Source organism: Lysinibacillus sp. FJAT-14745 (genome assembly GCF_001275675.1).
GTDB lineage: Bacteria > Bacillota > Bacilli > Bacillales_A > Planococcaceae > Lysinibacillus.
This window is the reverse complement of record NZ_LITM01000005.1, coordinates 365,765-423,435: the sequence shown is the minus strand read 5'-3', so window position 1 is coordinate 423,435 and position 57,671 is coordinate 365,765. Positions and strand designations below refer to the sequence as shown.

At 37.3% G+C, this 57,671-nt stretch carries 55 protein-coding genes and 1 pseudogene (2 of these 56 running past the window's edge); 39 read left to right on the top strand and 17 right to left on the bottom strand.

The window, feature by feature from the left end; genetic code table 11:
- The 3 genes in view from AMS59_RS09345 to AMS59_RS09335 are tightly spaced (at most 18 nt apart) and all read left to right on the top strand, a layout consistent with a single transcriptional unit that may run on beyond the window.
- Positions 1 to 945 carry the 3' portion of a S66 peptidase family protein gene (locus AMS59_RS09345; protein WP_053483462.1) on the top strand. 21 nt of this gene lie to the left of the window's left edge, so 945 of the gene's 966 nt are visible here — the last part of the coding sequence; its start codon lies beyond the left edge, outside the window; it ends in the stop codon at positions 943 to 945.
- Positions 946 to 963: 18 nt separating this feature from the next.
- Entirely contained in the window at positions 964 to 1,461 is a 498-nt protein-coding gene (locus AMS59_RS09340; protein WP_053483461.1) for a GNAT family N-acetyltransferase, read from the top strand.
- A gap of 18 nt (positions 1,462 to 1,479) precedes the next feature.
- Positions 1,480 to 2,475, top strand: a complete 996-nt coding sequence (locus tag AMS59_RS09335; RefSeq protein ID WP_053483460.1) for a S66 peptidase family protein — start codon at positions 1,480 to 1,482, stop codon at positions 2,473 to 2,475.
- A 41-nt stretch (positions 2,476 to 2,516) separates the two neighbouring features.
- Here the strand turns inward: AMS59_RS09335 and AMS59_RS09330 are convergent, their stop codons facing one another.
- Together AMS59_RS09330 and AMS59_RS09325 are read right to left on the bottom strand one after the other, a co-directional pair.
- Positions 2,517 to 2,987 (bottom strand): GNAT family N-acetyltransferase, encoded by a 471-nt coding sequence (locus AMS59_RS09330; protein ID WP_369814316.1) that lies wholly within the window; start codon positions 2,985 to 2,987, stop codon positions 2,517 to 2,519.
- A gap of 736 nt (positions 2,988 to 3,723) precedes the next feature.
- On the bottom strand, positions 3,724 to 6,813 hold the full coding sequence (locus AMS59_RS09325; RefSeq protein ID WP_053483459.1) for an efflux RND transporter permease subunit: 3,090 nt from the start codon (positions 6,811 to 6,813) through the stop codon (positions 3,724 to 3,726).
- A gap of 99 nt (positions 6,814 to 6,912) precedes the next feature.
- Here AMS59_RS09325 and AMS59_RS09320 point away from each other — a divergent pair, with 99 nt between their 5' ends.
- Positions 6,913 to 7,746: a TetR/AcrR family transcriptional regulator gene (locus AMS59_RS09320; protein WP_053483458.1), complete on the top strand. Its 834-nt coding sequence runs from the start codon at positions 6,913 to 6,915 to the stop codon at positions 7,744 to 7,746.
- 393 nt (positions 7,747 to 8,139) lie between these two features.
- On the opposite strand, the gene rnjA is transcribed toward AMS59_RS09320, so the two are convergent.
- Positions 8,140 to 9,807 (bottom strand): ribonuclease J1, encoded by a 1,668-nt coding sequence (rnjA, locus tag AMS59_RS09315; protein ID WP_053483457.1) that lies wholly within the window; start codon positions 9,805 to 9,807, stop codon positions 8,140 to 8,142.
- Positions 9,808 to 9,812: 5 nt separating this feature from the next.
- Complete coding sequence (locus tag AMS59_RS09310) at positions 9,813 to 10,022, bottom strand: DNA-dependent RNA polymerase subunit epsilon (RefSeq protein WP_053483456.1); 210 nt, start codon at positions 10,020 to 10,022, stop codon at positions 9,813 to 9,815.
- Between the two features lie 448 nt (positions 10,023 to 10,470).
- Here AMS59_RS09310 and AMS59_RS09305 point away from each other — a divergent pair, with 448 nt between their 5' ends.
- Positions 10,471 to 11,241, top strand: a complete 771-nt coding sequence (locus AMS59_RS09305; RefSeq protein WP_053483455.1) for a Cof-type HAD-IIB family hydrolase — start codon at positions 10,471 to 10,473, stop codon at positions 11,239 to 11,241.
- A 150-nt stretch (positions 11,242 to 11,391) separates the two neighbouring features.
- Here AMS59_RS09305 and def read toward each other — a convergent pair whose 3' ends face one another.
- Positions 11,392 to 11,949, bottom strand: coding sequence for a peptide deformylase (gene def, locus AMS59_RS09300; RefSeq protein WP_053483454.1), 558 nt, complete (start codon positions 11,947 to 11,949; stop codon positions 11,392 to 11,394).
- 392 nt (positions 11,950 to 12,341) lie between these two features.
- Here def and pdhA point away from each other — a divergent pair, with 392 nt between their 5' ends.
- The 7 genes from pdhA to AMS59_RS09265 all read left to right on the top strand — a co-directional run bounded on the left by pdhA (position 12,342) and on the right by AMS59_RS09265 (position 19,566).
- A complete protein-coding gene (gene pdhA, locus AMS59_RS09295) occupies positions 12,342 to 13,457 on the top strand; it encodes a pyruvate dehydrogenase (acetyl-transferring) E1 component subunit alpha (RefSeq protein ID WP_053483453.1) in 1,116 nt (371 codons plus the stop codon).
- A gap of 3 nt (positions 13,458 to 13,460) precedes the next feature.
- A complete protein-coding gene (locus AMS59_RS09290; protein ID WP_049668280.1) occupies positions 13,461 to 14,438 on the top strand; it encodes an alpha-ketoacid dehydrogenase subunit beta in 978 nt (325 codons plus the stop codon).
- 41 nt (positions 14,439 to 14,479) lie between these two features.
- Positions 14,480 to 15,811, top strand: a complete 1,332-nt coding sequence (locus AMS59_RS09285) for a dihydrolipoamide acetyltransferase family protein (protein ID WP_053483452.1) — start codon at positions 14,480 to 14,482, stop codon at positions 15,809 to 15,811.
- A gap of 5 nt (positions 15,812 to 15,816) precedes the next feature.
- Positions 15,817 to 17,232 carry a dihydrolipoyl dehydrogenase gene (gene lpdA, locus AMS59_RS09280; RefSeq protein WP_053483451.1) on the top strand — a complete coding sequence of 472 codons (1,416 nt, stop codon included), beginning with the start codon at positions 15,817 to 15,819 and terminating at the stop codon, positions 17,230 to 17,232.
- 226 nt (positions 17,233 to 17,458) lie between these two features.
- Complete coding sequence (locus tag AMS59_RS09275) at positions 17,459 to 18,241, top strand: SDR family NAD(P)-dependent oxidoreductase (RefSeq protein WP_053483450.1); 783 nt, start codon at positions 17,459 to 17,461, stop codon at positions 18,239 to 18,241.
- Positions 18,242 to 18,452: 211 nt separating this feature from the next.
- Entirely contained in the window at positions 18,453 to 18,896 is a 444-nt protein-coding gene (locus AMS59_RS09270; RefSeq protein WP_053483449.1) for a CidA/LrgA family protein, read from the top strand.
- Positions 18,889 to 19,566 carry an LrgB family protein gene (locus tag AMS59_RS09265; RefSeq protein ID WP_053483448.1) on the top strand — a complete coding sequence of 226 codons (678 nt, stop codon included), beginning with the start codon at positions 18,889 to 18,891 and terminating at the stop codon, positions 19,564 to 19,566. The genes AMS59_RS09270 and AMS59_RS09265 overlap by 8 nt, the downstream gene beginning before the upstream one ends.
- Positions 19,567 to 20,152: 586 nt before the next feature.
- Here AMS59_RS09265 and AMS59_RS09260 read toward each other — a convergent pair.
- Positions 20,153 to 20,410 carry a methyltransferase domain-containing protein gene (locus AMS59_RS09260; RefSeq protein ID WP_199777702.1) on the bottom strand — a complete coding sequence of 86 codons (258 nt, stop codon included), beginning with the start codon at positions 20,408 to 20,410 and terminating at the stop codon, positions 20,153 to 20,155.
- Positions 20,411 to 20,778: 368 nt separating this feature from the next.
- Positions 20,779 to 22,248: an aminotransferase class I/II-fold pyridoxal phosphate-dependent enzyme gene (locus tag AMS59_RS09255; RefSeq protein ID WP_053483446.1), complete on the bottom strand. Its 1,470-nt coding sequence runs from the start codon at positions 22,246 to 22,248 to the stop codon at positions 20,779 to 20,781.
- Between the two features lie 150 nt (positions 22,249 to 22,398).
- Between AMS59_RS09255 and AMS59_RS09250 the strand changes: the two genes are divergently transcribed.
- Together AMS59_RS09250 and AMS59_RS09245 are read left to right on the top strand one after the other, a co-directional pair.
- Positions 22,399 to 23,358, top strand: a complete 960-nt coding sequence (locus AMS59_RS09250) for a nitronate monooxygenase family protein (RefSeq protein WP_053483445.1) — start codon at positions 22,399 to 22,401, stop codon at positions 23,356 to 23,358.
- 20 nt (positions 23,359 to 23,378) lie between these two features.
- Positions 23,379 to 23,666, top strand: a complete 288-nt coding sequence (locus AMS59_RS09245; RefSeq protein WP_053483444.1) for a UPF0223 family protein — start codon at positions 23,379 to 23,381, stop codon at positions 23,664 to 23,666.
- 312 nt (positions 23,667 to 23,978) lie between these two features.
- Here the strand turns inward: AMS59_RS09245 and AMS59_RS09240 are convergent, their stop codons facing one another.
- Positions 23,979 to 24,605 (bottom strand): YktB family protein, encoded by a 627-nt coding sequence (locus tag AMS59_RS09240; protein ID WP_053483443.1) that lies wholly within the window; start codon positions 24,603 to 24,605, stop codon positions 23,979 to 23,981.
- Positions 24,606 to 24,726: 121 nt separating this feature from the next.
- Between AMS59_RS09240 and AMS59_RS09235 the strand changes: the two genes are divergently transcribed.
- Together AMS59_RS09235 and AMS59_RS09230 are read left to right on the top strand one after the other, a co-directional pair.
- On the top strand, positions 24,727 to 24,924 hold the full coding sequence (locus tag AMS59_RS09235) for a hypothetical protein (RefSeq protein WP_053483442.1): 198 nt from the start codon (positions 24,727 to 24,729) through the stop codon (positions 24,922 to 24,924).
- A gap of 206 nt (positions 24,925 to 25,130) precedes the next feature.
- Positions 25,131 to 25,925, top strand: coding sequence for an inositol monophosphatase family protein (locus AMS59_RS09230; RefSeq protein ID WP_053483441.1), 795 nt, complete (start codon positions 25,131 to 25,133; stop codon positions 25,923 to 25,925).
- A gap of 173 nt (positions 25,926 to 26,098) precedes the next feature.
- On the opposite strand, the gene AMS59_RS09225 is transcribed toward AMS59_RS09230, so the two are convergent.
- Positions 26,099 to 26,284, bottom strand: a complete 186-nt coding sequence (locus tag AMS59_RS09225) for a DUF5325 family protein (RefSeq protein ID WP_053483440.1) — start codon at positions 26,282 to 26,284, stop codon at positions 26,099 to 26,101.
- A gap of 139 nt (positions 26,285 to 26,423) precedes the next feature.
- Between AMS59_RS09225 and typA the strand changes: the two genes are divergently transcribed.
- From typA to AMS59_RS09200, 5 genes are all read left to right on the top strand, one after another.
- Positions 26,424 to 28,268 carry a translational GTPase TypA gene (gene typA, locus AMS59_RS09220; protein ID WP_053483439.1) on the top strand — a complete coding sequence of 615 codons (1,845 nt, stop codon included), beginning with the start codon at positions 26,424 to 26,426 and terminating at the stop codon, positions 28,266 to 28,268.
- A 30-nt stretch (positions 28,269 to 28,298) separates the two neighbouring features.
- Positions 28,299 to 28,697 carry a YlaH-like family protein gene (locus AMS59_RS09215; protein WP_082337438.1) on the top strand — a complete coding sequence of 133 codons (399 nt, stop codon included), beginning with the start codon at positions 28,299 to 28,301 and terminating at the stop codon, positions 28,695 to 28,697.
- A 264-nt stretch (positions 28,698 to 28,961) separates the two neighbouring features.
- A complete protein-coding gene (locus tag AMS59_RS09210; RefSeq protein ID WP_053483437.1) occupies positions 28,962 to 29,954 on the top strand; it encodes an ABC transporter substrate-binding protein in 993 nt (330 codons plus the stop codon).
- A gap of 1 nt (position 29,955) precedes the next feature.
- On the top strand, positions 29,956 to 30,723 hold the full coding sequence (locus AMS59_RS09205) for an ABC transporter ATP-binding protein (protein ID WP_053483436.1): 768 nt from the start codon (positions 29,956 to 29,958) through the stop codon (positions 30,721 to 30,723).
- Positions 30,716 to 31,510 carry an ABC transporter permease gene (locus tag AMS59_RS09200; RefSeq protein ID WP_053483435.1) on the top strand — a complete coding sequence of 265 codons (795 nt, stop codon included), beginning with the start codon at positions 30,716 to 30,718 and terminating at the stop codon, positions 31,508 to 31,510. Before AMS59_RS09205 ends, AMS59_RS09200 begins: the two co-directional genes overlap by 8 nt.
- Positions 31,511 to 31,723: 213 nt before the next feature.
- Here AMS59_RS09200 and AMS59_RS09195 read toward each other — a convergent pair whose 3' ends face one another.
- Both AMS59_RS09195 and AMS59_RS09190 read right to left on the bottom strand, forming a co-directional pair.
- Entirely contained in the window at positions 31,724 to 31,927 is a 204-nt protein-coding gene (locus AMS59_RS09195) for a YlaI family protein (protein ID WP_053483434.1), read from the bottom strand.
- A gap of 11 nt (positions 31,928 to 31,938) precedes the next feature.
- Complete coding sequence (locus AMS59_RS09190; protein ID WP_053483433.1) at positions 31,939 to 32,439, bottom strand: hypothetical protein; 501 nt, start codon at positions 32,437 to 32,439, stop codon at positions 31,939 to 31,941.
- 182 nt (positions 32,440 to 32,621) lie between these two features.
- Between AMS59_RS09190 and AMS59_RS09185 the strand changes: the two genes are divergently transcribed.
- Genes AMS59_RS09185 through pyc form a run of 3 tightly spaced genes read left to right on the top strand, consistent with a single transcriptional unit; the run spans position 32,622 to position 37,592 of the window.
- Complete coding sequence (locus tag AMS59_RS09185; protein ID WP_053483432.1) at positions 32,622 to 32,903, top strand: YlaN family protein; 282 nt, start codon at positions 32,622 to 32,624, stop codon at positions 32,901 to 32,903.
- A gap of 60 nt (positions 32,904 to 32,963) precedes the next feature.
- The gene (locus AMS59_RS09180; protein ID WP_053483431.1) at positions 32,964 to 34,145 is read left to right on the top strand and encodes an FtsW/RodA/SpoVE family cell cycle protein; all 1,182 of its coding nucleotides are present in this window, start codon (positions 32,964 to 32,966) and stop codon (positions 34,143 to 34,145) included.
- 12 nt (positions 34,146 to 34,157) lie between these two features.
- Entirely contained in the window at positions 34,158 to 37,592 is a 3,435-nt protein-coding gene (gene pyc / locus AMS59_RS09175) for a pyruvate carboxylase (RefSeq protein WP_053483430.1), read from the top strand.
- A 358-nt stretch (positions 37,593 to 37,950) separates the two neighbouring features.
- Here the strand turns inward: pyc and AMS59_RS09170 are convergent, their stop codons facing one another.
- Positions 37,951 to 38,874 (bottom strand): heme A synthase, encoded by a 924-nt coding sequence (locus AMS59_RS09170; RefSeq protein WP_053483429.1) that lies wholly within the window; start codon positions 38,872 to 38,874, stop codon positions 37,951 to 37,953.
- A 336-nt stretch (positions 38,875 to 39,210) separates the two neighbouring features.
- On the opposite strand from AMS59_RS09170, the gene cyoE reads away from it, so the two are divergent.
- From cyoE to AMS59_RS09130, 7 genes are all read left to right on the top strand, one after another.
- Positions 39,211 to 40,128, top strand: a complete 918-nt coding sequence (gene cyoE / locus AMS59_RS09165) for a heme o synthase (RefSeq protein ID WP_053483428.1) — start codon at positions 39,211 to 39,213, stop codon at positions 40,126 to 40,128.
- A gap of 98 nt (positions 40,129 to 40,226) precedes the next feature.
- Positions 40,227 to 41,315 (top strand): cytochrome c oxidase subunit II, encoded by a 1,089-nt coding sequence (coxB, locus tag AMS59_RS09160; protein WP_053483427.1) that lies wholly within the window; start codon positions 40,227 to 40,229, stop codon positions 41,313 to 41,315.
- A gap of 41 nt (positions 41,316 to 41,356) precedes the next feature.
- The gene (gene ctaD / locus AMS59_RS09155) at positions 41,357 to 43,240 is read left to right on the top strand and encodes a cytochrome c oxidase subunit I (RefSeq protein WP_053483426.1); all 1,884 of its coding nucleotides are present in this window, start codon (positions 41,357 to 41,359) and stop codon (positions 43,238 to 43,240) included.
- Complete coding sequence (locus AMS59_RS09150; RefSeq protein WP_053483425.1) at positions 43,240 to 43,866, top strand: cytochrome c oxidase subunit 3; 627 nt, start codon at positions 43,240 to 43,242, stop codon at positions 43,864 to 43,866. Before ctaD ends, AMS59_RS09150 begins: the two co-directional genes overlap by 1 nt.
- A gap of 1 nt (position 43,867) precedes the next feature.
- On the top strand, positions 43,868 to 44,212 hold the full coding sequence (locus tag AMS59_RS09145) for a cytochrome C oxidase subunit IV family protein (protein ID WP_053483424.1): 345 nt from the start codon (positions 43,868 to 43,870) through the stop codon (positions 44,210 to 44,212).
- Between the two features lie 1,119 nt (positions 44,213 to 45,331).
- Entirely contained in the window at positions 45,332 to 46,261 is a 930-nt protein-coding gene (gene ctaG, locus AMS59_RS09135; protein WP_053483422.1) for a cytochrome c oxidase assembly factor CtaG, read from the top strand.
- Positions 46,262 to 46,296: 35 nt separating this feature from the next.
- Entirely contained in the window at positions 46,297 to 46,758 is a 462-nt protein-coding gene (locus tag AMS59_RS09130) for a DUF420 domain-containing protein (protein ID WP_053483421.1), read from the top strand.
- Between the two features lie 99 nt (positions 46,759 to 46,857).
- Here the strand turns inward: AMS59_RS09130 and ytvI are convergent, their stop codons facing one another.
- Together ytvI and AMS59_RS09120 are read right to left on the bottom strand one after the other, a co-directional pair.
- Entirely contained in the window at positions 46,858 to 47,922 is a 1,065-nt protein-coding gene (gene ytvI, locus AMS59_RS09125; protein ID WP_082337437.1) for a sporulation integral membrane protein YtvI, read from the bottom strand.
- Between the two features lie 205 nt (positions 47,923 to 48,127).
- On the bottom strand, positions 48,128 to 48,493 hold the full coding sequence (locus tag AMS59_RS09120; RefSeq protein ID WP_053483420.1) for a YugN family protein: 366 nt from the start codon (positions 48,491 to 48,493) through the stop codon (positions 48,128 to 48,130).
- 147 nt (positions 48,494 to 48,640) lie between these two features.
- On the opposite strand from AMS59_RS09120, the gene AMS59_RS09115 reads away from it, so the two are divergent.
- Together AMS59_RS09115 and AMS59_RS09110 are read left to right on the top strand one after the other, a co-directional pair.
- Entirely contained in the window at positions 48,641 to 49,762 is a 1,122-nt protein-coding gene (locus AMS59_RS09115) for a CAP domain-containing protein (RefSeq protein WP_053483419.1), read from the top strand.
- Between the two features lie 150 nt (positions 49,763 to 49,912).
- Positions 49,913 to 51,388 (top strand): UDP-N-acetylmuramoyl-L-alanyl-D-glutamate--2,6-diaminopimelate ligase, encoded by a 1,476-nt coding sequence (locus AMS59_RS09110; RefSeq protein ID WP_053483418.1) that lies wholly within the window; start codon positions 49,913 to 49,915, stop codon positions 51,386 to 51,388.
- On the opposite strand, the gene AMS59_RS09105 is transcribed toward AMS59_RS09110, so the two are convergent.
- Positions 51,363 to 51,869 carry a PaaI family thioesterase gene (locus tag AMS59_RS09105; protein ID WP_053483417.1) on the bottom strand — a complete coding sequence of 169 codons (507 nt, stop codon included), beginning with the start codon at positions 51,867 to 51,869 and terminating at the stop codon, positions 51,363 to 51,365. The two genes, AMS59_RS09110 and AMS59_RS09105, sit on opposite strands and share 26 nt — an antisense overlap.
- A gap of 87 nt (positions 51,870 to 51,956) precedes the next feature.
- Between AMS59_RS09105 and AMS59_RS09100 the strand changes: the two genes are divergently transcribed.
- Positions 51,957 to 52,403, top strand: a complete 447-nt coding sequence (locus tag AMS59_RS09100; RefSeq protein WP_053483416.1) for a YlbF family regulator — start codon at positions 51,957 to 51,959, stop codon at positions 52,401 to 52,403.
- A 183-nt stretch (positions 52,404 to 52,586) separates the two neighbouring features.
- Positions 52,587 to 52,723 (top strand): annotated as a pseudogene (locus tag AMS59_RS24985) (RNA-guided endonuclease TnpB family protein); the annotation flags it as partial.
- 734 nt (positions 52,724 to 53,457) lie between these two features.
- Here AMS59_RS24985 and AMS59_RS09095 read toward each other — a convergent pair.
- Positions 53,458 to 54,357 (bottom strand): glycerophosphodiester phosphodiesterase, encoded by a 900-nt coding sequence (locus tag AMS59_RS09095; RefSeq protein WP_053483415.1) that lies wholly within the window; start codon positions 54,355 to 54,357, stop codon positions 53,458 to 53,460.
- Between the two features lie 240 nt (positions 54,358 to 54,597).
- Here AMS59_RS09095 and AMS59_RS09090 point away from each other — a divergent pair, with 240 nt between their 5' ends.
- Positions 54,598 to 54,870: a YlbG family protein gene (locus tag AMS59_RS09090; RefSeq protein WP_053483414.1), complete on the top strand. Its 273-nt coding sequence runs from the start codon at positions 54,598 to 54,600 to the stop codon at positions 54,868 to 54,870.
- A 2-nt stretch (positions 54,871 to 54,872) separates the two neighbouring features.
- Here AMS59_RS09090 and AMS59_RS09085 read toward each other — a convergent pair whose 3' ends face one another.
- Positions 54,873 to 55,262, bottom strand: coding sequence for a hypothetical protein (locus tag AMS59_RS09085; protein WP_053483413.1), 390 nt, complete (start codon positions 55,260 to 55,262; stop codon positions 54,873 to 54,875).
- A gap of 56 nt (positions 55,263 to 55,318) precedes the next feature.
- On the opposite strand from AMS59_RS09085, the gene AMS59_RS09080 reads away from it, so the two are divergent.
- The 3 genes from AMS59_RS09080 to coaD all read left to right on the top strand — a co-directional run.
- The gene (locus tag AMS59_RS09080) at positions 55,319 to 56,752 is read left to right on the top strand and encodes a hypothetical protein (protein WP_053483412.1); all 1,434 of its coding nucleotides are present in this window, start codon (positions 55,319 to 55,321) and stop codon (positions 56,750 to 56,752) included.
- A gap of 191 nt (positions 56,753 to 56,943) precedes the next feature.
- Entirely contained in the window at positions 56,944 to 57,504 is a 561-nt protein-coding gene (gene rsmD / locus AMS59_RS09075) for a 16S rRNA (guanine(966)-N(2))-methyltransferase RsmD (RefSeq protein ID WP_053483411.1), read from the top strand.
- A 103-nt stretch (positions 57,505 to 57,607) separates the two neighbouring features.
- Positions 57,608 to 57,671 carry the 5' portion of a pantetheine-phosphate adenylyltransferase gene (gene coaD, locus AMS59_RS09070; protein WP_053483410.1) on the top strand. 428 nt of this gene lie beyond the right edge of the window, so only the first 64 of its 492 coding nucleotides appear in the window; it begins with the start codon at positions 57,608 to 57,610; its stop codon lies off the right edge, out of view.

The following is a 57,671-nucleotide window of genomic DNA, read 5'->3' as shown; positions in this document are numbered from 1 at the left end:
ACAGTGGGTGATGAGATACGGGTAATCGCACCTAGTCGTAGCGCTGCAATCATCACAGTAGAAGGCGTTGAACAAACAAAGAAAAAGCTTGAAGAGTTAGGCTTTACAGTATCCTTTGGTCGACATATTTTTGAATGCGATCTTCAGAATTCATCATCAATTGAACATCGAGTTGCTGACATTCATGATGCCTTTCGTGATGAGAGTGTAAAGGCTGTATTAACAGTCGTTGGTGGTTATAACTGTAATGAGGTATTACCCTATTTGGATTACGACATGATAGCAAATAATCCAAAAATACTTTGTGGTTTCAGTGATATCACAGCTTTAGCAACCGCCATTACAAAAAAATGCGGATTTGTTACGTATTCAGGCCCTCATTTTTCAAGCTTTCTTATGGAAAAGGCACAAGACTATCAACTATCCTATTTTCAAAAATGCTTAATGGAAAATAATCCGTATACGATTAAAGCTTCAAGTATTTGGAGTGATGATGCATGGTATTTAGATCAACATAATCGTCATTTTGAAGCGGGTAGCTGGAAGGTTTATTCTGACGGAGAAGCAAGTGGACAATTATTTGGTGGAAATTTATGTACGTTAAATCTACTTCAAGGGACACCTTATATGCCAGATTTATCGAATAGTATTTTATTTGTAGAAGATGATGAAATAGTTAATCCAGAAATATTTGCTTGGGACTTCACCTCACTATTACAAGCTACTAGCAATATAAAAGGTATTGCGATAGGGCGTTTTCAAAGAGCTTCTAATATGACAGAGGAGCAGCTACATTTTATTTTAGATAAGCATCCAAGTTTGAGAAGAATTCCAGTACTATATGATGTAGATTTCGGACATACACAGCCAATCTTTACTTTTCCTATCGGTGGGGAAATTCAAATGAGCACGAAAGATTTAGTGATACATGTCGCTAAGTTTTAGAAAGAAGGAGGAATCAAGATGTTAATAAGAGAGGCAATATGTGAAGATGCTGAACAGATCATAGCTGTCATAAAAAATGCGGAAGAGTCTAATTTTATGTTATTCGGGCCAGGTGAACGAAAGCTAGAGACTGAACAATTTACTAAATTTATCGAGAATATTAACAAAAACAGTCATTCAGCTTTATTTATAGCTGAAATAGAAAAGAGTGTAGTTGGTTATTTAATTGTTCTAGGTAATAATATGCCATCTAGAGTTTCACATCGAGCTTATATTGTCGTAGGCATCCATAGTGATTTTAGAGGAAAAAAGATTGGTACCGCATTATTTAGTCACCTTGACGATTGGGCAAAAGGAAAGGGGATGCATCGCTTGGAACTGACAGTAATGGCGAATAACACTGCAGGCGTAGCATTATATGAAAAAATGGGATTTGAAATTGAAGGGACTAAAAGACATTCCTTATATGTAGATGGTGAGTACATTGATGAATATTATATGTCAAAATTATTGTAAAACAAAAGGAGTGTCTGTATGAATTCGATAAGAAACAGTAGTAGTATAAATATCGGTATTTTTTCACCATCTTCACCAGCATCCGTCAGTGCCCTTTCTCGATATAAGCGTGCAAAAGCTTTTCTTGAACAAAGAAATATAAACTTAATTGAAGGAAGTCTAACTGGTAAATCTGATGTCTATCGCTCTGGCACTCCAAAAGAGCGTGCTGAAGAATTAAATGAATTACTACGAAATCCTAACGTCCACATCATCATGTCGACAATAGGTGGTACAAATTCAAATAGTATGCTGCCATATATTGATTATGAGGCGTTTCAAAGCAATCCAAAAATCGTTGTTGGTTATTCTGATGCAACGGCAATTTTACTGGCACTTTACGCAAAAACAGGAATTACAACATATTACGGTCCAGCCTTAGTTCCTTCCTTTGGTGAATTTGAGCCATTAGTCAATGATACATATCAATTCTTCGAGAACTACTTCGTTAAATCACAGTCATTACCTTACGAAATTCCGATGTCCACATATTGGTCAGATGAACCTGTCAATTGGCTAGAAAAAACGGTGGAAAAAAAGTTATATAAGAATGAATGGCTGACGGTTCAAGAAGGAGTTGCTGAAGGTAGATTAATTGCTGGGAATGTAAATGCTATGTATGGATTTATTGGTACTTCTTATTTCCCGAAAATTAATGATGGAGATATCTTATTAATAGAAGATTGCGCTAAAAATACAGCCATCGTTGAGAAAAATTTTGCGATGCTGAAATTACACGGAGTATTTGAAAAAATAAGTGGCATTATTTTAGGCAAACATGAACGTTATGATGATTTAGGGACTGAGCGTAAGCCATATGAAATACTGCTTGAACAGTTAGACGGCATTGATATCCCGATTTTAGCAGAATTTGATATTTGCCATACTCACCCGATGCACCCAATTGCTATAGGTAAACTAGTAAGATTAGATGCTACGGCTAAAAAAGTCTATTGTATTGAGAAATGGTTGTAAATTAAATAAGCCCTACAGATTTTTTGCAGGGCTTAGTCCAATTATGAATTAACATAGTCATCATCTGTAATAGCATACATTTTAACATTTTGATGAATGCCCTTAACAAACATACTTTTTCGTAATATCCCCTCAAAAAGCATCCCTGATTTCTCCATTACTTTTTGTGATCCAATATTCTCTTCAAAGCATCGCGCTTGAATTCGCACTAATCCTAATTCGTTAAAGCCAAAGTCGATTAGTTTTTTTGCCGTTTCAGTCGTTATCCCTTGATTCCAATAATCTTCAGAAAGAACGTAACCAATCTCCGCAAATTTATGTGTCGTATTAATCGACACGAAGTCAATGGTGCCAATCAATTTTTGCTCATATTCAATACCCCAAAAAAAGTGTTGACCTTGTTGGTAACCAGATAAAATCAATGCAATAAAATCCTTTGTTTCATCTAAACTTTTATGTGCGTCCCATGTCACATAACGAGCTACATGTTCACTAGAAGCATAAAGAAACATGCTTCTACGTCATTCAGTGTAATTGGTCTTAATGTTAATCTTTCTGTCTTTAAAACAGGTACTGCTTGTTTGAAAATGTTGTCGCTCATAAAATTCCTCCTTAAAAGCGTTTGAGTGTATTTAATTATAACAAGATTTGTAAATTTTAGTTATGTTGTTTATTTGAGATTGAGAGGGGATGAACTTTTTTAGTAGCAACAGTGTTTACTTATATATTTAATGATTTTTCGCTGTTGAGTAAAGTATGAGGATGCTTGAAAAAATGCGAAAATTTAATGTGATGCACTATTAGGAGATTTACATTGTAAATAGGTTTACTCAAGTGACAGGTAATATATTCAGATGTTTGGGATGACATTTTGTTACAAACGTTTATCATGTGGATAAGTTGATTGAAGTGGCCTTGGGAATCAGCGTCACAGATGAGACTCTGCAGCGTAGCAAAGCGGGTAGTGGAATGAAAGCTAAAAGCATCACGTCCTGTGATAACGCCTTGACCAACATCCTGTAGCTGACGCTTCGCTTTCTCACAAAAAACGGGCAAATATCTGCGCGGAGGTAGAGAATACCCGCGGAAGGAAAGCAAATACAAACGTAACGGAAATCAACCCCACGTTATGCTAATGAGTCATGAAAATTATAAATAATGTAGTTTGTATAAATGACGATAAGGCTCCATCAAAACATAGAAAAAAGGGCTCCCTTCAAAGGAGAGCCCTTATTTTACATCTAATTATTAATTTTCTTCAATATCTTTTCGGTTTTTCTTTAACATTTTAGATAGCATTTCATAAACGATAGGTACAACTACTAATGTTAATAGAGTTGAAGATAGTAAACCACCGATTACGGTAATTGCTAAGTCTTTTGAAATTAGACCACTACCGCCATTACCAAGTGCCATTGGAATCATCGCACCGATTGTTGCAATGGCAGTCATTAGGATTGGACGTAAACGAGTTGCACCTGCCTCTAAAATGGCCTCGCGCATAGCAAGTCCGTCACGTTCCATATGGATAATGCGGTCTACTAATACGATGGCATTTGTCACAACGATACCGATCAGCATTAATAGTCCCATCATAACAGAAACAGAAATTGTTTGATTTGTGACGTACAAGCCGACAAATGCGCCAATTACTGCGAATGGTAGTGAGAACAGGATAGCGAATGGTGCTAAACCTTCACCGAATGTTACTACTAGGATGAAGTAAACGATAGCAATTGCAGCTAACATGGCAATTCCAAGCTTTGTGAATGTTTCTTGCATATCTGCAGCAACACCCCCAACGCCAGTCGTTACACCTTTAGGTAAATCTAATTTACTGATTTTTTTATCAGCCGCTGAAGTTGCTTTTGAAATATCGTCACCGATAATCTTACCAGAAACTTTTGCGAAGTATTCACCTTTTGAGCGAGATAATTTGTTTAAGGTAGTGCCTTCTTCTACTTTTACTAACTCACCGATTGTCATTGTTGTGCCTAAAGCTGTTTGGATTTTAGTAGCTAATACATCATCAAGAGATTTTGCTGCAGCTTTTTCTTCACGTTGTACAATAACATCAATATCTTCACCATCATACTTAACTGTTGTTAAAACTTCTGGTGATGTACTTTCATTTAAAGCCATTACAATTTGAGCAGTAGTTAATCCGTATTGTAGAACATTCTTTTGCTCTACTTTTAGGACATGCTCAACAAATGGATCTTCATTATCAGACTTAATTTCTTCTAAACCATCAACTTCTTTTAATGCGCCTTCCACTTGTTTCACTGCTTTGCGAAGCTTATCTAGATCTTCACTATATAATGAGTAGCTTACTTCATTTGAAGACGACGACATTGATGAGAAGTTTTGAGATTTCCATGTTCCTGATTGACCGATGTTAGTTATATAGTCTTCAACTTCTTTGCGTGCTTCAGGGAAGTTTTCCATATCTGGATCGAAGATAAGGTACATTAAGGCACCACCAGCTCCGCCACCCATCATCATTGCCGAAGGATCAACATGTTTAGGGTCATTGATCGAAAGTTGTAAAATATTAACATCTTTGCGTTTCATTAATTCTTTTTCTACTTTTGCAACATTTGCTTCGGTATCTTTCATTAGCTCGCCTGTAGCAGGAGTATACGATAAGTACATAACCTTATCTTCTTGTGAGCCCATGAAACTGAAGCCGATAAGTGGTGTTAAAGCAAGAGAACCAACAAGCAATACAATCGCTATAATGGATGTAATGATTTTATGATTTAATGCTTTCGCTAATACACCTTTATACCAAAGAGCTAGTTTACCAACTTCTTTATGTTGACTTTCTTTTTTCTCACCGTATATTTTTTTACGGAATAGGAAGTGAGATAAAGCTGGAACAATTGTAATCGCTACTATTAATGAAGCACCTAGCGCAAATGACATTGTTAACGCAAATGGCATGAACAATTCACCAACCATACCGCCTACAAATATTAGTGGGGCGAATACTGCTACAGTTACTAATGTAGAAGAAAGGATTGGCTTGAACATTTCAATTGTCGCTTCACGAATAAGAGCACGACCTGTAAGTTTTTCTTCTTTTAAATGGATACGTCGATAAATATTTTCAACAACTACAATTGAGTCATCAATGACACGACCAATCGCCACGGTTATCGCACCGAGAGTCATAATGTTTAATGTGATATCCATCCAGTTTAATAGTAGTAATGCCATAAATACTGAAACTGGGATAGAAATAATCGAAATAATTGTTGATTTGAAATCACGTAAGAATAGTAAAATAATTAATACGGCAATGGCACCACCGAATACTGCTTTTTCAATCATTGTGTAGATTGAATCTTCAATCGGTTTACCTTGGTCAAGTGAGATATCAACTTTTAAGCCGTCTAATGATTTTTCTTCATCTTTCATTAAATCTTTCACTGCATTTACGACTTTTACCGTATTTGCATCTTGACTTTTAACGATTTGAATCGCAATCGCATCTTTGCCATTTGTACGTGATACAGATTGTACTTTACCTTTTACTTCAATCGTTGCAATATCGCCTAAGCGAACGAATGGTGAAGGGTTTGTAGCTGAAGGTGTGACTGGGATTAATAAGTCTTTTAATTCATCGATAGATTTAACTTTACCATCTACTGAAACTGCCTGTTCACCAACAGTAAATTGGTATAAACCAAGTGATAGTGACATATCACTTGCTTGAATCATTTGCTTGACAGAATCCTCTGTTAAGCCGAGAGCAGCCATTTTCGCTTTATCATATTTAAATGATACTTCATTAATGTGCTGTCCATTGATGGTTGCTGAAGCGACGCCATCAATTTTTTCGATTTTAGGAAGTAGAATGTTTTCTACTGTTGATGTTAATCCAACAATATCTTCCTTAGAGCTGCTAACTGATAAAGCGACAACAGGCATCATATTCATGCTAATCGCCATAATTTGTGGCTTTTGAGCACCTTCAGGTAATTTTATAGTATCTAAAGCTGACTCTAATTGGCGCTTTTTCTCATCCATATCAATTCCGTAATCATATTCAACTTGAACTTGTGCTACGTTTGAAGAGGATGATGAGTAAACGGCCTTTACATCTTCTAAGCTTTCTATTGACTTTTCAAATGGAATGGAAAGCTCATTCATGATCTGTTCAGGTGTTGCGCCAGGATAAACACCCATTACAATTAAATATGGTATAGAAATGTCAGGTATGGATTCCATTTTCATTTTTGTACCTGAATAAATACCAGAGACAGTGATGATAATTGTTAATAACCACACTGCCAATTTGTTTTTCAATACGAAATTAACTAAACCTTTCACCTTCACACCTACCCTTTATTGACTAACTAGATTTCGTTATTTATACTAATGACTAATCGGTCATTTGTCAATGAAATACATTAGGAGAGAATTAAAAGTATGTTAAAAAAGCAACTTATTATGGAGAAAGCGTTGGAGCTATTCTCAGAGCAAGGCTTTGAATCTACATCTGTACAGCAGATTACAGAACGATGTGGAATTTCAAAAGGTGCATTTTATTTATCTTTCAAAACAAAAGACGAGCTTCTAATTTCTATGGTAGAGTATTATCTACAACAGTTTGTCACTGACGTTGACCAAGTAGTCAGAAGTTCACTTAGTAAAGATATTATTTTAGTTGAATTTTACAAAAGTATTTTTCAAGCATTTAAAAATCATGCTGCATCTGCCCGAGTGTTTTTTAATGAGAAAGTACTTCTTACAAAAAAAGAATTGTTTCAGAAAATAATTGCCTATGATCTCGAAATGTCTAAGTCGATCGTCTATATGCTTGAGCAGCTATATCAGGATGAACTTCACGAGACAAAATACGATGTTATGTATTGCATTAAAGGATTTATGAAAAGTTATTCGGAACTTTTTATTTTTTCCGATATACCACTCGATTTAGATCAATTGGCTAAATCTCTAGCGGAAAAGACGGAAATTATTGCACGGCATACGACGATACCATTTATAACCGAGGAGCTCATTCAATTAACTACAAAACCTTGTAATGAAGAATTTTCACAGGAGTCTTTACTAGAATTAATCGAACAACATCTAGTTGGCTCAGAAGACTCTATAGAACGTGAGTCTCTTGAATTATTAAAATTTCAAGTTGAAAATCCAACCTATAGTAAACCAATTTTAAAAGGTTTAATTGAAAATATACGCTTACAGCCAGATTATAGTTGGGTTGCTTATGTAATAGCTAAATACTTTAATATTTAGGCATAAGGACGGGATTGCTCACTCTAACGGGTGAACGATCCTGTTTTTTCTTCATTCAGCAATGTTTTCTGTGCGAAAGCTAAAATTACACCAAATCGAAATTGATGGAGATTAAAAAATGGTTATATGAAAAATTGAAGTGTTAGCGGCAATTATGTATTAGTCTAGGTGATTAGAAGTGATTTGCGGTGCTTCTAATAGCATTACAATAGGAACATGATTCCATTATTCAAGCAGCCACTTTCTTCAAAAGGTCTTACTGAATGTTTAGAAACAAATTGTCGTTGAAGTGATTTTTAAAGTTGTCATTACTATATACGAAAGAAAAGTAACGAGGTTTCAAAAAATTGTAAAAAAAAACTACGCAATTTTGCGTAGTTTTTTGTAATGAGGTTAAACCTCCATAATAATCGGTAAAATCATAGGGCGACGTTTTGTTTTTTCAAATAAATATGGTCCTAATACGTCAGTGATTTCATTTTTCAGCTCAGTCCATTGAGGTGTTTTGCCTTGAATTGTCTCGTTCAGGTGACGATTTAACATTTTTTGTGCTTCATTAATCATCGTACCTGACTCACGCATGTAAACAAAGCCTCGTGAAATAATGTCTGGGCCGGAAACAATTTTTTGATTTTCCATATCCACACTTACAACAACGATTACTAAACCTTCTTCAGAAAGAATTCGTCGATCACGTAATACGATATTGCCGATATCTCCAATACCATTGCCGTCAATATAAACGTCTCCTGAAGGAATACGACCTGCTACATGTGCTTCATTGGCACTTAATGCTAGCACGTCACCATTCTCCATAACGAATGTATTTTTAAGTGGAACATCACAATCTTCTGCTAGATGAGTATGCATTTTCAACATACGGAATTCACCGTGAATCGGCATGAAGAATTTCGGCTTCATTAAGCGTAGCATCAATTTTTGTTCTTCCTGAGAACCGTGACCAGAAGTATGGATATTATTTAGTGCACCATGAATAACTTCTGCACCAGCACGGAAAAGTAAGTTGATGATCTTGTTTACACTTACCGTATTTCCTGGTACTGGTGAAGAAGAGAAGATAACTGTGTCACCAGGCTGGATTTGGATTTGACGATGTGTACCATTTGCAATACGAGAAAGGGCTGCCATCGGTTCACCTTGAGAGCCTGTACATAAAATCATTACTTCATTGGCAGGAAGACGATTAATGCTTTGGGCATCGATAAATGTATCCTTTGGCGCATTAATGTAGCCTAGTTCACGACCAAGTGTAATGGCATTATCCATTGAACGTCCGAAGACAGCAATTTTTCTTCCGTATTTTATTGCAGCATCTGTTGCTTGTTGCAAACGGTAAATGTTGGATGCGAAAGTTGCGAAAATAATACGGCTATCAACCTTACGGAAAATTTCATCGATACTTTTTCCAACTGTACGCTCTGACATTGTGAAGTTCGGTTTTTCTGCATTTGTACTATCTGAAAGTAAGCACAGCACTCCATCACGGCCGATTTCAGCCATTTTTGTTAAGTTGGCTGGCTCGCCTACAGGTGTAAAGTCAAATTTAAAGTCACCGGTATGCACGATGTTACCAGGTGGTGTTTTTACAACAACTCCGTAAGCGTCTGGAATACTATGTGTTGTTCTAAAGAAGCTAACAGATGTTTTTCTGAACTTAATAACATCTTCTTCTTTAATTTCGATAAGCTTTGTAGTACGTAGCAAGCCATGCTCGTCTAACTTATTGCGTAATAAGCCAAGTGCAAGCTTACCACCGTAGACAGGGACATTTATCTGACGTAATAAGTAGGGAATACCACCAATATGGTCTTCATGTCCATGTGTAACAAATAATCCTTTAATTTTGTCGACGTTGCGTACTAAATACGTATAATCCGGAATTACATAGTCTATGCCAAGTAAGTCGTCTTCTGGGAATTTAATACCTGCATCAATTAAAATGATTTCATCTTGAAATTGAACGCCGTAAGTGTTTTTGCCGATTTCGCCCAGTCCGCCGAGCGCGAAAACAGCTGCTTGGTCATTTTTAACAAACTTCATGTTTGTTAAATTTCCTCCAAGATGAAGTTCGGACTTGCTTGTTCGTAGACTAAATAGTTACCTTCAAGCAGTTGAACGAACTCGATATTGTAGTTTCGGTCTTTTAGCTTTTGACGTACTTCGCGTTCTGAAGCAGCTTCAAGGTATAGACTTTTAGTATTTTCGCGAACTGGAATTTCATTTGCTTTTTCTTGATAATAAACTTTGTAAATCATAGTTTGCTCTCCTTTTATTGCGTACAATTTTATTGCACCTTTGACTAATACCACGCACGTACTACAAGAAAAAACAGCAAATTTCTAGATATTAAGGACGAAATTAGGCGTTTGAAGTTCTTGTATCTCAATGCTACAATCCAGACGTAATTACAACAAGGTGTAATTGAATAAAGCAATGAGACAGTGGTTGCACATAGCCAAATAAATGCATTTCCTTTATATTATCACGCAGTTACTCTAAAATAAAGAAAAGCCCTTCAAATAATGAAGGGCAAATGTTAGGCAATTGATTTTTTTCCGAGTATGCCGCGAAGTTGCTTCAACAATTTCCGTTTGAGTTTCTTCAGCATGGCACATCACTCCTTAGGATCATTATAATAAAAAATATTGCCTCTGTAAAGTCATTAACCTTTGCAACATATTACATAATGAAGGGGACTATAAGATGAAGAAAATATTATTTTTTGATGTAGATGGTACACTTTATAATAGTGAGAAAATATTACCTGATTCTGCGAAAGAAGCGCTTTTTGAAGCTCGTCGTAATGGTTATGAGCTAGCGATTGCAACTGGACGTGGACCTTTCATGATTCAATCCTTACTAGAAGAGTTAGATATTAATACGTATGTGACATTTAACGGACAATATGTTGTTTATCGTGGTGAAGTTGTCTATACAAATGGTGTTGAGAAAGACGAGCTAGCCAAAATCATTGCTTTTGGTGAAGTGCGAAATGAACCTGTAGTATTTTTAGACGACAAACGAATGATTGCATCTGTAGGAAATAACGATATGGTAGTAGAAAGCTTAAATACATTAAAATATCAGTATCCAACTATAGATTCAACTTATTATATGCAGAACGATGTCTATCAAACACTTATTTTTATGGAAGAAAAAGATGAACATTTATATCGTGAAGCATTTCCAAACGTGCAGTTTGTACGCTGGCATCGCTACTCTTGTGATATTTTACCAAAGGGAGGCTCGAAGGCTGTTGGTATTGAAAAGATCCTTAAGAAAATGGGGCTGTCATTAAATGATGCCATTGCTTTTGGAGATGGTATCAACGATATTGAAATGCTGCAGGCTGTTGGGACAGGCGTGGCGATGGGGAATGGACATGAGAGAGTGAAGGCTGTTGCTACTCATGTTGCAGATCATGTGGATGAGGATGGCCTTGCTAAAATTATGCGCAAATTAAAAATTATCTAATGAAGATAAAGAAGCAACTAGTTGGAGATAATGACTACAGCTAGTTGCTTTTGTTTTGGTCTTTAGTTAGATGAATAATCGCAATTGAAAAGAAAACAGCTCTCTACAGATGTAAAATAACTGCAGTGTTGTTTTCTTTTCGTCGTGCCTCTAGTCACGCTCATATGGAGTAGAATCTGGAATTCCCGCAAATGGATTTTTTTCATTGATGCGATCGTAAAACATAATGCCGTTAAGGTGGTCTAATTCGTGTTGGAAGGCTATGGCAGGCATGCCTTTAAGTCGCATTTTTTTCTCTTCACCGTCAATTGTTTTAAATTTAACTGTAATACGAGCATGACGTGGTACATAGCCAGGAACATTGCGATCTACAGAAAGGCAGCCCTCACCCGCTGCAAGGTATGTGTTTTCTACAGAGTGGCTAACGATTTTTGGGTTGATAGCTACAAAACTTAATTGTTCGCCATTGTCATCTGTTAAATGAAGGGCAAACATTCGATGTAGGCTATTTACTTGATTGGCAGCTAATCCAATGCCGCCGCGTAAATTATATTTATCTGCAATTTCAGGATCTTGACTGTTTATTAAATATTGAAGTATGTCTTCTGCTAGCTGTCTTGCTTCATCAGTTAAAGGGAATTTGACCTCCTCAGCTTTTGTGCGTAAAGTCGGATGACCTTCGCGAATAATATCATCCATTAAAATCATATATGAATCTTCCTTTCAACTTTGTAGTGCTTACTTATAAGTATACATCACGTCTTAAAACAATCACATGAAAAAAGACCTTATTTGAATATACTTAAAAAATTTTTCTTTAGCTATTAGATTGTCTAGAAGTGGGCATTCTACTATTGGTAACGTGGAGAGAAACTTAATAATTATGTACTTTTAACAAGTTGTTATAATACAGTTCTTGTTAATTAGTAGTACAGTATAAAACAGAGTTCTTTAATCGTTATTTTAGAAAAAATCTTTGTTTGTACGCGTAATATATGATTGACCGACAGTATTTTATTCAGTATACTGAGTGCAAAGAATAAGTTGTACTAGTTAAAAAGGTGATTTATTTTAATACAGTTGAAAGGGAGATGTGACAAATGGGCAAAAAAAACAATAATATTTTTGATGCTAAACAAACGCTAACTGAAATAGAAGATAAGTTTGAAATGTTTCAAATTTTGAATGAAGAAGGCGAAATTATAAATGACGAGGCAGATCCAAAGTTATCTGATGAGGAGCTAGTTGAGTTAATGACGCGTATGGTTTATACACGTATTTTAGACCAACGTTCTATCTCTCTTAATCGTCAAGGTCGATTAGGTTTCTATGCACCAACGGCTGGGCAAGAAGCTTCACAACTTGCTTCACACTTTGCATTAGAAAAAGAAGATTGGATTTTACCAGGTTACCGTGATGTACCACAAATCGTATGGCATGGTTTACCTTTAGATAAAGCATTTTTATTCTCGCGTGGTCATTTTATGGGGAACCAAGTTCCTGAAGGTGTAAACGTATTAGCACCTCAAATCATTATCGGTGCACAATATATTCAAGCTGCAGGTGTAGCGCTTGGTATTCAAAAACGTGGTAAAAAGGCTGTGGCTGTAACTTATACAGGTGATGGTGGTTCATCACAAGGGGATTTCTATGAAGGCATTAACTTTGCAGGTGCGTTTAAATCACCAGCAATCTTCATTGTACAAAATAACCAATATGCAATTTCAACACCTCGTGAATTACAAACAGCTGCGAAAACAATTGCGCAAAAAGGTGTAGCAGCTGGCTTACCAAGTATTTTAGTAGATGGTATGGATGCGCTAGCAGTTTACGTAGCAACACGTGATGCACGTGAGCGCGCAGTTAATGGCGAAGGTCCAACTTTAATTGAAACAATGTGCTATCGCTATGGTCCTCATACAATGGCAGGGGATGACCCAACGCGTTACCGTACATCTGATACAGATAATGAATGGGCACAAAAAGACCCTCTTGTACGCTTCCGTAAATATTTAGAGGCGAAAGGTCTATGGGATGAGCAAAAAGAAGAAGCTGTTATTGAGCGTGCAAAAGAAGAAATTAAAGAGGCAATCAAAAAAGCCGATGCTGCTCCAAAACAAAAAGTAACACAGTTAATGGAAAACATGTATAAAGGCGAAATGCCATCTAATTTAAAAGAACAGTATGAAATCTACAAAGAGAAGGAGTCGAAATAACCTATGGCACAAATGACAATGATTCAAGCAATTACAGATGCACTTCGCACAGAATTAAAGAATGATGAAAACGTTCTTGTATTCGGGGAAGATGTAGGTGTCAACGGTGGGGTATTCCGCGCAACTGAAGGCCTACAAAAAGAATTCGGTGTTGACCGCGTATTCGATACACCATTAGCAGAATCAGGTATTGGTGGTTTAGCAATCGGACTTTCTCTACAAGGTTTCCGTCCAGTTCCTGAAATACAGTTCTTCGGTTTTGTTTATGAAGTAATGGATTCAATTAGTGGTCAATTAGCACGTATGAGCTATCGTAGCGGTGGTGTCTATAATGCACCAGTAACAATCCGTTCTCCATTTGGTGGTGGCGTGCATACACCTGAAATGCACTCTGATAGCTTAGAGAGCTTAATGACGGCACAGCCAGGTTTAACGGTTGTTGTTCCATCAACACCGTACGATGCTAAAGGCTTACTGATTTCATCTATTCGAAATGATAACCCAGTCATTTTCTTAGAGCATTTAAAATTATATCGTTCATTCCGTGAAGAGGTACCTGAGGAAGCATACGAAATTCCACTAGGTAAAGCGGATGTAAAACGTGAAGGTAAAGATCTAACAATTATTGCCTATGGTTTAATGGTTCACGAAAGCTTAAAGGCTGCAGAAGAGCTAGAAAAAGAAGGCCACTCTGTAGAGGTTATTGATTTACGTACAATCCAACCAATTGATATTGAAACAATTATTGCGTCAGTTGAAAAAACAGGTCGTGCAATCGTTGTACAAGAGGCTCAAAAACAAGCTGGTATTGCTGCAAATGTTGTGGCTGAGATTACAGAACGCGCGATTTTAAGCTTAGAAGCACCTGTACTTCGTGTGGCTGCACCAGATACTGTGTACCCATTCCCACAAGCTGAAGGTGTTTGGTTACCAAACTATAAAGATGTAATGGAAACAGCGAAAAAAGTTTTAACATTCTAATGTAGTTCTAAACCACGGTAATATAGAAAGGATGGGTACACATGGCATTTGAATTTAGATTACCAGATATAGGCGAGGGTATTCACGAAGGCGAAATCGTGAAATGGTTCGTTAAAGCTGGAGATACAGTAAAAGAAGATGATATTCTTTGTGAAGTACAAAATGACAAAGCAGTGGTAGAGATCCCTTCTCCGGTTGAAGGGAAAGTAGAGGAAGTTTTAGTAGGAGAAGGCACAGTAGCAGTTGTTGGTGATGTCTTAATCCGTTTTGATGCACCTGGCTATGAAGACTTAAAGCTAAAAGGTGATGACCATGCTGAAGCAAAAACAGAGGCACAAGTTCAAGCGACAGCTGAGGATGGTCAGAAAGTAGAAAAGGCACCTGTTAAAGATGAGCAGGCTCCAGAGAAATCTCCTGAAAAGACTGAAGTTGTAGTTGAAGATAATAAGCGTATCATTGCAATGCCTTCCGTACGTAAATTTGCACGAGACAGTGATGTGAATATTCGTGAAGTTAAAGGTACAGGCAAAAATGGTCGTATTTTAAAACAAGATATTGAGAATTTCCTAAAAGGTGGAGGCGCTGAAGAGGCTGAAGTAGCACCAGTAGCTAATGAAGAAGCTGCTCAAGAAGCAGCTGCACAAGCAGCACCAGTAGTCCTTGAAGGTGAATTCCCAGAAACACGTGAGAAAATGTCTGGTATTCGAAAAGCGATTGCAAAAGCGATGGTTCACTCGAAACAAACGGCTCCACATGTTACACTAATGGATGAAGTCGATGTAACAGCTTTAGTAGCACATCGCAAAAAATTCAAAGATATCGCTGCTGAAAAAGGTGTCAAATTAACGTACTTACCATACGTAGTTAAAGCGCTTATTTCAACGTTACGCGAATTCCCAGAATTTAACCGCTCATTAGATGATGCAACACAAGAAATTATTCAGAAGCATTATTACAATATTGGTATTGCAGCAGATACAGAAAAAGGCTTGCTAGTACCAGTTATTAAGCATGCGGATCGTAAATCTGTTTTTGCAGTATCAAACGAGATTAATGAATTAGCGACTAAAGCACGTGAAGGAAAGCTAGCACCACATGAAATGAAGGGCGCTTCGATGTCGATTACGAATATCGGCTCTGCAGGAGGACAATGGTTTACTCCGGTAATTAATCATCCTGAAGTAGCGATTTTAGGTATTGGTCGAATTTCAGAAAAACCTGTAATAAAAAATGGTGAAATTGTAGCCGCACCTGTGTTAGCATTATCATTGAGCTTTGATCATCGTATGATCGATGGAGCCACTGCACAAAATGCTTTAAATCACTTAAAGCGTTTGTTAAGTGAACCAGAATTATTATTAATGGAGGCGTAACAAAAATGGTAGTAGGAGATTTTCCAATCGAAACAGATACTCTTGTCATTGGTTCAGGTCCTGGAGGATATGTAGCAGCAATTCGTGCAGCTCAAACTGGCCAAAAAGTAACAATCGTTGAAAAAAATGTACTTGGTGGTGTGTGCTTAAACGTAGGTTGTATCCCATCAAAAGCATTAATTTCAGTAGGTCACCGTTTTGAGCATGCTAAACATTCAGATGACATGGGTATCATCGCTTCTGATGTGAAATTAGACTTCTCAAAAGCACAAGCATTTAAAGACAGCGTTGTTAAAAAATTAACTGGCGGTGTTGAAGGCTTACTTAAAGGTAATAAAGTTGAAATTGTACAAGGTGAAGCTTATTTCGTTGACGCTCATTCAGTGCGTATCATCAATGGTGAATCTGCTCAAACTTACACATTTAACAATGTAATTATCGCAACGGGTTCTCGCCCAGTTGAAATTCCAACATTTAAATTCTCTGATCGCGTATTAAATTCTACTGGCGCACTTTCTTTACAAGAAGTACCAGGTAAATTAGTCGTTATCGGTGGAGGCTATATTGGTACAGAGTTAGGCTCAGCTTATGCTAACCTTGGCTCGCAAGTAACAATTATCGAAGGCGGAAAAGATATCTTAGCTGGTTTCGAAAAACAAATGACACAAATCGTGAAAAAAGGCCTTAAAAAGAAAGGCGTTGAAATGGAAGTAAACGCATCTGCAAAAGGCGTTGAAGAAACAGAAAACGGCGTAGTAGTAACATATGAAGTTGGCGGAGAAGAGAAAAAAGTTGAAGCTGACTATGTATTAGTAACTGTAGGTCGTCGTCCAAATACAGATGAAATGGGCCTTGCTGAAATCGGTGTTGAATTCGGTGAACGTGGTCTTATCAATGTTGACAAACAATGCCGTACAAATATTCCAAACATCTATGCAATTGGTGATATTGTAGCTGGTCCTCAGCTTGCTCATAAAGCATCTTACGAAGGTAAAGTTGCTGCTGAAGCAATCGCTGGTGAAAAATCAATCGTTGATTATTTAGCTATTCCTGCTGTATGCTTCACAGATCCAGAAATGGCAACAGTTGGTTATAACGAAGATGAAGCGAAAGCTGAAGGCATTGAATACACTGCAGCGAAATTCCCATTCGCAGCAAATGGTCGTGCACTTGCATTAAACCAAACAGAAGGTTTCGTGAAGCTTGTTGCGCGTAAAGAAGATGGCTTATTAATCGGTGCTCAAATCGTGGGTGCTGGTGCATCAGATATGATCGCTGAAATGGGCTTAGCAATTGAAGGCGGTATGACTGCTGAAGATATCGCGTTAACAATTCATGCTCACCCAACATTAGGTGAAATTACAATGGAAGCTGCTGAAGTATTACTTGGCAACCCAATCCATATTGTAGCTAAAAAATAATAGTTTCATGAAAACGGCTATAAAGCATGCATTTGCTTTGTAGCCGTTTTTTTGTATATTACTTGTAATTTTGATAAAGTAAATATATCGAATGAATATTCGAAAAAATATAGTTCGGTTGGAAATCTATTAAATGCCGGATAGACTTATTGACTGCTAGATATCTGAAAATGATAACGATATTTATGAAAAAAGAGAAGTTGAACAAAAAACTGAGGTGATAACAATGGAACTAGGCTTAAAGGGGAAAGTAGCGGTTATTACAGGTTCAAGTAAGGGAATTGGTTATTATACAGCGATGCAGCTTGTGAAAGAGGGCGCGAAGGTTGTACTTTGTGCTCGTGGTGAAAAACAGCTTCAAGTGGCCGCTGGCTGTATTAAAAACGAAACAGGCGAGGACGTTTTAATTGTACCGACTGATATTACTAAGGAAAAGGATTGTAAGTACTTAATTGAACGAGCAGTAGAGCATTTTGGTCGCCTTGATATTCTTATTAATAATGCAGGTACAGCCTCAGCTAATCCATTTGAATCGGTTAGTAGTGAGCTATGGCAGGCTGATTTAGATTTAAAAGTGTTTGGTGCTGTTAATTGCTCAAAATATGCTGTACCTCATTTACGTAAGGTTGGTGGTGGTGCAATTGTTAATGTGACAGCAGTAATGGCTAAAACGCCACCAGCAAGCTCACTTCCTACTACAGTAAGTCGTGCGGCAGGGCTTGCGTTAACAAAAGCTATGAGCAAAGACTTAGGTAAAGATAATATTCGTGTGAATTCTGTTTGTATTGGGCTTATTCGTAGTGATCAAATAGAGAAGAAGTGGAAAGAAGAAGCACCAGAGCTTTCGTGGGAAAATTATTCCCGCAAGGTAGGTCAAGCGATTCCACTTGGGCGCGTAGGGGATACTCAAGAAGCAGCAAATGTCATTACTTTTTTAGTATCAGATGCAGCTAGTTATGTGACAGGAACTTCTGTAAATATTGATGGCGGTTCAGGACATGCATTATAGTTAATATTTTTTGAGAAAAAATATTTAGTGGTATCTAAAAAAATGAATGTTGATCAGTTTTAGACAACCTCTTTATGTTATGGATAGAAAAAGGGTGGCTCAAAGTGTGTTTTGGAGTTAGCCTTTTTTTCTATTGTTTTCCTGAAATTATAATAGACAGAAAATTCCTACAGATGTAGAATAAACGTAATAGGGGGTGAAATGTGGCGAAATGTTGAACGAAAATTTTGCTGCGATGTTAAAGAGAGTTGTTCGTATTATTGTCCAGATTGGGATACTCAATATTTTTTATTATATGGGCGTCGGTATTGTAGCTTTACTACACGTACCTCTTCCAGGAAGTGTAATTGGATTACTATTATTAGCACTAGCACTCAATTTTAAAATAATTAAAGTAGAATATATTCAAGATGGTGCAGGCTTTTTAATTGGCGTATTAACCTTGTTTTTCATTCCTGCAACAGTAGGAGTGATTGACTACCCTGAACTTTTTTCAACAACTGGTCTATTGATTATGCTAGCCGTTATAGCAAGCACGCTCATCGCTATTTATGTTACAGGATTACTTAGTCAAATGGTTGAGAAAAAAGAGCTGGCTAAAAAAGAACCAGAAGTCATTGTAAAAGAAGGGGAGGGGAAATTAACTGTTGATTGAAATTATTGTTGTCGTTGGCACTGTTGTCTTGTTCGTGTTATTTACAAAACTTTATCAACGTTACCCACATCCTTTAATGATTCCGCTCGTGACAACAACGATTGTCAGTGCAGTCGTGTTATTAGTCTTTAATATTCCATATTCTACTTATATGGAGGGAGGGAAATGGCTTCAAAAAATGCTAGGTCCAGCAGTTGTAGCCCTTGCTTATCCTCTATATAATCAGCGTGAGATCATTATGAAGTATAAGTATGCTATTTTGTCTGGTATTTTTATCGCAATGATTACGGGCTTAGTGACAATATTTGTTATGCTGAAATGGATTGGTGTCAATAAAAGCTGGCTATTGACGGCCTTGCCTAAATCATTAACGACCCCTGTAGGTATGCAGGTAAGTGAGACAATTGGCGGCATTCCACCATTAACAGCTGTGCTTGTAATGCTGGCAGGGTTTGTAGGTGCTATTATTGGACCGTTAGTTATTAAATACGGCAAAATTGACTCTGCCGTTAGTAGAGGTGTTGCAATAGGTAGTGCTTCACATGGCGTTGGACTTGTGAAATTAAGAGAATACGGAGAACAAGAATTATCTGTAGGTTCGTTATCTATGGCCTTAACTGCAATTATAGGCGCATTTTTATGTCCGCTTTTTGTTTATTTATTTTTGTAAAAAAACTATATACAGAAATCTGTATATAGTTTTTTAACTTTTTTCGAAAATAATTTGAATGGTATGAGCAAGTCCAGTGAGGAGCATACCTTTATTTCGAACTTGTTCACCTGTGAAAAAATGGATAATTTCACAGGCGTGTTGATTAGGGAAAAATAAGTTTATTATTGAGCGATAAAAGGATTTTTTTCGTTACCACTTTGCCAATATATTTCCATTTTAACTGATTGTAGCGTAGGGCTACTCGACTCCCGCGGGAAAGCGATAGAGGAACGAAGGCTAAAACCATCACATCCTGTGATAACGCCTTCGTGACCAACATCGTGTTGGCCCGAGACCCTGCACGGAGCGAAGCGGCTCGACGCTCGCCCGCAGGAAAGCGAGTAGCCCGTAGCGGAAATCAGCCTCTTTGGATGTATAAAAATGGTTAATCAACACATCTAATAATTTTATAAGGTTGACACTATTTTAGAACATCTGATGGATCATATAAAAAAATCAAGCTGTCTTGGGCCACCCGAGGTGTAAGGTGGTTGATAAATTGAATAAAGTTCCATCATAATACGACCGCTAGATTTTACAGAATTTACAATCCGCTTAAAACTTCTTGTTGCTGTTCAACTGGAAAATGTCCAAACACCATAATAGCAGCATCAAACATTTCTACTGGTAGTTCATCTTGCAGTAAGTCAATAAGCTTTGTCTGAACTGTAACATTATGTTTTTCTGCCAGCTGTTCGGTTTTTTCAAGACCGCTTTCGGCATAATCAAAGGCAGTTACAATATGTCCCTGTATAGCTAAAAATACCGCATTTCGACCTTCACCTTCTGCGTATGTAGCCACATTCGGATAATCTTTCAAATAATGTACATAGTCTTCTATAAATGCATTTGGTTGCTCGCTATAAACATATTCTGCCGTTTTAAATCGTTGATCCCATGTGTTCTTTCCACCACATAAAGTATGATCTAGAATCGAATTTTTTGCTTAGTTTATGAAAGTAACTATTGTGAACTAGCAAATGATCACTTCTAGAATAAAGTGTAATAATCCAGTATTATTTCATCACAATCGGAAAAGTCTATTCATAAAACTGTTGGGGATTTTTTGTGAAGGCATTGGTGGCTTGTTTTTCCTATATTTGGTATGCTTTCTACTTGGTTTTATTATTAATCAACAAAAAGCTACCTCTCTTTGAGGTAGCTTTTTCATTAAATAATAGGTTTGCGTTCTTTGATGACGCGAATCGTTTTTAATGTTGTATCTTCTGGTCCTTGAACAGGTAAACCAGCTTCAATATTCATTTGAATATAACGAATATTTTCTTGAGTAATTATTTCCCCGGGAATAAAAATCGGAATACCTGGGGGATATACCATAACGAATTCTGCACAAATACAATTATCCGCTTCTGCAAGAGGAACAACTTCAGTATCTGCATAAAATGCATCACGTGGTGACATGGCAAGAGCAGGAATTCCCGGTACATTGACTACTGTTTCAATAATAGCAGCCTCTGAATCGAATGCTTTTGACATACGACTAAGGGCATTGATGAGGAGATTAATTTCCTTTTTCGTATCAGCTAATGTCACTAAACATAAAATATTGTAGAGATCCGATAATTCTACTTCAATATTTGCATTGTGACGAAGCCATTCTTCAGCTTGATGACCAGAAATGCCTAAATCTTTAACACTTATTAGTAGCTTTAAAGGATCCATATCATAAGTTGCTGATGAATTTAACTTTTCTTTACCAGCACATTTTAAATGTGGAATTAGGTTAATGCGTTTACGAGCATCCTTTGCCAAGCGAAGTGCATCACCAATTAAATCATAACCATGGATTGCTAGCTGACGTCGTGCTGTGTCAAGGGAAGCAAGTAATGGGTAAGATGTCGATGTCGTCGTTAGCATCGACAGGACAGCTTGTACACGTTTGGCAGAAACAAGCCCTTCACGAACATTTAAAATAGACGTTTGAGTCATAGAACCACCAAGCTTATGTACGCTTGTTGCTGCCATATCAGCCCCAGCTTCCATTGCGGAGTAAGGAAGATCATCATGAAATTTAATGTGTACACCATGTGCTTCGTCGACAACTACCGGAATATTGCGGCTATGGACTATTTCGACAATACGCTTTAAGTCAGCTGAGAAGCCGAAGTACGTTGGATTAATGACAAGAACTGCCTTTGTATCTGGATAAGCATTTAAAGCTTTTTCAACAGCTTCAGGTGAAATTCCATGAGAAATACCGTATTCACTATCTACTTCAGGATGAATGAAAATCGGGATTGCACCAGCGAAAACAATCGCCGACATAATGGATTTATGAACATTCCGCGGTACTAGAATCTTATCACCTGGACCGACGATGGTCAGAATCATCGTCATGATAGCGCCACTAGTCCCTTGAACGGAAAAGAATGTATGATCAGCACCAAAGGCTTTGGCAGCAAGTGCTTGTGCTTCTTTAATGGCGCCCTTTGGTGAATGTAAATCGTCTAGTGGAGCAATATTAATTAAATCAATTGACAAAACGTTGTCGCCGACGAATTCTCGAAATGCAGGATCCATACCGTGACCTTTCTTATGGCCCGGAATATGGAACTGAATTGGATGTCTATTTCGATGTTTAAGTAATACGTCGAACAATGGAGTCTCTAATTGTGACAACGAAGGTACCACCTCACTTTTTAATATTCAAGAAAACAAATGAATTATAGCACCTAATTGTATGAAAAAAAAGACTTTACAGAAAAAATAAAAATAAAAGGATTTTCGGACAATTTCGAGAAATTAGTATCGTAGGAAAGGGGAGATACTATGAATTGGAATACACGTGTGACAAATCTCTTAAATATTAAATACCCAATTATTCAAGGAGGGTTAGCCTATTTAGCATATGCTGATTTAGCAGCAGCGGTGTCGAATGCTGGGGGGCTAGGGCAAATAACTGCAATGAGTTTACGAGATCCTGGCTTATTGCGCGCAGAGATTCATAAAGTACGAACATTAACGGATAAACCGTTTGGCGTAAATTTTGCAATTGGTATGTATGGCACTGGTTATGAGGATATGGTGCGCGTTGCGGTGGAAGAAAAGGTACCAGTTGTTACAATGACTGGCGGGAATCCTGCACCTATTTTTGATATTTTGGAAGGAACGGATACTAAAAAATTAGTTCTTGTTGCTGCACGTAGACAAGCTCAAAAGGCGGAAGAACTAGGTGCAGATGCTGTTATGGTCGTTGGACAAGAGGGCGGAGGTCATCTTGGACGCGATGATATAGGGACGATGGTGCTTGTGCCACAGGTTGTGGATAGTGTGAAAATACCTGTTATTGCCTCCGGTGGGATTGGTGATGGCCGTGGCTGGATGGCAGCTCTTGCATTAGGAGCAGAGGGAATTGAAATGGGTACTCGTTTTATTGCGACAAAGGAATGTGTTGATGCTTCTGAGGCTTATAAAGAAGCCTTAATCGCAAGCACCGAGGCAGATACGACTGTTATAAAACGCTCTATAGGTGCACCAGCAAGAGCGTTGAGCAGTGAATTTACGGAAAAGATTTTAGAAATTGAGCGTACTACACCTACGTATGAGGCCTTAAAAGATTATATTAGCGGGAAAGCAAATAAACGTTTTATTTATGATGGCGAAAAAGATGAAGGGATTGGCTGGGCTGGACAAGTTACAGGAATGATTCATGATATCCCAACAGTCGAGGAGCTGATCACTCGAATGCTTGCAGAAGCAGAAAGTATCCGGGTAAAATGGTGTCAGTAACATAAAGGTGGTTATGTCCAATGGAATACTCTTATCCGTTTTCTACTGATTGGTCAACTGAGGAAATTGTTGATGTTGTCCAATTTTTTGAAGGAATTGAAAAAGCTTATGAAAAAGGCATTAAGCGTGAAGTAATGATGGCGAAATATCGTCGTTTTAAAGAAATTGTTCCTTCACAGGCCGAGGAAAAAACGATTTTCCGTGAATTTGAAGAAGCAAGTGGCTATGTCAGTTACCCTGTTGTGAAACAAACAAAAGAAGCAACTGATGGCACGATTATTAAAGTTGCACCAAAGCAACGTCGATAAAAAAGTGGACGTGAGTATTTCTCACGTCCACATTTTTTTATCTGATAGATTACACTATCTCTGTGTTAAAAATAAGCGTATTTCATATACTACATAAACATCGATTTATATAAAATTAAACATTTTTCCAGGCTTTTTTCGAAAAGCAAAGAAAAAATTTATAATTTCCTCAAACCCCCAATCCGCAACAAATTTTTATCATTTGATAGGGATAATAACGAAAATTTTCCACAATATATAAATATAAGGTTTTGTCATTGAAAATTGTTTTAGTTATTATGCCACAATGCTTGAAGCGTAATCCGTCAAACTTTATTTTCCAACAATGATGTTATAAATAGGGAGTAAACGGCTAAAAGTTTCTTCCGTTAATTGATGAAGTTGACTAGCTGATAGCTTAACTGCTTGGTCTTTTGGAATATGTCGACCTACTAAAAACTCTCCTTTTTTAACATCACGTAAACGGATAAGTAATTCATCTAGCTTGTCTTCCTTTGCATCTTGCATGGAGATTGCTGCTGGAGACATGTGATCCCCAGAGACAATGAAATCATCAGGAAGCTGCTGTAGCATTGCTTTGTTAGCAATTAAACGTTCTGCCATCACATTTTTTTGTGGAGCTTCATAAATAATAGCTAAGACGATGAATAAATGTGTGCTCCAAAGACCAATCTGAAAGTGAGGTAATGATTTATAACCTCTTTTGTACGGAGCGAAGGCTACCCAACTGTCATTTGGGGGATTTACTGTTCTACGCGCATGCTTCGCAACATGAGGAAAAAATTCTTCTCCAAGATGACTTGAAAAGAAGGAAGAAAAATCCTCTCCAAGCAATTGGAATTTTGGTCGTACACATACATTTAATGCATCCATTCTTTGTTCTAAACCGTCTATTTGAAAAACATTGAAATCTTTGTTAGTCCACTTTATTTTCGGCATTTTTATTAACTCCTTTCGATTTATAAGGTTTATTTTATAAGGAAAATGGGAAAAAATCTTATAACAAGCACTTTATCGAATGTGATACGTTTTGAAAAAATAAAAAAAGGAAGTGATTTTTATGAAACCAATCGTAAAAATTATACGTAAAGTCGACATTGAAAAGCAATATGAACACATTTTACAATTAGAATTAGATTATGAATTAGCCTCGCTATTCTCGGCAATGAATGAAAAAAATGAGCTTGAAATTGAAAAAAGTAAAAAACGTTTAGCTGAAATTCAACTGGAACTTGAAAGCTTGCACGCCTATGCGTAATAAAAATTTTATACCGATTTGAAAAATCACTTGCTGAATATTCCGACAGCAGGTGATTTTTATTGCTATAAAGGGTAAAATAGACAATATATCATAATGGAAAGTAATATTTTCAGGGAAGAATTATGTGCTACTTATTAACAAAAAAGTATTTTAAGTAGGCTAAAAGTATAGGGCCTTTTCTTATAATCGAAGGGTGGGTTTTTATGGATTTACAACAAATTGATCAATTTGCGAAAAGTATTATATTTGAAGCAGGAAGTCGTATTCGAGAGGCCTTTTCGTACAATCTAGTTATTGAGACAAAATCAAGTGCCAATGACCTTGTCACAAATATTGACCGTGAAACAGAATTATTTTTTATCGAAAAAATACGAGGTTTCGATCCAACTCACAAAATTTTAGGGGAAGAGGGAATGGGAGAGAAAGTAGAGTCGTTAGAAGGTGTTGTATGGATTATTGATCCAATCGACGGCACGATGAATTTTGTGAAACAACATCGTCATTTTATGATTTCTATCGGTATTTTCATTAATGGGGTAGGCAAGCTTGGTTACATATTTGATGTAATGCGTGAAGATTTATTTTATGCGATTGCAGGCGAAGGGGCATGGTACAATGACTCACCATTACGTAAATTGCAGTCAGTCAAAATAGAGGAATCGGTCATTGGTATAAACGCACACTGGGTAGCACCAAATCGACATATTCACCATGAAAAAGTAATTGAAATGGTTCGGAAAATACGTGGAACGCGGTCATATGGTTCAGCCGCAATGGAAATAGCGTTTGTTGTCAGTGGTAAATTAGATGCTTATGTATCGATGCGACTATCGCCATGGGATATTGCTGGAGGTACTATTATCGCTAAGGAAGTTGGCGCCATCACCACTAATTTACATGGAGAGGGCTTTGATTTCCTGCATCAGGATACGTTTATCATTGCCAATCCTTCTATACACAAAGAGTTATTAGAAAAATATCTTGTGCCTTATGAATAATAAAGAGGCTGGGACATAACTAATTTGTCCTTTATGAAAGACGGATAATTTTTAAATTAACAAAGAATATAAACAGAAAACCCGAACTATTACAAAACACAGAATAAGCGTTTCGTGATATAGTTCGGGTTTATCATTGGCTAAAATCCTTTTGTCCCAGCCTCTACTTACTATTAAAGTAATCCTTGCTCACGCAGTTTACGTTTCATTTTAAAGGCTGTCATGAAAATGACACAAGTAGCCACAATGCCTGCTATTATACCAAATACACTACCAACTGCCACTGAATATCCAATAGAACACATTGCTAAAACAGCTGCTAATGCATAAATGGCCATTACGAATTTTGCACGATTCATAGCCGAGCCTCCTATATTAAAAATTTATAATGGAAATATATTTTTTTAGAACGATGTAAATTCTAATAAGGACATTTCTATCCTTCTTGTGCTATAATATCACAGTTAAACATTCGAAAAAAGAATATGGAGTGGAATAATGACAAACTTACGTCAAGATCTTCGCAATATCGCAATTATCGCACACGTTGACCATGGTAAAACTACTTTAGTCGACCAATTATTAAAACAATCGGGTACATTCCGTTCAAACGAACATGTTGAAGAACGTGCAATGGACTCTAATGATATTGAACGTGAACGTGGTATTACAATTTTAGCGAAAAATACTGCAGTAAATTATAACGGAACTCGTATCAACATCCTTGATACGCCTGGACACGCCGACTTTGGTGGTGAGGTAGAACGTATTTTAAAAATGGTAGATGGCGTTTTACTAGTTGTCGATGCGTATGAAGGTTGTATGCCGCAAACACGCTTCGTACTGAAAAAAGCGTTAGAACAAAAATTAACACCAATTGTGGTTGTTAATAAAGTAGATAAGGACTCAGCTCGTCCACTAGAAGTAGTAGATGAAGTATTAGAATTATTCATCGAGCTTGGTGCCGATGACGATCAATTAGACTTCCCTGTTGTTTATGCTTCTGGGGTAAATGGTACTGCTTCACTTGATGCAGATCCAGCGAAACAAGAAGAAAACATGCAATGTCTATTTGAAAAAGTAATCGAAGCTATTCCAGCACCAGTTGACAATTCAGCTGACCCATTACAATTCCAAGTAGCTTTACTTGACTATAATGATTACGTAGGTCGTATCGGTATCGGTCGTGTATTCCGCGGTACAATCGAAGTAGGTCAACAAGTAGCACTTATGAAATTAGATGGAACTGTAAAACAATTCCGTGTTACAAAAATCTTTGGCTTCTTCGGCTTAAAACGTGAAGAAATCCAATCAGCAAAAGCTGGTGATTTAATTGCCGTTTCAGGTATGGAAGACATCAACGTTGGTGAAACTGTGTGTCCTGTTGAACACCAAGAAGCTTTAACACCGTTACGCATTGATGAACCGACTTTACAAATGACTTTCTTAGTAAACAATTCACCATTCGCAGGTCGTGAAGGTAAATTTGTAACAGCACGTAAAGTAGAGGAGCGCTTACGTTCTCAACTTCAAACCGACGTTTCTTTACGCGTTGAAGATACAGATTCTCCAGATGCTTGGACTGTTTCTGGTCGCGGAGAGCTTCACTTATCTATCCTTATTGAAAATATGCGTCGTGAAGGCTTTGAGCTACAAGTATCAAAACCACAAGTAATCATTCGTGAAGTTGATGGCGTAAAATGTGAGCCATTTGAGCGTGTACAAATTGACGTTCCAGAAGAAAATGTTGGTTCAATTATCGAATCAATTGGTACTCGTAAAGGTGAAATGTTAGATATGGTGAACAATGGTAATGGCCAAGTTCGTTTAACATTCTTAGTACCTGCACGTGGTTTAATTGGTTATACAACTGAATTCATGTCAATGACTAAAGGTTTCGGTATTATCAACCATACTTTCGATTGCTACCAACCATATATTCCAGGTCGTATCGGTGGTCGTCACCAAGGTGTACTTGTGTCAATGGAAACTGGTAAATCGACAACTTATGGTATGATGCAAGTAGAGGACCGTGGTACACTATTTGTAGAACCAGGTACTGAAATTTATGAAGGTATGATTGTTGGTGAAAATACACGTGATAATGATATCACTGTAAACATTACAAAAATGAAGCAAAAAACGAATGTTCGTTCTGCGACAAAAGATGCGACAAATGTAATTAAAAAGCCGCGTTTATTAACACTAGAAGAAGCATTAGAATTTTTAACTGATGATGAGTACCTAGAAATCACGCCAGAATCTATTCGCCTTCGTAAACAAATTCTAGACAAAAACGAACGTGAGAAAGCAGCGAAAAAATTAAAAAACGCTGACAAATAATTTTTTGCTTCCATGAAAGGAAGAGGAGTCTTGGCTATTAAGTCCGCTTTATTGGGTCAACTGAATTTTATTCAAGTTGCTGCACAGACAAATGCAGAAGAAACAGCAGATGCCTATGAAAAAATGGCAGGGATTACGCGTTTTTTATATGAAAACTTACCTACCAAAGAAATGGCAGGTTATGTTCTGTTTGCTCTAGTGTTTTTGCTCTCTGCACTTGTTTATAAACTAGGCTTTGCAAAGAAATTAAAACTAGCACAAAATATTGTTATTTATATTTTCCTGTTCTTAGGATGTACTTTATTAACATTTTTTGCGTTATATCTTCCTATGGTTGAAGGTCTTATTGTAGCGGCATTAATTTTGATCATCTATAAAACACGTTTATGGCGTGAAAAAAGAGAAGAGCAACAAGCTGCTAATCAGTGAAATAACTTTACCTTAATAGAAACAGTCTTAGCTTTGAATAGCTAAGGCTGTTTTTTTGTTTCTTTCTTTAAAAAGAAGGTGATAAATGCCTGACAAGCTTCACATTGTGCTAGTAAAAGTGACGGAAAGAAGAGTTAATGTGACAGATACAGCGTCAAACCAACACTTGTGGTAGAACAATTTTAAAAGTTAGGCACCGAAATCTTCCGATATGAATAAGTTAATGTCGATAGGCTTATATTCATCAATCAAGGAGGAAATGGAATGCGTTGGCTTAAAAAAGGTTTACTATTTAGTGTTGTTGCTTTGTTACTCCTTTCTTTGACAGCGTGTAATAAAACGGAGCTTGAAAAAGTCAAAGTTGGAGAAGTGACGCGCTCAATTTTCTATGCGCCCCAGTATGTAGCACTTGAAAAAGGATATTTCATGGATGAAGGGCTTTCCGTTGAGCTACAAACAATTGCAGGTGGCGATAAGACAATGACGGCGTTACTTTCTGATGGAATTGATATCGCCTTAGTTGGATCGGAAACATCTATCTATGTAACACTACAAGGCGCAAATGACCCTATTCAAAATTTTGCGCAGTTAACACAAACAGATGGCACATTTTTAGTTGCGCGAAAAAAGATGGATAATTTTTCGTGGGATCAGTTAAAAGGCTCTACATTTTTAGGGCAACGTAAAGGTGGAATGCCACAAATGGCAGGTGAGTTTGTCCTGAAAAAGCATGGCATTAACCCTGCTAATGATTTAAAGCTCATTCAAAACATTGATTTTGCTAATATTTCTACAGCCTTTGCTTCTGGAACAGGGGACTATGTACAGCTATTTGAACCAACAGCGAGCATGCTTGAGAAAGAAGGTAAGGGCTATATTGTCGCGTCGTTTGGTACTGAATCTGGGCAATTACCTTATACATCGTTTATGGCGAAGAGCAGTTATTTAAAGGACAAAGCGAAGACAGTTCAAGGCTTTACAAATGCATTGAAACGAGCACAGGATTTTGTGCAAAAAGCGAGTCCGGCCGAAATAGCGAAAATTATTCAGCCATACTTTGAAAATGTAGATGTTGGATTAATTGAAACTGTGGTAGAGCATTATAAATCACAGGGTTCCTATGCTACAGATCCTATTTTGAATAAGGGAGAATGGGATAATTTGCAAACGATTATGGAGGAAGCAGGTGAACTTCCTCAACGGGTGGATTATGAAAAGCTTGTGAATACAACCTTTGCTAAAAAGGCAACTGAGTAATATGGAATTTTTAAAAGTAGAAAATATTCACCATAGCTATTTTTCGAATACGCAGGCAAAGGAAGTTTTACGTGATATTAGTTTAGATATTCGTGAAGGTGAGTTTGTATCTTTTATAGGACCGAGCGGATGTGGGAAAACGACGTTATTATCAATTATTGCAGGCTTATTTTCGTCTACAGAAGGCAAGGTATACATTGATGGTGAGGAAATTTCAACACACAATCAGTCTCTCATAGGCTACATGCTTCAGCAAGATTATTTATTTCCTTGGAAAACCATCGAAGAAAATGTCACTATAGGTCTGAAAATCATGGAGCGAAGCACTAAAACTCATAAAGTAACTGCACATGCACTTTTGCGAGAAATTGGTTTACCGCATGTAGGGAACAACTATCCGAGAGAGTTATCAGGTGGCATGCGTCAACGGGTTGCACTGGCAAGAACTTTAGCAGTGGACCCTAAAATTTTATTGCTAGATGAACCGTTTTCGGCACTTGATTATCAGTCTAAATTAAAACTTGAGGATTTGGTTGTTGAAACGTTAAAGGCCTATCGAAAAACGGCAGTTCTTGTGACACATGATATTGGTGAAGCGATTGCGATGAGTGAACGGGTATTTCTATTCTCTGCAAATCCAGGTACATTGCATAGAGTGTTTGAAATACCTTCAGAGTTACAAGAGCTTTCACCTTTTGATGTTCGACAACATCCAGCATATTCAGATATATTCCAAACTATTTGGAAGGAGCTGGAGAGTCTTGGATAATACATTATTTAAACAGTATCAGCAAATGTTAAAAAAAGAAAAACGCTATGTGCGATTATATCAGCTGATCATCTTACTCGTATTTTTTTGTGGGTGGGAGCTTCTTTCGAGATTTGGATGGATTGACCGATTAATATTTAGTTCACCAACGAATGTATGGCACACATTAGTAGAAAAAGTGAGTGATGGTACGTTAACACTTCACGTTGGTGTTACTTTAATGGAAACGATAATTGGCTTTATTGCAGGAACACTAATAGGTACATTAATAGCAATAGTATTATGGTGGTCACCGATGCTATCAAAAATACTAGATCCATATTTAGTTATCTTAAACGCCATGCCGAAAGTTGCTTTAGGACCCATATTAATAGTCGCACTTGGTCCTGGTTATTTTTCTATTGTAGCGATGGGTGCGTTGATTTCAATCATTATTACAACTATCGTAGTGTATACAGCTTTCAAAGGGGTGGACCCAAACTACAGCAAAGTATTACAAACTTTTGGGGCAACCAGATGGCAAATATTTAGAGAAGTTATTTTACCCGCTTCATTTCCAACGATTATTTCTACTTTGAAAGTAAATGTAGGTCTTTCTTGGGTAGGTGTCATAGTTGGTGAATTTTTAGTTGCCTCCAAAGGGCTTGGTTATTTAATTATTTATGGCTTTCAGGTGTTTAATTTTAATCTTGTGCTTATGTCACTTCTCATCATCGCCTTTTTTGCGACGATTATGTATCAGGTTGTCGAATTGATTGAGAAGGCGATTGTAAAAAATAATGGCTAGACGGTTAAAGGAGGTGTCTCAAACAATGAGTCACCTCCTTCAAGTTGATAATATTCCGATAAAAACTGAAATTGTTCCGATAAAACGAGATATTATTCCGATAAAAGCTAAAATTTTTCCGATAAAATGAGATTTTGTTCCGATAAATCATGGTGAGTAGCCTGAACGATAAAGGAGGTGTCTCAAATGATGAGTCACCTCCTTTAGTTGCTATTAAAATTCTTTATCCATTTGTGGTGAAGTACGATAAAAACGGAAATTTCCTGTTTCAATGCGTGCAACAGTATTTTCTTCAATACGATCATGGCATGTACCACACATATACGTATGAATTGGTCGATTGCGTAATTTTTTTGCTAACGGTAAATTATCATCTAAATTGTTAATTGTATCGCAAATAACGCATTTTACGCGCATTGCTTTCCCTCCTATTCAGCACGAATAGCTAATATATTTTTGATAGGGTTGTCTACATTTGAACCGTCTCTAAATAGCACATGAACAGGACCATCTTCTAGTAATGGCTTGCCATCTTGGCTATACTTTAAAATTAATGTATGAGCTTCTTCGATTGTAAATGGATATTCTTTGCCATCTTCACATTCAATGACAATTGTTGTTGCTTCAGGTTTAATTTCAGCATTTTTCAAGAAGGGACTTAATTCGATCCCGAAAGTACCTGTTTCCATCCCTTTGCGGTCAAATTTTCGTTCTGATTTCAATGTTGGTGGGAAAGTAGCTCCTTCCATAATCTCACGTGACCAGTGAGCACCTACTTCACGCATATATTTAATATCCGAATCTTCCTCAACTTCTTTTGCATCGAAGTATGTTTTTAAATCTAATTTACGATCATCGAAAATCCAAACAGTGGGATCTAATGTTAGTTGGAATGTAACTGCGCCCTTGATAGGAATTATTGTTTCCATAATAGAAATCCTCCTCAAATCTTGTATATCCATGAAATAGTATAACGCTAATGACTAGATATAATAAAGAAATATAATTCGATTTCTCTATTTTCCAATGTAGACACTTGCATTTTTAACGACTAAAAGATAAACTTTATTAAGATAGAATCGAAGAAATATCAGATAATGGGGGCGTCCTCATGGATACTAAATCACAAACTTCTTTTCAAGAGAAGGCTTTGGAGCTTTTAGTTGCTGATGCAGATAAAATTGCTCGCCTCATTCGAGTACAAATGGATCATTTAACAATGCCACAATGCCCTTTATATGAAGAAGTATTAGATACACAAATGTTCGGCCTTTCACGTGAAATTGACTTTGCTGTGAAGCTTGGACTCATTGATCGCGAAAAAGGCAAAGAAATTCTCGATTCACTCGAGAAAGAACTTTCTGTACTACATGACGCGTATACAGACAAATAAAAAGAAAAAACTCAAACGCAATTTGCGATTTGAGTTTTTTTTCTAGAATGAGGTTTTCCGATGAAACAATACTTAAAACGTTATGCACAAAATTTTGATTATCCATTATTTTTTACTGTTCTATTATTAAGCTTATTTGGGTTAGTAATGATTTATAGTTCAAGTATGATGGTAGCGATTCAAAAAGGATTTGAACCAGATAACTATTATCAGAAGCAAGTAATCAATTTGATTGTAGCTTTTCTTGGGTTTTTAGTAGCGGCATTTTTCCCGTATAAGCATTATGCGAATAAAAAAGTTATGTTGTTAATGACAGCTGTGCTAGTTGTCCTTTTTACTTGGGTAAAAGTTGCTGGTAATGGTGGTCAAGTAGGAATAGGGTCTAAAAGTTGGATTCACGTCCCTGGTTTTGGGAACTTTCAGCCTTCTGAATATGCGAAGCTATTTATAATTTTATATTTTGCTGCAGCTTTTTATCGGAAAGGACAGAAATATACGCTTGAAAAGCTACAACCGACAGAAATATTTTATCCTATATTACTCTGGATTTTTGTTGTTGCTTGTGTAGCATTTGAAACCGATTTGGGAGCAAGTATTATTCTTTGTGGAATTGCTGTTAGTGTTGTAGCAGCGAGTGGCATACCATTTAAAACATTTTGGAAGTTTTTTGGGGTGTTGGGCGCGTTTGGTGGAATTATCCTTGGTATACTATTTTTGTTTAAAGGGGATATGTTAACGGATAACCGTATGGGCCGTATTAAATCATACATGAACCCGTTTAATTATGAAAGTGGTAGTGGTCACCAGGTTGTTAATAGTTATTATGCCATTGGCGGAGGCGGTTTAGAGGGAAGAGGTCTCGGTCAGTCGATTCAAAAATTGGGGTATTTGCCTGAACCACAAACCGATTTTATTATGGCGATTATTATGGAGGAACTAGGAATTTGGGGAGTTCTTATCGTTTTAGGTGGTTTAGGATTTATTGTATATAAAGGATTTTCGCTTGCATTACGCACGAAAGATCCGCTAGCACGTATGATTGCGGCTGGTATTGCGAGCTGGATAGGCTGGCAAACGTTCATTAATCTTGGGGGTGTAACTGGGTTAATCCCGTTAACCGGTGTAACGTTACCTTTTATTAGCTATGGCGGGACATCTATAATTATTCTATCTTTAGCGATGGGAATATTGATCAATGTTTCTATGTTTGAAAAGATAGAAAGGAGAAAGACACAATCATAAAGGGGGATATCCATGGAATCAATCAAAAAAATTCTCGTAGCCAACCGAGGAGAAATTGCAATTCGTATTTTCCGTGCATGTACGGAATTGAATATCCAAACTGTGGCCATTTATTCGCGGGAGGACAGCGGGTCGTTCCATCGCTTTAAAGCAGATGAGGCCTATTTAGTGGGAGCTGGCAAAAAACCAATTGATGCTTATTTAGATATTGAGGGCATTATTAGGATTGCCAAGGATGCTAATGTTGATGCGATTCATCCGGGTTATGGTTTTTTATCGGAAAACGTAGAATTTGCACGTCGATGTGAAGAAGAGGGGATTGTCTTCATTGGGCCGACTTCCCAGCATTTAGATATGTTTGGAGACAAGGTGAAGGCGCGTGAACAAGCAATTGCTGCAGGTATTCCTGTTATTCCTGGTACAGATGGTCCGGTAGCTAATTTAGCAGAGGTAAAGGCTTTTGCTAGCGCACATAACTATCCAATTATGATTAAGGCAGCACTAGGCGGCGGTGGTCGTGGAATGCGTCTTGTTCATACAGAAGAGGAGTTAGCTTCCTCCTATGAACGTGCAAAATCAGAGGCGAAGGCAGCATTTGGCTCTGATGAGGTGTATGTAGAAAAGGCCATTATTAAGCCGAAGCATATAGAAGTCCAAATTATTGGCGATCAACAGGGCAATATCATTCATCTATATGAACGTGATTGCTCGATTCAACGTCGTCATCAAAAGGTTGTTGAAATCGCACCATCTAATTCGATTTCGGAAGATTTAAGAAGTCGAATTTGCGATGCGGCGGTTCAATTAATGAACAATGTCTCATACATAAATGCAGGGACAGTAGAATTTTTAGTTGCTGGCGATGATTTTTATTTCATCGAAGTCAACCCTCGTATTCAAGTAGAGCATACGATTACTGAAATGATTACGGGTGTTGATATTGTGCACGCCCAAATTAAAGTGGCAGCAGGTTACGGTCTGCATAGTGAGGAAATCCACATTCCACAACAGGCGGATGTTCCAATGATCGGCTATGCGATTCAAGCACGTGTCACAACGGAAGACCCAGCTAATGACTTTATGCCAGATACAGGGAAGCTTATGGTGTACCGTTCAAGCGGAGGCTTCGGCGTTCGTTTAGATGCCGGTAATGGCTTCCAAGGGGCTGTAGTAACACCGTACTATGATTCATTACTGGTGAAAATTTCAACAACAGGAATGACGTTTAAAGAAGCCGCAGCAAAAATGGATCGGAATTTAAAAGAGTTCCGTATTCGTGGGGTGAAAACGAATATTCCATTTTTAAATAATGTCGTAACACACGAGAAATTTTTAACGGGTGCATTTGATACAAGCTTTATCGATACAACACCTGAACTATTTATTTTCCCTGTGCGCAAGGACCGTGGGACAAAGCTCTTAAGTTATATTGGTAATGTGACGCTAAATGGCTTCCCTGGAGTAGAGCAGAAGGCGAAACCAATTTTTGTACAGCCGAGCATCCCAAAAGTCGATAAATTAATCATTCCTCCAGCAGGGACAAAGCAAATTTTAGATGCCCAAGGAGCAGACGGGCTTGTGAAATGGATTCAAGAGCAAGAGGATGTGCTATTAACGGATACAACTTTCCGAGATGCGCACCAATCACTTCTTGCGACACGTGTACGTTCACAGGATATGTTCGAAATTGCAGACGCAACAGCGCGCACGATGCATGATTTCTTCTCACTCGAAATGTGGGGTGGCGCGACGTTTGATGTGGCGTATCGTTTCTTAAAAGAAGATCCATGGGAGCGACTTGCCAAGTTACGTGAACAAGTACCGAATGTGCTATTCCAAATGTTATTACGCGGTGCGAATGCAGTTGGCTACACAAATTACCCAGACAATTTAATTCGTGAGTTTATCGCTGAATCAGCGGCATCAGGCATTGATGTTTTCCGTATTTTCGATAGCTTGAATTGGCTTAAAGGCATGGAAGTAGCCATTGATGCTGCACGTCAATCTGGTAAAATTGCTGAAGCTGCGATCTGTTACACAGGAGATATTTTTGATGCAACAAGAGCAAAATATTCAGTTCAATACTACAAGGAAATGGCGAAGGAGCTAGAGGCAGCGGGTGCCCATATTTTAGCGATAAAAGATATGGCTGGATTATTGAAGCCGGAAGCAGCGTATCGTTTAATTTCCGAGTTAAAAGAGACGACAAGTCTACCAATCCATCTGCATACGCACGATACAAGTGGCAATGGTATTTATTTATATGCCAAGGCGATCGAGGCAGGAGTGGATATCATTGATACGGCGCTCGGTTCGATGGCAGGTTTAACGTCGCAGCCAAGTGCAAACTCCCTGTACTATGCAATGAAGGGCAGTAAGCGTGAGGTTCGTGCCGATATCGATGCGCTCGAAAAGTTATCATACTACTGGGAAGATGTACGTAAGTATTATAAGGATTTTGAAAGCGGCATGATAAGCCCACATTCTGAAATTTATGTCCACGAGATGCCAGGAGGCCAATATAGTAACTTGCAGCAGCAAGCCAAAGCAGTGGGTCTTGGAGACAGATGGGAAGAAGTGAAGCACATGTATTCCCGCGTAAACCTTCTATTTGGCGATATTGTCAAAGTAACCCCATCTTCGAAAGTAGTCGGGGATATGGCGTTATTTATGGTGCAAAACGATTTAGATGAAAATTCTGTACTGACAAGAGGTCAAACTATCGACTTCCCAGATTCTGTGATTGAGTTCTTCCAAGGCTATTTAGGACAACCGCATGGTGGCTTCCCAGAGGCACTCCAAAAGGTAGTGTTAAAGGACCGTGAAGCAATTACGGTACGTCCCGGCGAGCTACTGGAGCCTGTGAATTTTGAGCAACTAGAGGCGATACTAGAGGAAAAATTAAATCGTCCCGTGACGAAGCAGGATGTGCTAGCGTTTGCTTTGTATCCGAAAGTGTTTGAAGAGTATGTAAAAACAGTGAACTCCTTCGGCAATATTTCGGTATTAGATACGCCAACATTCCTTTACGGCTTAAAACTAGGCGAAGAAATCGAAGTCGAGATTGAAAAAGGAAAAACACTGATTGTTAAACTTGTTTCCATTGGCGAACCACAGCATGATGGTACGCGTGTTATTTATTTTGAACTAAACGGTCAATCCCGTGAACTAGTGATTCAAGATATGACTGTTGAAGTAGATGGCAGTCTGGCATTAAAAGCAGATCCAAGCAACCCAAATCAAATTGGAGCAACGATGCCAGGTACGGTTTTAAAGGTAGTCGTATCCAAAGGAAGCCCTGTAAAACGAGGGGATCACTTATTAATTACCGAAGCGATGAAAATGGAAACAACCGTCCAAGCACCGAAAGACGGCGTCGTGAAAGAAGTATACGCTAGTGCGGGTGACGCCATTTCAACAGGTGATTTGTTAATTGAAATTGAATAATCGATAAAAAAGAAGGTTATTAGATGGCTTTTATAGCATACTAATAACCTTTTTTATTTTGCTATATTGGCTCTTCACCATAATGTAGGGTTGATTTCCGTTCCGGCTGGGCGCGTCCGATGAGCCAATTGGGGTAAAAGGATGTTGATCACGAAAGAGTCGTTCAGCCTCCACTCCAATCAACTTATATACATAGTATACGTTTTAACATATGACATTGCTAACTTATGGTGTTGAATCTATTAATTTACTATTTTACAATAATTAACTTATCGATTTTTTAACATATTAAAATAGAAGGGTTTGAAAAAATAAAAAAGATTCGCCATTGAAAATTGTAGCGAATCTTTTTCTACTATTATTTGTTTTTTTCATTATAATTGCTACGTGCAACTAGCATTACCATATAGCATAGTAGACCAAATAGAATTGAAATAAATAATGAATGAAGTAATGCGACTATTAAATTCAATTTAGTTAGGACTATTAGCATACCAGCAATCACTTGTAAAATTACTATCGCAAAGGCAATAATCCAGCCATAGTAAATAACACGTTGATGTCTATATTCTTTTACAGCGTGCCAAGTTATGTATGCAATCCAAATGAAAAAGATAAGAACAGCTAGGCGATGTCCCATTTGCACCCATTCATACATATTATTAAAAGCTGCGAATGGTGTATCGTTATAGCAAAAAGGCCAGTCAGGACATATTAAGCTAGAATCTGTATGGCGAACAAGCGCCCCTGTATAAACGACTAAATAAGAATAAATTGTGACAGCAATCGTATGCCAACGTAATTTTGTTCCAATAAAAACGTTATCGGCATCAAATTTCCGATCGACTTCAAATACAATCATAGAAAGAAGGAGAACAGCAGCAAAGGAAATAAGAGAAATCCCAAAGTGGAGCGCTAGTATGAAATCACCTTGTCCCCACAACACTTGAGCTGCTCCAATAAGAGCTTGTGCGATTAAGAAAAACATCGCTAAGAAACCTAATAATTTTACTTCACGAATATGACCGAGTTTACGCCATGTCCAAACTGTTAACGCAAGAATTGAAAGAGATACGACCCCAGTTACAAGACGATGTGAAAATTCAATTAAGACTGCTGGTGTAATCTCTTTTGGAATAAGAGAACCATTGCAATCAGGCCAGTTTCGACCACAGCCTAAGCCACTATCTGTTTTGGTAACAAGTGCTCCGCCTAGTAAAATAAGGAGCATTCCAACTGTAGCGGCAACAGCAAACCATTTCATATACCTGTTGTGTTGCATAAAATGAGTCACCTACTTTATCTATGAACATTACATGAAAGTAATGTTTCTGCTACTAGATGATATCGAAAATACAGGTAAAAAACAACTTGTAAAGAGTAGGGAGTATTAGATGTCGATTCCATTTCACAAATTGTTCATAATTTCGTACTCTAACCTTCACAATTCATTTTAGAAAATGTTTTACTATAGATATGTTGTTTTTAATTATTTTTCTAGACAAAGCTAATTTTTACAACTTCATCTAAATTTCACTTAATGTCTAGAAATCAATCGCAAATTTCGCTATAGTAATTGGTAGCGGAATATGCTTACAAAAATGAAAGGAGAGGTATTATGTCAAACGGTCGTGCACTGACGGCTACTAGAAATGGTGGACCAGCATCAACATCTGTTGTAAAAGATTTCTTAGCACTAATAAAAATTGGAATCGTTAACTCGAATCTTGTCACAACGTTTACTGGGATGTGGCTGGCATTTCAATTTACTAGTAGACACTTCTTGCAAGAGCTAGATGTCATATTGTTCACCATGCTGGGTGCGGCATTCATTATAGGTGGCTCGGGCGCAATGAATAATTTTATTGATCAGGATATTGATCCAATCATGAAAAGAACGAAGAGTAGACCGACAGTAACAGGTAGATTTAAGCCGAATTTCGTATTGACCATTGCCCTCTCATTTTTAATTGTAGGTGAAATTTTGTTATTTGCGGCATCGTTTGCGGCCGGCATGTGGGGACTAGTAGGGATATTTGCTTATGTCGTTCTGTACTCAATGTGGTCAAAGAGGAAGCATGTTAGTAACACGGTAGTAGGAAGTATTTCAGGGGCGATTCCACCAGTTATTGGGTTTGCAGCTGTTGAACCTGCATTAGGTCCTGGAGCACTTGCCTTATTCCTTATCATGTTTGCATGGCAACCACCGCATTTTTATGCACTTGCTATGAAACGTACTGAGGAATATCGTGCAGCTAATATACCAATGCTCCCTGTAGTAAAAGGATTTAAACGTACAAAGTACTCAATGTTATTATGGATTCTTTTATTATTACCATTACCATTCCTTTTACCAGAGCTTGGGGTTGGCTTCTTAATTCTTGCGACTGCATTGAACTTGGGCTGGTTGATTCTAGCTGTTAAAGGCTTTACTACAAAAGATGATATGAAATGGGCAAATAAAATGTTTATCTATTCGTTGAATCATATGACCATACTATTTGTATCCATCATAATTTTTGCGTTGTTTAGCTAAAATGGAATTCTTTCTTTTCCTAAAGAATTCATATAGACAGAACTAATTTCCTAGGTACACATGAAAATACAACAAAGAAAGAGGGGTTTAATTAAGCTATGATGAAAGGGCTTAAAAAATGGCGTCTTTTTTCACTACTAGCAGTGATGATGGTTTTCCTTTCTGGTTGTGGTGAAGATTATATTTCTGCACTGAAACCATCTGGTCAAGTAGGTAAAGAACAATTCAATCTATTAATGCTAGCTACTGGGATTATGACGTTAGTTGTAGTAGTAGTATCCGTTATCTATTTACTTGCATTCTTAAAATTCCGCCGTTCAAAAGTTGGCGAAGACGTTATTCCTAAGCAAGTAGAAGGAAGTCACACTCTTGAAGTAATTTGGACAGTTATCCCAATTATTTTATTATTAATCTTAGCTGTACCAGTTGTTACGGCTACTTACAAATTTGCAGATGTTGCTGCGATGGACGAAGTAGACGAAAACGGTGACAAAACAGCACTTACAGTAAATGTAACTGCACATTTATATTGGTGGGAGTTTGAATACCCTAACCAAGGTATTATAACTGCACAAGAATTAGTTGTACCAACAGGTCAAAAGGTTTACTTTAACTTAAAAGCTGCCGATGTTAAGCACTCATTCTGGATTCCTGCTGTGGGCGGTAAAATGGATACGAACGTAGATAACTTAAACAAGTTCTATCTAGAATTCGATAAAGAATCAAAAGACCTTAAAGACGGCGTATTCTATGGTAAATGTGCTGAGTTATGTGGTCCTTCACATGCATTAATGGACTTCAAAGTTAAAGCATTGAGCCCAGATGCATTCGATGCATGGGTAGCTTCAATGAAAGCAACAGATAAAAAAATGCCAGACAAAACTTCAGCTGATCTTGGGGAAGCTACATTTGCTAAGAGCTGTATGGGTTGTCATGCTATATCTGGTACAAGCGGTCCAGGTTCACAAGGTCCTAACTTAACTACATTAGGTGACCGTAACCGTATTGCTGGTTTCTTAGATCATAATGAAGAAAGCTTAAAAGCATGGATTAAGGATCCAGGAAAATTCAAACCAGGTAACTTAATGATGAATCCAGATGGTACTGCACCAATTTATGGCGACTTAACTGACGAAGAAATTCAAGCTCTAGCCACTTATATCATGAGCTTATCTGTTGAGAAATAATTTTAAGTTTTATGTAACAAACTTTGAGGGAGGTAAAAGTTGTGAGCTCATACACACAGAAAAAGGGCTTTGGAGCAAATGTCTGGGAATACATTACAACTGTTGACCATAAAAAGTTAGCAATATTGTATTTATTGGCCGGTACATTGTTCTTCGCTATCGCTGGTTTTGAAGCGTTATTAATGCGTATTCAATTAATGCAACCTAATAACGATTTCGTCTCAGCTGGTTTTTTCAATCAACTATTAACAATGCACGGAACAACAATGTTATTCTTAGCTGCGACTCCATTACTATTCGCATTTATGAACATGCTTGTACCATTACAAATTGGTGCGCGTGACGTAGCATTCCCGTTCCTTAACTCTTTAGGGTTCTGGTTATTCTTCCTAGGTGCAGTATTCCTTCACCTATCATTCTTTATGGGTGGCGCTCCTGATGCGGGCTGGACGTCTTATGCATCATTATCTTTATATTCCCCTGGACATGGTATTGACTTCTATGTTCTCGGTTTACAAATATCAGGGGCAGGTACATTAATATCCGGTCTTAACTTTATCGTTACGATTATTACAATGCGTGCTCCAGGTATGACATTCATGCGTATGCCATTATTCACTTGGACTGCACTTGTATCAAGTGCATTAATTCTATTCGCATTCCCTCCATTAACAATTGGTTTATTAATGATGTTATTTGACCGTATGTTCGGTGGTAACTTCTTTGACCATACTATGGGTGGTAACACAATTATTTGGGAACACTTATTCTGGATCTTCGGACACCCAGAGGTTTATATCTTAGTATTACCAGCGTTTGGTTTATTCTCTGAGATTATTCCAGCGTTCTCTCGTAAACGTTTATTTGGATACTCTTCAATGGTATTCGCAACAATTTTAATCGGTTTCTTAGGGTTCATGGTTTGGGCTCACCACATGTTTACAGTTGGTCTTGGGCCAACAGCTAACGCAATCTTTGCTGTTGCAACAATGGCAATTGCCGTTCCAACAGGTATGAAAGTATTCAACTGGATCTTAACTATTTGGGGCGGATCTATTAAAGTTACAACACCAATGCTTTATGCACTTGGTTTCATCCCGTCATTCGTTGCGGGTGGTGTTACAGGGGTAATGCAAGCATCTGCACCTCTTGACTACCAATTACACGATTCTTACTTTATCGTTGCTCACTTCCACTACGTAATCGTTGGTGGTATCGTAACAGCGTTATTTGGTTCAGCGCACTTCTACTGGCCAATCTTCTTCAACCGTATGTTAAACGAAACACTTGGTAAAATTACTTTCTGGGTATTCTTTATCGGATTCCATTTAACGTTCTTCGTTCAACACTTCTTAGGTTTAATGGGTATGCCACGTCGCGTATTCACTTACATGGAAGGTCAAGGTTGGGATCAGTTCAACTTTATCTCTACAATCGGTGCATTTATGATGGGTGTAGGGGTTATCTTAATGGTAATCAACTGCTTAATGTCAATCAAAGGCAAACCAGCAGGTCGCGATCCATGGGGCGATGGACGTACATTAGAATGGTCAATTCCACAACCAATCCCATTCTATAACTTCCGTCAAACACCACTTGTTCGTGGTTTAGATCCTTGGTGGATTGAAAAACAAGAAGGAAATAAAGAAATTACATTTGCTGAGCCAATCGGTGATATTCATATGCCAAATAACTCAGCTATCCCGTTTGTTATTTCTTTAGGTATGTTTATTGCAGCATTCGGTGCACTATATCATCCAGATGCAGATAAACCGTGGTCAATTTATATTTTAATCGGTGGTCTTGCAATTACATTTGGTGCTATGATTTTCCGTTCAGTTAAGGACGATCACGGCTTCCACTTACACAAAGAAGAAATTCTTGAAATTGAAGAACATCTTTATGGCAAAGGAGGAAATAAATAATGGATTTCAATACTAAATTTACTCCTCATACTTGGCCAGATCATCCTGAACAAGCTACAATGGAAGGGAAAAATAAAGTTGTTGGTTTCTGGATTTTCCTTGCCTGTGAAGTTGTACTTTTCGCAAGTTTATTCGCTACTTACCTAGCGCTTAAGAACAAAGGGCCTGCTGGCATGGAGTTCACAACACAAAGTTTGTTTGAATTACCTTTAGCTTTCGCTATGACGATGTTATTATTAACATCTTCACTAACGTCTGTTTATGCAATTTACCATATGCGTAACTTTAACTTTAAAGCTATGCAAACTTGGTTTGGTATTACAGTACTTTTAGGTCTTGGATTCTTAGGTCTTGAAATCTATGAATTCAATCATTATGTAGGTCTTGGTTTTAAATTTGACCAATCTGCATTCTCAACTGCGTTTTATTCATTAGTTGGTACACACGGTTTCCACGTAACATTAGGTCTTGTGTGGATCTCTACGTTAATGCTTCGTAATGCTAAGCGTGGCCTTAACTTATACAATGCACCTAAATACTTCGTGGCTGCTTTATACTGGCACTTTATCGACGTAGTTTGGGTATTCATCTTTACAGTAGTATACTTGATGGGAGTGATCGGATAATATGTCTTCACACGATACACCTATTGTTGCTAAGTCTCAGGCACAATACGAGTATGAACGTCATCATAATGCCGTTCATATGCGTAAACAAGTAATCAACTTTGCGATTATGATTTTCTTTACGTTTATCGCCTTCGCAGTAGTTGCAGCTGATTTTTCTAAATACTTAATATTACCACTCATTTTATTGCTTGCTGGTGTTCAAGTTGTTCTTCAACTGTACGCTTTCATGCACTTAGAAGACAAAAAAACACACTTCGGTGGTGTAATTGGCTTCTTCATGTGGATGGGTATATTAATCGCATTTACTTTTTTCTTAGCTTTTTTAACTATTATTTGGTGGTAATCACCAAAAAAGCACGTTCTCTACTTTCAGTAGGAACGTGCTTTTCTTTTTAGGTTCTATTCACGGATATAGTGATGAGCAGGTAAGAACCAAGGCATCACATTATGGCTCTTGAGCAAAACGAGTGGTTGATTTCCGTTCCGACTGGGCGCTTTCCTGGGGGCGTCCGATGAGCCGCTTGGGCCAACACGATGTTGGTCACGAAGGCGTTATCACAGGATGTGATGTTTTTAGCCTTCGTTCCTCTAAATCGCTAATCCCCAAGGAGTCGCCCAGTCTCCACTCCAATCAACTAATTCACATAACACACGTTTTAACAAAATGCTCTCCAACTTTTGAGTTTTATTGGAACACTTTCAGGAATTATCGCCCAACTTTTGAATTTTATCGACATCCACCGTCCAAAGAGAAAAAAAGATTCATACACAAAACTGTGCGTGAATCCTTTTTCTTTATTATGTAGCCAGTCTCCACCTCAATCAACTAATTCGCATGAATTCTCTAAATATGTCGGTTTAATTTATGTGATAAAAAGTTACTTCACTGTTAAAAAGTATTTTCTGTTCAATTATGGTTCAGGGTCCTAGTGTCCGTTTTGAAATGTATTTAACTTATTTCAGCAGAAGTCTCCCACCTCTATAGGTGGTGAGATGAATGCAAATGTAAGCTATTTTTCAGCGGGTGTCCTAACGCCCGCTGAAAGAAGTTAAAGCCTCTGGCCGATGTCATGGAATCGGAAAGGAGTTCTTTGTGCAAGCACAAAGCCGATTCCAGACGCAATTATGCCAAGGCACAATTGATATTAATAAAAATTCTACGCTATTGTTGATTGGAGTGGAAGGCTACTCGACTCCCGTGGGAAAGCGAGACAGGCGAGACCCTGCACGGAGCGCAGCGGAGGAAGCGGCTCGAAGCTCGCCCACAGGAAAGCGAGTAGCCTGGAACGGAAATCACCCTCATTAAAGTGCTACAACATTCACAGATTTCCTTGAATATTATGTTTTTTACACTTCGAATAACAGTAAACTGAGGATAGTAATTTGTTCACCTTTCGTTCATTGCAGAATGTTTGTAAGCGTTCTATAATAGGAGTACTGAAGTTAAAGGAGTGCGTTCTGTATGCCACTTAGTATATTTGGTTTCCAAGCTTTATGGAGCCCATACTTAATAGGGGTTCTTGTTTTCATAACAGTCATCTATTTTCTAGTCACAACAAAGTGGCGCAAAGATTTTAAAGTAAGTGAGCCTTTAAAAAAGGAAGAGGCTATTTATTTTTTATTGGCAATGGTAACGATTTATATTATTAAAGGATCGCCAATAGATTTAATGGCGCACATTATGTTTACGATGCATATGGTGCAAATGGCTATTTTATTGTTACTTGTACCGATTTTCTTAATTAAGGGGATTCCTTGGTGGGTATGGAAAGTTGCGATTGAAGCACCAGTTGTTAGAACTTTATTTAAAACATTTACACTCCCTGTCGTTGCGGTAATTGTGTTTATTGGTTTATTTTCTTTCTACCATTTACCTGCAGTATTAGACTACATTAAATTAAACGAAACTTTACACGGTACATATACGTTTATATTATTTGTTTCTGCTGTTTTAATGTACTGGCCTTTGATTCAAAAGATGCCTAATCGTCCACAAATGAAACCTTTGTATAAATTAGCCTATATCATTGCTAATGCGGTATTAATTACACCTGCTTGTGCGCTAATTATTTTTGCATCAGACGCTATGTATGAAACATATACAAATGGTGAAGCATGGTTAAAAGCAATGGAACTTTGTGTGCCAGTTTCTACATTATCTAGTTTATCTCTTTCAGGACCGGAGCTCTTTACAAATATGTCACCTGTTGCCGATCAGCAATTAGGCGGCGTTTTAATGAAGATTTTACAAGAGCTTATTTTTGGGGTATTACTTGGATCAATCTTTATTAATTGGTATCGTTCAGAACAAAAGGATCCTGATAAAATTACTGCTGATGCATTAAAAGAACATCAAAAAAAATGGGAAAGTCAGCAGCAACATCAGTTGTAAAAAAAGAAACTTTAATTTGTTAAGGGGTTTTGTTAATGGAATTGCAAATTTTGCCTACTATAAGTACATCATTTATCGTTATTAGTGCAGTACTTGTAGCTATTGGTTGGGGCTTAATTATAAAAGGAAAAGTAGAGGCACATAAAAAAGTAATGCTTGCAGCAGGAGTTGCAGCACTTATCTTCTTTATTATTTATGCTTCAAGAACAGTCTTTATTGGTAACACAGCATTTGGTGGCGGAGAAGATTTAAAACCATATTATACTTTCTTCTTAATTTTCCATATTACTCTGGCAACAACTGGAGCAGTATTTGGTATTGTTAGTATCATTTCTGGTTTGAAAACTAATCTCAAGCTTCACCGTCGTATTGGACCGATTACAAGTATTATTTGGTTCTTCGTAGCTATTACCGGAGTGTTAGTATACATTTTACTATATGTGATGTTTGAACCAGGTGAAACAACATCTGTCATTAAAGCTATTTTAGGCTTTTAACTTCTTTCATCGGGTGTCCAAACATCTGCAGGCCTAAGTACGAAGCCGATTCCGGACGCAATTATGCCGAGGCATAATTGATTAAATAAATCTCCCTCCTTATTTTTGAGAAGGTGGGAGATTTTTTATGGAAGTTTGATTAAATAGGGAAAGGACAACAACAACGAGTAAAGGACCGATTAAAATACCGAAAAATCCAAATATTTCAAAACCGATAAACATTGCAATAAAAGTTGTTAGTGAGGAGAGTCCAACCTTATTTCCGATAACTCTGGGCTCAATCATACGTCGAACTAAAAATTGTAAGATCGTTAGTACGACTAGCATAACAGCATAGGTATATTCACCTGTAAAGGCTTTGTATATTGCCCAAGGAAGGAGCAAAATAAATGAATCTAAAAAAGGAATGAAATCTAAAATGACTAGTAAGAGTGATAAAATAAGTGGAAATGGTGTTTTAAGAAAATAAAAGGTTCCAAAAGCTATTGCAAAAATGCAAATACCAACTAAAAGTTGTGCTTTCATAAAACCAAATAAAGCAAGTTTCACGCGCTGTCCAATAAATAGTATTTTTTGATGATAGTGAAACGGAATAGGCGCTAATATTTTACGGTTAATATTCGGTAATTCTAAAAGAAGCATATATAACACAATCCAATAAACAAAAATATCAAACAAACGAGAAGGTATATAAGTAAGTAAAGATGACCAAACATTCACATTTGTTAAAGAAAAAGCATATTTCTCGATTGAAGATAGAGCTCGTGCTATCATAAGTTGAATTTGTATAACAAGATCTAAGGGCAAATGATAAGTATAGTTGGAAAGCTTGGATTGTATTTCAATCCATAGAGCTGATAGCTGATTGAGGTACTCTGGAATATGAATGATAAATGTTGAAAATTGTCTCCAGCTTATAAATATAATGAGAATACATAATAGTAATGTCATACTTGAAAAGAATATAAAAAAAATGGATGCGACTATTTTGCGTTTTTTTCGGAACCGTTTACTAATTCGTATGATGACTGGTTCCAATAATAATGCAGTTACGTAGGCAAGCAGTATGGGTAATGATAGGGATATAAACCAGAGAATTGCAATTCCGACAGCTATAACGATGATCGGATGGCGAAAAAAGGGGTGTTTGAAAAATTGTAACAATCATCTCACCTACATCATGTAAAAGATATAGTTAGTATGAGAAGAAATTAAATTTTTACTCAAAATAAAAAAGACTGGACTACCAGTCTTTTCAGATTTAGCTATTGCACTGCATGCCTGTTGCCAATTTGCTGTTGCCTGATAAATAATAAAATGATTTCGATGTGTAATCGACATGTATGCACCGTGAAATAACTATCTAAAATTATGCATGAATTTCAAAAGCTTGTAAGTCTAATTTAACCTTTTTTAAGATTTCTTCACATTTTTTTACAAGATGAGCTGGGTAAACTTCATCATCGCCATACTCAACGCCGTGTGGATAGTAGTACTTACCAAGTGCTGGTTTCATTAATGTTAGGATTGCATCGTGTGCACCAACATCACCTGATTTTGCATATGCGAATACACGTAGGTAATAACGTCCCTCACGAGTATCGAAACGCTTATCAAATGTCATACGCTCGTAATCCCAGCCGCCATCACATTCTAAACCATTGTTTTTCATGATGCTTACAATAAGTTCTTGATCAGCTGTTAAATTTTCAAGGTTAGTATTTTCAAAATACATCTATAATCCTCCTTTAGGTTCTCGTACCAAAGTATACGCTCATTTTTATAATAGAGCATATTCGACATTGTTGCAATGACAACATTGTGTCAACCCATTTACAATTGATATAATAACTTAGAATAATGTGATAAGAAGGAGTCATGTATGAAAGCTTTATTTCGCATTTTTATGGCATGTGCTGCAATTGCGTTGATTGGCTTTATATTTTTTAATACACCACGTGAAAATGAGCCACTAAAAGGCCCGAATGCCAATTCAAATATTATTCCCAAAACCGAATTAAAGCAGCCTGAAATGGGGGCAACAACACGTCCTAAAAGCGGGATGTCGACATTAATCGGTCAAGGAGCAAAGGTTGTTTTAGAGAAATATGGTAAACCAGTACGAAAGGAACCATCATCCTTTGGTTACGATTGGTGGATTTATAATACAAATACTTCTACATTTTTCATGGTAGGCGTTGAAAATAATGTTGTGACACAAGTTTACATTGCAGGTAAAGATTTAGATGCTTACCCTTTTAAGGTTGGTCAGAAGCGCGATGATATATACCGAATGACAATCATTGATTATGAAGTAACTGCGAATGTCGGTAAAAATATTTTCGTTTTCTCAATGAGTGAAGAAGATATGCAGACACGATTGCTTGTAAAATTCGATGGGCTTTTTGCACAACTTTATATAGATAGGGAAACGGGTGAGCTACAAGGAATACGCTTTACTAATAGTAAAACGCTTGTTCTTCATCAACCTTATGAAATGACTTATCAAGGCGAGCTAGTTATACCTACACCACCATCTTCGTTTTTACAGCAGGAAATTAATGCAGCAAGTGCTAAACAGCTTGACGATTTAATAAATGTAACAAGAGTTCAACATGATTTAACTCCATTAACTATTGATGAATCATTAGAAGAAGTTGCAAAAATGCATAGTGAAGATATGAAGGTTCACAATTTCCTTGCTCATGAATCACCAACAAATGGAGATTTAAAAAAGAGATTAGAAACACAGAGAATCGAATATAGTGAGGCGAATGAAAATCTTGCGACTGATTATTTTGATGCAATCGAAGCAATGCATGGCTGGCTTAATTCAACTGAGCATCGAAATGTCATTTTAAATGATAAATATACGACAGTGGGATCTGGAGTATTTTTAAACTATTATACGCAAATATTTTTAGATTCTTCTTCTCAGGGGCAGGATAGTGAGAATAAAGTCTCTGAGGAACCAGTAGAAAATATTGATGAATCATCACCATAAATAGAAATTTAAGACTGAAGATAAACTTGGCAAAATCAAGTTTATCTTCAGTTTTTTTTATTTTTAGACGAAAAAGATAAGCGCCTACATTTTTCGTCACACCGGTACATATGCCGTCATATGATAGAGAACCGAAAGGGGGAATGAAACTTGCAATTAGCTGAGCTATTAAAAGACTGGCCATGTAGCGTAACCGGAGGATCGATTCGCACAAATATTACAGGCGTTGAGGATTATGCTCAGGCAATAAAACCTGGGGATATTTTTATTGTACGTAAGGGTAAAAAAACATCGGGAAGTCGTTTTGTCAAAGAAGCATTAGCTCGAGGTGCAGCCGCTATAGTATCAGAGGAAAGTATTTCACTACCTATTACCGATCAAAATATTCCTTTTGTTTGGGTTCCGAATACATCCCTATTTTTATCGTATGCGAGTGCAAAGCTTTCAGCCTTTCCAGCAGAAGCATTAACCGTCATTGCGATTACAGGTACAAATGGTAAAACAACAGTGAGTCATTTTGTGAGCCAATTGCTAAGAGCGCTACATAAAAACGTTGCAGTTATTGGAACTGTAGGATTTTTCATCAATGAACAGAAACAACAAACAGTGTATGAGCAATTAACTACATTACAGGCAAAAGAGTTGCATCCGATTTTAAAGCAATGTGTACGAAATGGTGTTACACATGTTGTTTTAGAAGCTTCATCAATGGGATTACAGCAACATAGACTTGATCATTGTGATATCGATTGTGGCGTTTTTTTAAATTTATCGGAGGATCATTTAGAAGATCACGGAGGACTTGAGGCGTATAAGCGTGCGAAAAAAAGGTTGGCAGATTTATCGAAAAAGCTAGTGCTAAATGGAGATGATAATTTTTGTCGTTCCGTCGGTATTTATGATAAGAAAAAATCCTGCTCATTTGGCTTTGATAATCATAATGATTTACATATCCAAATTGTCAGTGAATCAATTGGAAAAACGGTACTTTGTTTACAAACGTCATCGAGTGAGCATATTGTAGAAATCCCTTTTATCGGTAAATATCATGTGCAAAATGCTGTAGCTGCGTTAATGACTTTATGGCGTCTAGGCTTCTCAATTGAAGAGATAGCAGAGCATATGTGGTTGTTAAGGCTACCAGAAGGAAGACTTGAGAAAATAGACAATCCATTTGGCATTGATGTGTTCGTAGATTACGCACATACTGCAGAGGCATTGCAGGCTGTTTTGCAAACTTTTGATCGCTCGAAAACCCTTTATCTTGTATTTAGCTGTGGGGGAAATCGAGATAAGGCGAAACGTTTTGCGATGGGAGCAGTAGCTAGTAAGTATGCGGATGTCATTTTTTTAACAACTGATAATCCACGTGATGAAGACCCTATTTTAATTAATGAAAGTATTGTTGCTGGTTTTACTGAGCAGCAATATTATGAAATCTATCTAGATCGAAAAGTTGCTATTCATCAAGCATTAGCAAAGGCAGAAAAAGGTGATATTGTACTTGTTGCCGGAAAAGGGCATGAACAGACCCAACAAATAAAAAATCAAAAATTCCCTTTTTCCGATCAACAATGTATTCGAGATTACTTTTTAAATCTTATGTCTGAGGACGTCGTTGAATGACAAAGAAAGAACCAGTCGCAATAGCAAGTTTTCGTCCAGTCTCATCCTCGATATCACATTCCATCACAAGTGTCTGACGCCCTTTATGTACGAAACGTCCACGAGCGATTAGTTCCTTGTTAGTCGTAGTAGCAATATAAGAGATATTCATATTTGTTGTGACAACATTGTAGCCTTCTGGTACCGAACGCGAAGCAAGTCCTCCCATCGCTGCATCTGCAATTGTTGCAATAATCCCACCGTGAGGTACCTTAATGGTATTATGGATGACGGGTGTAATGGGAATACGAACTTCACTAACTTCAGTCTCAAATTTGCCAACCATGTGTAAGGCAGCATTAATATAACGTCGATGAATCCCTTCCTGTTTATCGCGAAGACCAGACAATAAATGTAATAATACTTCCTCATCTTCAGCTGTACTATGTTGTAAAATCTCTGCTAGTAATTGTTCTAGTTGTCCTTTAGATGATGGTACCAATTAAAAAACTCCTTCATTAAAAATTATCAATAATGTAAAATTACCATAAAATCTGTTATGATGGGAAAGAGATTGGGGGAATTAAATATGATGATGACCTCTGACTGGGCAATCATTTTGGATGAGGCCGATGCGCTTTGTGAGATGATTCTTTCCTCTGAGCCTGCGAAAACGCTGCAGCAAGCGTATGATGCTGTGTACAGCGATGTCCAAATAGTTGAAGCTATTTACGCATTTAATCGCATGAAAGAGCAGTACGAAGATGTACAACGTTTCGGAAAATATCATCCGGACTATCATACAATTATGAAATCGATTCGTCAGCAAAAGCGCGCGCTCGATTTAGATGAAAAGGTTTCGGCTTTGAAAATTGCTGAGAATGATTTTCAAGATTTGCTTGATCAAATAAGCTTACTTATAGGGAAAACTGTTTCAGAAGCGGTAAAAGTTCCTGTAAGTAATCCGTTTTTTGCAGCAGGTTCTTCATGTGGTGGAGGATGTGGCTCAGGCGGTTCTTGCTCTTGTTCTGCATAAACAAGGTAATACTTTTTCATAGACTGTATACAAACTCGAAGGGGTTTTTATACAGTCTTTTTTTACCTTCTTTCAGCAAGGGGTTTCTGTACCGAAAGCAAAGCGACAGGTACAAGGGGTTTCTGTAGCGTAAGTGAAACGTCAGCTACAAAGGTTTTATGTAGTGAAAGCAAAGCGTCAGCTAGAGAAATACTACAAGACCATATGATCAAGTCATGTACGATTTCCATGACGGCTACTGGTAAACAGTATGTGGCCAAATCTTGACTGAATACAAAAAAGAGATTGAACACAAAGAAGTAGAAACAGTTGTTGGAATAATTAAGCCATCAATATCAAAAATGAAGCAATACTTTTATTAGCGTTGACATAAATGACAGTAAAACAACCTTTGAAACAAGAGAGTTAGTCGGCTGTCTTGGCCTAATTTGTGATTCGAGGATTTAGATACGGCTATCGTAAATTTTGAAGTTCTGGAAACACTCTTAGCCTTCAAGTAAGAATTATAGCATAGTTGTTAATTCTCAATGATTAAAGTAGATTAAGCGGGATAGTTAAATATGTTCAGAAAAACGATTTCTTCTTATATTATAATTAAGAGGTAACTAGATAGAGGTTTCATGGGCGGTTGGCAATCAAATTTTCACCTATTTTCTTCAAGTGATTGAAGGGAAAGGAGTTGATGCCAATGACTATTTTCGAAGCAATGGCGATCACTATAAATTTTGCAATTCTTATAGTGTCAGTACTTGCATTGTCATTTACTTTTACACAAAAAAAGTAAACCGCCCTTGCCCTCCGAAGCATGTGAGTCGGTTTACTTGATCACTTTGCAAATCGCCTTTGAAGCGATTCATCTTGTTACTAAGACCATTTGGTGCTGACACACTGAATGGTCTTATATTTTTTATATACATCTTCACTAAGAATTATAACATGTAGATACGAGTTTGTTCAAATAGAACAATTTTTACTCAAATTGATAAAACAAAAGGCAAGGGTGTTAGAATGCGGCGCTTACCTAATTAAAATGGGGGGAGGCGGTCCATAGTTCTTATTTTTGTAGTAATTCTACAGCAATATCAGGTCGATCTGTAATAATACCTTTTGCGCCGTTGTGAATTAATTTATTCATTGTTGTTACGTCGTTGATAGTCCAATAATGAACAGGGATGTTTAAATTGTTTAAAAACTGGATAAACTTAGGAGATTCTAATGTAATGACTCCTGATTTAGGTGGTATTTGGAATACATCTACCTTTGGATGATATAAATGTCCGAACTGGCTTGAGAAAGAAGCGAATGCTTTACGAACATCTGATTCACCTGCACCGAGTGCTACTTGATTTTGCGCATATAAATTAAAACGATCTATCTGTTCACCGTGAAAGCTTGTGACAACTACTCGATTCTCAGCACCAAGCTCTTCAATTAAACGCCATAGTTTAGAAGGCATTAAACTTCCTTCATACGTATCTGGGGCATCTTTAATATCAATATTTACCAACATGTTTGGATAAGTTTCTAATAGTTCACGTAATGTGACAACATCTATTTTTTCATCTCGATAAGGAAATTCTCCATCCAAATCTTCAAATTGATAACCGTGGTTTAATGCATTTATTTCTGCTAAAGTCATATCTGCAACAAGTCCATAACCATCTGTCGTACGATCAACAGTATCATCATGGAAAACGATAATTTCCTCATCTTTAGTTAAGCGAATATCTATTTCAAAACCCTCAACACCTAACTGTGCGGCTTTTTCAAAAGCAGGCATAGTATGCTCAGGTGCTAAATGAGCACCGCCACGATGTGCGAGAATAATTGGGTGATCAAATTGTAATGCCTGTTTACCTTCTCGTTGTTGAGGTTTAGAAATAGCTTTACTACCTGCCCATGCAGCTGCACTTGCCGCTGCTATTGCAAGCGCAATCTTTGTTTTCTTACCCATTTTCGTCCTCCTTAACAATTAAATTAATATAAATAGTACTGGCAATTTCACTTTTTAATTTTCAGTGAGTAAACAAAAAACTAGTACTCTATAACTTGCATAAGTGAATGTAAAACTCTTAGTCAACGTTGTATGCTTTTCCATTATAACGGAAAATTGAGCGTTCTGTCAGCTAAACTCTGTTGCTATCATTTTCCGGTCTATGGTATTCTTTTATGTAAGAAATGAGGGGAATACTATATGAACGAACGACAAGGACTAATCGTTTACGTCCATCAATTAAAACATGCGAAGTCTCTTCGAAAATATGGTCATGTTCTTTATATTTCTCGGAGGCAAAAATATGTATTGCTTTATTGCGAGCGAGAGGAAATTGAATCAATGACAACAAAACTTCAACGCCTTCCATTCGTGAAAGACGTTGTAAAGTCTTATCGTCCATTTGTTAAAACTGAGTTTGAAAATGCTAAACCAGATAAAGCGAAAGAATATGACTATAAAGCAGGTCTATAATATTAAGTTAATGCTGGGATATAGTGATGAAGTCTCATTATTCCGATTAAGTATTGATAAAATAGTTTTGATTCCGAAAATATAGAAGAGTGCTTTATTTCTACAACAACCGCTTTTCTATCTAGTCGTTTAATACTTTCTTCAAATATTTTTTGTCGCTGTGAAGGCTGCTCTTCATGATAAGGGATGCCTTCTCGACAAATATAAATCGGCATGAATTTACTTTCACCGACTGGTTTTAAAGCAACTGCTAAAGAGGCAACCTTTTTTTCTTCTTTAGTGGATGTTAGTATAAAGGCTTGGTGGAAGCGATCTTGATTGGTTCTCACTATTTCAAGTAGCTCATAAACATCACCATAGCCCTCACCTAATTCTATAAATTGTTGTGGCATAATAATTGCACATCCTTTCCAATACACATAGTATCATGCTGCGGGAGGTCAAGCACATGAAATTTGCAATGAGTTTTTTTTCTATTCTAGCACTAATTATTACCGGAACGATATTTTTCCAGTACCATGCTTATTCGTCTGACTTAGAAACTGGCGATGGTGAATTCCATTATTCTCAAGAGATAGAAATTGTCTATCGTGAAAATAGCTTGGATATTCGTCAACATTTTAAAAATTTACCAAACCAAAAAGTGAAAATAAAGTGGCCAGAAAATGCGGTAAATCCAAGTTGCTTTATTGATAACGAAAAAAGCTGTGATCGCTTATCAAAAGAAGTCTCGCATTTTAAAAAAGGAGAGACTAAATCACAATCTGTTTCATACATAATTCCAATTAAGGGTGGCTTAAAAGATAAAATGCTCATCCAAAATGTTTTCGCCACATTAACGAATGGTGAAGCATCTTATTCTGTTGTACATATTTCAACTGATAGTAAAATTGTTGGTCAGTGGATAACGGGCTTGCCTTTAGTAGGTCAGCAAAAACTATCACTTGTTAACTATACAATGTTTAGTGGATATGGTACAGTTCGTGATATTTATTGGCAAACGGGTAATTTAAAAGTACAAGAGCAAACCCCTGTACTATCTATTTATGCCCCGGAAGCTATTTCGAAGGATTTCTTGAAATCATTGGAAAATTTAAAGTTTTTGAATGATCAACACATTGCTATTATTCAAGAAAAGAATCCAGTGAAAGAACATGATGATCGACTTTTATTTTTGCCGGAGCTAACTGAACAAGCTATTGAACAAGAAGTTATACTATCACAAATAAAGTCTCAATATAAGTTTGAAGATTCACCAACATGGTTGTCGGAAGTTGTGGCATCCTATTTAGTGAAGGATACGATTGGTTCAGATAAAGCAAAAGAAATCGTGAAAACGTTAAAAGAGTATATGACAGCTAATCAAGAGTCAGCATGGCTAGAAGCTTTGAATAAACTTGGGGAAGAGCCGATCTCCCCTGCATCAATGGACGATCTTTTATCCGAAGTGTTAGATGCAAAAACATCATATTTTAAGTTGAATGCGGCTCAAGAAAATGGCACATATCCACTATTATTTGAGGATGATCGAAGTGTTTACGTTAATGACGTTTTGAGAGAAAATGTTCATGTAATTCTTCGTGAAGGACAAGTATTATATTCTGCTGATACATTGTTGCCTTATCTAGGCTATACTGCTGGTGAAGGTGAAAATGGATATTATATCAATGGTGATAATCGTACTTTCCGATTCCCGAAAGAACCAGGGTTTTATGTATTTAATCAACGTAGATATTCTACTATTTCAGAACCGATTATTAAAATTGCCAATAATTATTATGTTGAAGAAGCTTGGCTACAACGATTATTTTTAGTAGAATTACAAAAAAGTGATGGTCGTATTAATATCAAGATGTTAACGCAAGAACAAGAACAAAAATAAATTTTTTTTGCAGCGGAGGTTCGTCTTTCGCTGCAAAAATGCTTTTATCTTCATTTAGCATGTTTTTTTTGTAGCGAGAGTGAAGCGATTGCAACGATGTTTTGTCTGTGCGAAAGCAAAGCGACAGCAACAACAACAATTACGCCAAGGCGAAATTGATATATGGAATAAGAAAGTACGGTGATTTGCCTATGAGAGTTGTAGCAGGAGAACGTAAAGGGATGCCATTAAAGGCGATTGCAGGGAATACAACGAGACCAACAACAGATAAAGTAAAGGAATCCATATTTAATATTATTGGTCCATTCTTTGATGGCGGTATAGCGCTCGATTTATTTGCAGGGAGCGGTGGCTTAGGTATCGAATCTTTAAGTAGAGGGGCTGAGCACGCAGTTTTTATCGAAAAGGATGCAAAGGCGTTCCAAGTGCTACAGGAAAACATAAAAAAATGTCGTTACGAGGATTGTTCTGAGCTATTTCGTATAGATGCGAAACGTGCTGTGAAAGCGTTATTAAAACGTGATATAACGTTTAAATTAGTATTTTTAGATCCACCATATCATCTCAAAGAATATTATGACTTAGTGCAGATTCTTGTCGACAATGATAAAATTCAACATGATGGCATTATTTTATGTGAGCATGCAAAAGAAGTAGAATTACCACAGAGATTTGGGGACTTTGTATTAAAAAGACAAGAAACATATGGTGGAACGATTATTTCAGTTTATCTGTGCGAAAGTGGAGTGTAAACGAAGCGTCATCAACACATGTTTGCTGTAGCGAAAGCAAAGCGACAGCTACAATTAAGCCAAGGCGAAATTGATCGTTGTACAGAGGAAGAGGGAGAATAAGTTGTCAGAGAAGATTGCTGTAGTTCCTGGAAGTTTTGATCCGGTGACATTTGGTCACTTAGATA

What these genes read in the sequence shown, in the direction of transcription:
- AMS59_RS09340 (WP_053483461.1), top strand. Translation starts at nt 964, where the DNA reads ATGTTAATAAGAGAGGCAATATGTGAAGATGCTGAACAGATCATAGCT.
- AMS59_RS09335 (WP_053483460.1), top strand. Translation starts at nt 1,480, where the DNA reads ATGAATTCGATAAGAAACAGTAGTAGTATAAATATCGGTATTTTTTCA.
- AMS59_RS09330 (WP_369814316.1), bottom strand. Translation starts at nt 2,987, where the DNA reads ATGTTTCTTTATGCTTCTAGTGAACATGTAGCTCGTTATGTGACATGG.
- AMS59_RS09320 (WP_053483458.1), top strand. Translation starts at nt 6,913, where the DNA reads ATGTTAAAAAAGCAACTTATTATGGAGAAAGCGTTGGAGCTATTCTCA.
- rnjA (WP_053483457.1), bottom strand. Translation starts at nt 9,807, where the DNA reads ATGAAGTTTGTTAAAAATGACCAAGCAGCTGTTTTCGCGCTCGGCGGA.
- AMS59_RS09310 (WP_053483456.1), bottom strand. Translation starts at nt 10,022, where the DNA reads ATGATTTACAAAGTTTATTATCAAGAAAAAGCAAATGAAATTCCAGTT.
- AMS59_RS09305 (WP_053483455.1), top strand. Translation starts at nt 10,471, where the DNA reads ATGAAGAAAATATTATTTTTTGATGTAGATGGTACACTTTATAATAGT.
- def (WP_053483454.1), bottom strand. Translation starts at nt 11,949, where the DNA reads ATGATTTTAATGGATGATATTATTCGCGAAGGTCATCCGACTTTACGC.
- pdhA (WP_053483453.1), top strand. Translation starts at nt 12,342, where the DNA reads ATGGGCAAAAAAAACAATAATATTTTTGATGCTAAACAAACGCTAACT.
- AMS59_RS09290 (WP_049668280.1), top strand. Translation starts at nt 13,461, where the DNA reads ATGGCACAAATGACAATGATTCAAGCAATTACAGATGCACTTCGCACA.
- AMS59_RS09285 (WP_053483452.1), top strand. Translation starts at nt 14,480, where the DNA reads ATGGCATTTGAATTTAGATTACCAGATATAGGCGAGGGTATTCACGAA.
- lpdA (WP_053483451.1), top strand. Translation starts at nt 15,817, where the DNA reads ATGGTAGTAGGAGATTTTCCAATCGAAACAGATACTCTTGTCATTGGT.
- AMS59_RS09275 (WP_053483450.1), top strand. Translation starts at nt 17,459, where the DNA reads ATGGAACTAGGCTTAAAGGGGAAAGTAGCGGTTATTACAGGTTCAAGT.
- AMS59_RS09270 (WP_053483449.1), top strand. Translation starts at nt 18,453, where the DNA reads ATGTTGAACGAAAATTTTGCTGCGATGTTAAAGAGAGTTGTTCGTATT.
- AMS59_RS09250 (WP_053483445.1), top strand. Translation starts at nt 22,399, where the DNA reads ATGAATTGGAATACACGTGTGACAAATCTCTTAAATATTAAATACCCA.
- AMS59_RS09245 (WP_053483444.1), top strand. Translation starts at nt 23,379, where the DNA reads ATGGAATACTCTTATCCGTTTTCTACTGATTGGTCAACTGAGGAAATT.
- AMS59_RS09240 (WP_053483443.1), bottom strand. Translation starts at nt 24,605, where the DNA reads ATGCCGAAAATAAAGTGGACTAACAAAGATTTCAATGTTTTTCAAATA.
- AMS59_RS09235 (WP_053483442.1), top strand. Translation starts at nt 24,727, where the DNA reads ATGAAACCAATCGTAAAAATTATACGTAAAGTCGACATTGAAAAGCAA.
- AMS59_RS09230 (WP_053483441.1), top strand. Translation starts at nt 25,131, where the DNA reads ATGGATTTACAACAAATTGATCAATTTGCGAAAAGTATTATATTTGAA.
- AMS59_RS09225 (WP_053483440.1), bottom strand. Translation starts at nt 26,284, where the DNA reads ATGAATCGTGCAAAATTCGTAATGGCCATTTATGCATTAGCAGCTGTT.
- typA (WP_053483439.1), top strand. Translation starts at nt 26,424, where the DNA reads ATGACAAACTTACGTCAAGATCTTCGCAATATCGCAATTATCGCACAC.
- AMS59_RS09210 (WP_053483437.1), top strand. Translation starts at nt 28,962, where the DNA reads ATGCGTTGGCTTAAAAAAGGTTTACTATTTAGTGTTGTTGCTTTGTTA.
- AMS59_RS09205 (WP_053483436.1), top strand. Translation starts at nt 29,956, where the DNA reads ATGGAATTTTTAAAAGTAGAAAATATTCACCATAGCTATTTTTCGAAT.
- AMS59_RS09195 (WP_053483434.1), bottom strand. Translation starts at nt 31,927, where the DNA reads ATGCGCGTAAAATGCGTTATTTGCGATACAATTAACAATTTAGATGAT.
- AMS59_RS09190 (WP_053483433.1), bottom strand. Translation starts at nt 32,439, where the DNA reads ATGGAAACAATAATTCCTATCAAGGGCGCAGTTACATTCCAACTAACA.
- AMS59_RS09185 (WP_053483432.1), top strand. Translation starts at nt 32,622, where the DNA reads ATGGATACTAAATCACAAACTTCTTTTCAAGAGAAGGCTTTGGAGCTT.
- AMS59_RS09180 (WP_053483431.1), top strand. Translation starts at nt 32,964, where the DNA reads ATGAAACAATACTTAAAACGTTATGCACAAAATTTTGATTATCCATTA.
- pyc (WP_053483430.1), top strand. Translation starts at nt 34,158, where the DNA reads ATGGAATCAATCAAAAAAATTCTCGTAGCCAACCGAGGAGAAATTGCA.
- AMS59_RS09170 (WP_053483429.1), bottom strand. Translation starts at nt 38,874, where the DNA reads ATGCAACACAACAGGTATATGAAATGGTTTGCTGTTGCCGCTACAGTT.
- cyoE (WP_053483428.1), top strand. Translation starts at nt 39,211, where the DNA reads ATGTCAAACGGTCGTGCACTGACGGCTACTAGAAATGGTGGACCAGCA.
- coxB (WP_053483427.1), top strand. Translation starts at nt 40,227, where the DNA reads ATGATGAAAGGGCTTAAAAAATGGCGTCTTTTTTCACTACTAGCAGTG.
- AMS59_RS09150 (WP_053483425.1), top strand. Translation starts at nt 43,240, where the DNA reads ATGGATTTCAATACTAAATTTACTCCTCATACTTGGCCAGATCATCCT.
- AMS59_RS09145 (WP_053483424.1), top strand. Translation starts at nt 43,868, where the DNA reads ATGTCTTCACACGATACACCTATTGTTGCTAAGTCTCAGGCACAATAC.
- ctaG (WP_053483422.1), top strand. Translation starts at nt 45,332, where the DNA reads ATGCCACTTAGTATATTTGGTTTCCAAGCTTTATGGAGCCCATACTTA.
- AMS59_RS09130 (WP_053483421.1), top strand. Translation starts at nt 46,297, where the DNA reads ATGGAATTGCAAATTTTGCCTACTATAAGTACATCATTTATCGTTATT.
- AMS59_RS09120 (WP_053483420.1), bottom strand. Translation starts at nt 48,493, where the DNA reads ATGTATTTTGAAAATACTAACCTTGAAAATTTAACAGCTGATCAAGAA.
- AMS59_RS09115 (WP_053483419.1), top strand. Translation starts at nt 48,641, where the DNA reads ATGAAAGCTTTATTTCGCATTTTTATGGCATGTGCTGCAATTGCGTTG.
- AMS59_RS09100 (WP_053483416.1), top strand. Translation starts at nt 51,957, where the DNA reads ATGATGATGACCTCTGACTGGGCAATCATTTTGGATGAGGCCGATGCG.
- AMS59_RS09095 (WP_053483415.1), bottom strand. Translation starts at nt 54,357, where the DNA reads ATGGGTAAGAAAACAAAGATTGCGCTTGCAATAGCAGCGGCAAGTGCA.
- AMS59_RS09090 (WP_053483414.1), top strand. Translation starts at nt 54,598, where the DNA reads ATGAACGAACGACAAGGACTAATCGTTTACGTCCATCAATTAAAACAT.
- AMS59_RS09085 (WP_053483413.1), bottom strand. Translation starts at nt 55,262, where the DNA reads ATGCCACAACAATTTATAGAATTAGGTGAGGGCTATGGTGATGTTTAT.
- AMS59_RS09080 (WP_053483412.1), top strand. Translation starts at nt 55,319, where the DNA reads ATGAAATTTGCAATGAGTTTTTTTTCTATTCTAGCACTAATTATTACC.
- rsmD (WP_053483411.1), top strand. Translation starts at nt 56,944, where the DNA reads ATGAGAGTTGTAGCAGGAGAACGTAAAGGGATGCCATTAAAGGCGATT.